Genomic DNA, 53,265 nt, shown 5'->3' with positions numbered 1-53,265 from the left:
TGATGCGCGGGGCGGCGCGTCTGCTCTGGCAGATGGGCTATTCCGCCATTCCCGAATTCATCCTGCCCGATGGCCGCCGCGCTGATCTGATGGCGGTGGGTCGCAAGGGTGAAATGACCATTGTCGAGATCAAGTCCGGCATTGCCGACTTCCGGGCCGACAATAAGTGGGAGAATTACCAGGGCTATTGCGAGCGGATCTATTTTGCGGTCTCGCAGCGCTTTCCCCACGACCTGATCCCTGAGCATGCCGGTCTCATTGTGGCGGACGGGTTTGGCGGCGCGGTGGTGCGTGAAAGTCCGGTCCTCACCCTGGCCCCGGCGCGCCGCAAGGCCCTGACCCTGCGCTTTGCCCGTGCAGCGGCCGACCGGTTGATGCGGGTGGATGAAGGGCCGACGCCCTCACTGTGAGTGCCGCCAACATGGCTTGATCCGCCCCGCGGGCAGCGTTAGCCAAGAGGCATGACAACCGACACGCTTCCCGAATTGCACGGCCATGTCGCCACCGGTTTCGAACCGGTCGCGGAGGCCTTCCTCGCCAATTGGTCCGAGTTTGACGAGATCGGCGCCGGCTTTGCCCTGCGGCTCGAGGGCGAGACCGTGGTGGACATCCATGCCGGCTGGGCCGACCGCAAGAAATCCCGTGACTGGGAGGCCGATACGCTGGTGCCGGTCTATTCCACGGGCAAGGCGGTGGCGGCCCTCGTCATGGGCAAGCTGGTCGATCGCGGCCTGCTGGACTACGAGGCCCGGGTGGCCGATTACTGGCCGGAGTTTGCGGCCGGCGGCAAGTCCGAGGTGACCGTCGCCCAAGCCCTCTCCCACCAGGCCGGCCTGTCCGGAATTGCCGAGGAAATGGATGCGGGAGACTGGTTTGATGCGAACCTGATTGAATCCCGTCTCGCCCGCCAGGCTCCGCTCTGGAAGCTGGGGACAGGGTCGGGTTATCACCCGGTCACCTTCGGCTTTATCGCCGATGCTCTGGCGCGGCGGACGGATGGGCGGTCCATCGGCGCCATTCTGCGCGAGGATATCTGCGGTCCGGCCGGGATCGACTTCCATGTCGGCCTGCCGGAAAGCGAGCATGGCCGCGCGGCCGAGCATGCCATGCCGCGCCAATTGCCGGATCTGGGCGAGATGACCCTGCCGCGCCAACTGGCCTTCGGGAAGGCCTGGTCCTCGCCGGGACGTCGCGGCGCCACGGAGTGGCGCAAGGCGGAGTTTCCGGCCGCCAATGCCCACGCCACCGCCGGTGCGATTGCGCGGCTGATGGATGTCTATTCGCAAGACGGCAAGCTGGACGGCAAGCGCTTCATCGGACCGGCCACGCTGGAGGCCCTGACCCGCGAGCGGGTGCGGGGCGAGGACAAGGTCCTGCCCTTCGAGCTGTCCTGGGGGGCCGGCATCATGCGCAATGTCACGCCGGGCTTCTACGGACCGACGCCGGAGACGCTGGGCCATTCCGGCTGGGGCGGATCCTGCGGTTTTGCCGATCCGGTCAAACGCTTGTCCGGCGCCTATGTCATGAACCGGCAGATGCATTATCTCGCTGGCGATCCGCGCAGCGTGAAACTGATCGAAGCGGCCTATGCCTGTTTGTAGGCTTTGAGGCGTCGTTCTGCTCTGGGCAGACAAAGACGGGCAATCCCTCTAGCCTGATCACGAAGTGAGAGGGGATTTGCCATGGATCTGGGACAGTTTTCGGTTTCGCTGGCCGTCAAGGACATACTCAAATCGCTGGAATTCTATGTCGCGCTGGGCTTTGAGGTCGTCGGCGGGGAGCTGACCCAGAACTGGGTCATCCTGCAGAATGGCGAGACCAAGATCGGCCTGTTTCAGGGCATGTTCGAAGAGGATGTGCTGACCTTCAATCCGAAGGATGCGCGGGCGATCCTGGCGCATCTGAAGGATCTGGACCGGGCGGAGGGTGTCGAGATCGACAGCGATAGCGGTCCGGCCCATTTCATGATCAAGGACCCGGACGGCCGCACGCTCCTGTTCGACCAGTTCTGAGCCGGTTCAGTCGTCAGGCCGTGCCAGCCAGGCCACAGCTTCCTGACGGGTCGGGAAAACGCCGATTTGGGTCTTCCAGCCCTCCCGCGTCATCGCTTCCCACAAATGCGGGATCACCCGTTTGAGGTCATTGGAACAGACCAGGGCCGTCTTGGGCTGCGCCCCATCGCGATGCTGGGCATTCCAGCCGCGCATGAAGTCCTGGTGGGCGGCCAGCCCTTCCGGCGTGAAGGTGTCGAGCGCGGCGTCCTCGGGAATGATCAGCAGCATGTCGTAATCGGGCGTCCAGTCGGCCAAATACGGCAGGGTCGCGATATCATTGCGAAGCTCGAGCAGGGTCTGCTGGGGACGAAGATTGAGCTCCGCGATGTGCCTCTGCCCATCCAGACTCCAATCCCCTTGCCCCATGTCTCGCCCCCCAAAAGCCCTGTTGTTCAGAGACTAGACGGAAAACGCCGGTCCAGCCAATCCAGCATGAGCCGGTTCAGGCTGTCGGGTGCCTCCCACATTGTCCAGTGACCACAGGCCTCGATCGTGTGCATTTCCACATCCTTGCAGAGCGCGGGCATCCAGCGGGTCATGGCGGGCGAGAGGAAAACATCCCGTTCGGCAGACACCATCAGACAGGGCATGGCGAGACGATGATCGACACCGCCCATGCGTTCCCAATTGGCGTCGAAATTCCGGTACATGTGGATCGTGCTGGCGAAGCCGGTCTTGCGGTAGGCCTCGGCGTAGTGGGCGCGTTCTTCCGCCGGGACCACGATATCGGCCTCGTCGCGGCCATTGAAGTCCTCGAACCGGCGCGGCAGGTGCGAGACTCCCGGCAGGGCATTTTCCGCACTGGCGGCCGACAGGGGGCGACCGAACATGAAGGCGAAGAAATCGTTCTCGCGCCCGGTGAAGCGGCTTTCCGCATAGCCCTCTTCCTGGAAGCGCACGATGTAGTGGTCATCCCCGCCGATCTCGTGGAAGGCCTTGAGCGGCGGTTCGGAGCCCCGCGGCAGGTGCGGTGTGTTCACACCGATCACACCGGCCACCCGTTCGGCGGCGAGCATGGCGGCGTGCCAGACAATGATCCCGCCCCAGTCATGTCCGACGAAAATTGCCTGGTCATGGCCCAGGGCATCGAGCAGGCCGGTCAGGTCGCCGACCAGTTCATCAATGCCGTAATCCGCAGCGTCCGGCGGGCAGTCGGAACCGCCAAAGCCCCGCAGATCGGGCGCAATGACGCGATAGCCGGCGTCGGCAAGGGCCGGGATCTGGTGTTTCCAGGAATGCGCCAGCTCCGGCCAGCCATGGACCAGAAGCACAGCCGGGCCCGTTTCGGGACCGGCGAGGTGAACCGAAAGTTCGATCCCGTTGGTGGCGATGCGCGTCGGCGCAGGCAAGTCGGTCAATGTGTGCGAGCCTCCCGTGAGTGACGCCTGTGACCGGCGCTTGCCACAGGAGAGGCCGGGCCGGATTCCGGGTCAAGCCCTGCCGCCCGCATCCGTTCTATTCAGGCGGCGAAACCACCGGTTTGAGATCCCGGCGCAGGGTCGACAGGACGAACAGGCCCACCCCGCACCAGATCAGGGCGAAGGTCAAAAGATTGCCCAGCGCGAAAGGCTCGCCGCTGGCCACGCCAATGGTGAATTGGAGCGTGGGCGCCACAAACTGGAGCAGGCCCATCGTCGAGAGGCGCAGGCCGCGCACCCCGATCGTGTAGAGCAGGAGCGGCACGACCGTGACCAGGCCGGAGGCCATCAGCAGAACGGCCTGGACCGGGCTTTCATGGAAGTGTCCCTGGCCGCTGAAATTGATGACGGTCAGTCCGATCACGGCGATGGGCAGGATGAAGACGGTCTCCCAGAACAGGCCGATCCGTCCGTCCACCGCGGCCACTTTGCGCAGATAGCCATAGGCCGTGAAACTGGTGGCCAGGAGCAAAGAGAGCCAGGGCACTTCCCCGACGGTCAGGATCTGGTTCATCACGCCGAGCGCGGCCAGCACGATGGCACCGATCCGGTAAGGCCCCAGCGGTTCGCGCAGGATGATGACGCCAACGGCGACGCTCATCAGCGGATTGATGTAATAGCCCAGCGAGGCCTGCAGTACGTGTCCGGTGTTGACGGCAAAGATAAACCCCCACCAATTCACGGAAATCAGGGCCGAAGTGGCAAGGAGTGTCAGCAGGATGCGATGGTCACGGATGGCCGTGAAGGCCGATTTGACCTTCCCGGAAATGGCAAGAACTGTCAGGAGTAGCGGAACGGCCCAGATGATCCGGTGCAGGATGATCTCGACCGGGTCCGCAAAGGCCAGAAGCTGGAAAAAGAGCGGCGACAGGCCCCACAGGAGATAGGCCGAAAAGCCGGCGGCCAGGAAGGGCCGGATCGAAGTCTCGTTCTCGGAACCGGTGGTCATGGCGGCACTCCCTGTCAGGCCTTCCGGCCAGTTAGGGTGCGCCGCCGTGAAATGCCAGCCGCCAGCCGTGCATAGCCGGTATGAGGGTGGCGGCTCAGCCCGCTTTCAGCAGGCCCTTGTTGAGCAGGCCTTCGGCGATCTGTACCGCATTGAGGGCCGCCCCCTTGCGCAGATTGTCCGAGACGACCCACAGGGCCAGGCCATTGTCCACGGTCGGGTCTTCGCGAACGCGCGAGACGAAAGTCGCGAACTCGCCGACACTCTCGACCGGCGTGACATAGCCCTCATCCTCGCGCTTATCGATCACCATCAGGCCCGGGCTTTCGCGCAGCAGGTCGCGGGCCTCGTCGGCGGACAGCTCGTTCTCCAGCTCCAGATGGGCCGCGATCGAGTGACCGACAAAGACCGGAACGCGGGCGCAGGTGGCGAACAGCTTGATCTTGGTGTCGAGGATCTTCTTGGTCTCCGCCGTCATCTTCCACTCTTCCTTGGTGGAGCCGTCTTCCATGAAAACGTCGATGTGCGGGATCACGTTGAAGGCGATTTGCTTGGTGAATTTGGTCGGCGTGGGCGTGTCATTGACGTAGATGCCCTTGGTCTGCGTCCACAATTCGTCCATGCCTTCCTGGCCGGCGCCGGAGACAGACTGGTAGGTGGCGCAGGAGACGCGCTTGATGCCGGCCCGGTCATGGATCGGCTTGAGGGCCACGACCAGCTGGATGGTGGAACAATTGGGGTTCGCGACGATCCCCTTCTTTTTCACGCCGTCCAACGCATCCAGATTCACTTCCGGGACGACCAGCGGCACGTCCGGATCCATCCGCCAGGCGGAGGAATTGTCGACGACAATGGCTCCGGCCTTGGCAATCTTGGGCGCCCACTCCTTGGACGGCCCGCCACCGGCGGACATCAGGACCAGATCGACCTTGGAATAATCGAAGGTCTCGACATCCTGGCAGCGCAGGGTCCGGTCGCCATAGGAGAGTTCCACGCCCATCGATTTTCGGGTCGCCAGCGCAAATACCTCATCCGCCGGAAACAGCCGTTCCGCCAGAATGGTGAGCATTTCCTTGCCCACCGCGCCCGTAGCTCCGAAAACCGCGACTTTCACACCCATGATATGAGACCTTTCAGCATGCCCTAATGTGTATCCGTGCCGACGCGGTGCACATAGACGCCAAACCGGGCACTGGCTAGGCGGTTTTTGCGGTGGTTCGCAGATGGCGTGGATTTCACGGGCATAAAATTCTAAGCTTGTCGGGTGCAGGCAGGGAGGAATGCATGGATCCGCTCGTACTCATTGGTGTGTTTTTCGCGGCCGGCGTCGCCTTCATGGGGTTCTTCGTGGTGGTGATGCTGGTTCTCGGCAAGGGGAAGGCCGGCACCGGATCGGGACCGGGCGAGCCGACCAATACCGCCGCCGATGCGATGAAACACGTCCGCAATTCCGATAATTTCTGAGCGCGATACCACGCGCAAACGGGGGATTTCCAACATGGCAGACAAGGGGGCGGCCGAGGGTGTCAGACCTTCGGTCTATGGGTTTGGTATTGGCGTCAGCGACCTTGAACGCTCCAATGCCTTCTATACCGAACTTCTGGGGATGAAGCGGGTGATGGACTTCTCGCTCAGCCATATGGACGAGATCGTCCTGCTCTATCCCGATGGCGGCTCGTCCCTGGTCCTCATGCACTGGACCGATGGCTCCACGCGGGATTACTCGAACAACCCCGTGAAGATCGTGGTGCGCCTGGAGGACCCCAAGGCTGCGGCCGACCGCATTCGCGAAGCGGGCTATCGCATCATCCGGGAGCCGGAACCGGCACCGGAAGTGGGCGGCTTCGTCGTGGGTTTTGCCAAGGACCCGGACGGGTATCTGGTGGAATTGCTCGACGCCAAGCAGAGCTGAGGCTCAGCCGCGGCGTGCCATGCGCTGCCAGATCCGCCAGGCGACCAGACCCACCAGGCACAGGACAATGAGGTCGAGGGCCGTAAAACCGAGAAAGAGCGGCTGGATGAGGCGTTCCAGAACGCCCCATCGCCCTTCATAGATGGTTTCGTCCTGACGGTGGAAACCGACATAGACGGCCAGGCCAATGACCAAGGCAGCCCCGAAGCCGGCCAGGCGGATCATGCCGGCCGGATTGAAACCCTGTCCTTTTTCAGCGCTTTGTTCGCGCCGGCGGTGCGTGCGGTCGAGAAAACGGCGACGGGCCATGTCCGGATCGGTCTCCCTGGGGCCGGGTCATTCCTGATTGGGCCCGGTCCAATTTATGGCCGGGAGGTCAGTCATGCCACAGGAGTTTCATTTGCCTTGCACGTCAATCCATGCACATAAAGGGAGGACGGGCGGCCTGAAGAGGCCGGACGGAATTCTGATCGCCTACCCTGCGACCCTTGGTTCGCAACGGACACATAGACTTCAGCCTTCCCCGACTTTTACGTCCGTAATACCGACATCGGGGCGCCGTTGTCGGACAGTGCTTATGCCCGCACGCAGGGCAATCAGGGAAGGTTCCCCCTATGGCCACAGGTACGGTCAAATTCTTCAACCAAAGCAAAGGCTTTGGCTTCATCACCCCGGATGAGGGCGGCAATGACGTGTTCGTCCATATCTCTGCAGTCCAGGCCTCTGGTCTGCCGGGTCTGAACGACGGACAAAAAGTCTCCTTCGAAACCGAGCCGGATCGTCGCGGCAAGGGTCCGAAGGCGGTGAACCTGCAGTACGCTGACGACTAAGCGTCTGCCGGATTTCCGGATTCAAGAGGGCGTGGCGCGAGAGCTCCACGCCTTTCTTTTTGCCTGAAATCACTCGAAGGCGGCTTCGACCTCGGCCCGGACGCGCACGCCGGTGGCCGGGAAATCAGTGAACACGCCGTCCGCGCCAAAGCGCAAGACCTGGCTGAGTTCCCAGGACACGCCGCGCTCCGGATCCATCGGCACATCATCGCGGAAAGTCCAGGGGTGAACGGCGAGGCCCAGTTCATGGGCCTCATGGATGAAGCCGGTATTCGACCCGTCCGCATTGATGACCAGGGATTTGGCTGGTCCGACGCCATCGGCGAATTCGGCCGCGTCCGTCAGAGCCACGGTGGGTGTGCCCAGCATGGCGGACGGGTCCAGCTCATTCATTTCGAAGACGAGCATAAGGAGGGGCGTGTCGACCTCATCATTGAGGCGCCGCAGGAAGTCCGGCTCGAAACACTGGATGGCCGTCATCGCGTCCTCGCCATCCAGACCGCGTTCGCGCAGGATGCGGACCAGTTCCGGCAACGGGTCCAGACCGATGGACGTGAAGTGACCGGGGGATTTTACCTCCGGCTCGGTCGGCACGCCCAACGCCTCGGCGAGGTCGAGAACCTCCTCGAAGGTCGGAATCCGGAATTCGCCATTGAAAGACTGATCACGCTGCGGCCAGGGCTGCACAGCGCGCAGGGTTCGGATTTCGGCCAGGGTGAAATCCTCGACCCACCAGTCATCCCGGCCATCGATCACGCGCCGGCGGTCGGCAAATTCGGGATGGTCGGCGACATCGGTCGTGGTCGACAGATAATGATCATGACGCACGACCAGAACGCCGTCCGACGTCATGACCAGATCGGGCTCGATGATGTCGGCACCCTGTTCCACGGCGAGGCGATAGGCTTCCAGCGTGTGCTCGGGGCGCTCTCCGCTGGCACCGCGATGGGCGATGATCCGCGGGGCGTTTCCGTCCAGCGTCGCCCAGGGCGATGCGGTCTGGGCAAGGGCGGGCTCGCCCGTCAAAAGTGCAAATCCGGCGGCCAGGAGTGTCAGGCGCATGATCCGGTCTCCCTGCTTTTCCCGCACGTTAGCGCGGGGCGGACGGAAGCGAGAGTGAATTATCCGCGACAGTGCCGCGCGGCGGGCCGCCTCAAGCGGAAAAGAGGCCGCCGCCGAGCAGGCCCATGCCGCCCAGCAGGCTGAGCATAACCCCGGACATGAGCCGCCTCTGCAGCAGGAAGCCGCCGGCGATCCGGGCGATGCCCTCCACATTGGACGCGCCGAGCAGGGCGACCGGTCCGCCCACGAAGAGCGCGACCAGGAATGAAACCAGAGCCAGTTGAATGTCTTGCGGTAATGCGGTCATCTCGGCCTCCCCAGCCATTTCCCGTCGTCCGGTGGCGACGGACCGTTCGAAACACGCTAACAACACGCCCCATGATGCCTGTCCCGCCTGACCTCACCCTGACCATCGCGCTCATCGCCGGTTCAGGAATTGCCGCCCAGTGGCTGGCCTGGCGCCTGCGCTGGCCCTCCATCGTGCTGATGATGGGCGCCGGCCTGATCCTGGGGCCTGGGATTGCTTTCGTGACGGGCAGCCCGCTGCTCGCGCCGAGCGAAGCCTGGGGTGGCTATCTGCGCCCCATGATCGCCCTGGCGGTCGCCGTCATCCTGTTCGAGGGCGGGATCACCCTGAATTTCCGCGAATTGCGCGACGCGTCCGGTCCGGTTCGCCGGATCGTCCTGCTCGGCTTTCCCCTGGGATGGGCCGGGGCGACACTGGCGCTGCACTATGTCGCCGGTCTCGCCTGGGATCTGGCCGCCATGATCGGGGCCTTGCTGACCACGACGGGCCCGACCGTCGTCCTGCCCCTGTTGCGTCAGGCCAAGCTTCCTGGACGGATTGCCTCGGTGCTCAAATGGGAAGGCATCGTCAACGACCCGATCGGGGCTCTGGCCGCGGTCTTCATTTTCGAGGCGACCCGCCAAACAGCGCTGGGGCAGGACTGGATCGGTGCCGCCGGCGCGCTCACCATGGGCGCCGTGATCGGGGCGGTTCTGGGCTTCGCCTTCGGCTATGGCCTCTCACAGGCGTTCCGGCGCGGTCTGGTGCCCGAACCGATGAAGGCACCGCTCGTCCTGGCTTCGGTCATGGTGTGTTTCGCGACCGCCGACGCGCTGGCCAGCGAGACCGGCCTGGTGGCGGTGACGGTGTTCGGCCTCGTCGTGGCCAATTCGCGTCTGGCCTCGATCGAGGAGATGCGCCGCTTCAAGGAAGGCATCGCCTCTTTGCTGGTCGCCAGTGTCTTTGTCGTCCTGGCCGCTGATCTCAGCCCGTCCGACCTGGCCAGCCTGGGCTGGCCGCAACTGGCCTTTGTCGCAGTCTTCATGCTGATCGTGCGCCCGCTTTCGGTCTTCCTGGCCACGGTCGGGTCCGGCCTGAACGCCAAGGAGACCGTGTTCGTCGGACTGATCGGTCCGCGCGGCGTGGTGGCCGCGGCGGCGGCCGGGCATCTGGCTGTCTCGCTGATCGAAGTGGGGCGGGATGATGCGATCATCCTGGCACCCCTGGTCTTCGTGACGATTTTTGTCAGCGTGGTCGGATGCGGATTCTCCGTGGCGCCTCTGGCCCGCCTGCTGGGCCTGTCTCGGAGCGGGCCGGAGCGCCTGCTCATCGTGGGTGCCAATCCCTGGAGTCTCGGTCTCGCGGATGCGCTGAAAAAGGCGGAAATCCCGCTGACCATTGCCGATACCAGCTGGCGCCGCCTGCGTGAGGCCCGGCTGAGCGGACATGATGTCTATTACGGCGAGGTCCTGTCGGAAGTGGCGGACTGGCGGTTGGAGCCCAGCCGGTTCGGGGCGCTGCTCGCGGTGACCCCCAATGATGCCTATAACGCGCTGGTCTGTATCGACTATGCGCCGGAACTGGGCCGCTCCCGGGTGTACCAGGTTTCAGGCACGGATTTCCGGCCGGATGCCGAAAAGCCTGACGAGGACCCGCGCGCGATTGCCTATACGGCGCGCGGCCGGACGCTGATCCGGCGCGGGCGCGGCTATGACAGCCTGGCGCATGACTGGTGGGGCGGATGGGGTTTCCGGACCACCCGCCTGACCGACACCTATTCACTGGACGATTATCTCGCCGATGTGGGCGAGGCGCCGGATCTGGTCCTGGCGCGGCATCCCAATGGCAAGATCGCTCTGCTCGGCCCCGGTCGCGAACCACCCTCGGCTCCAGGAACCGTGCTGATCCGCTTCGCGCCGCCGCAAGCGGAACCGGCGCCTGTAGAGCCGGTTCAGCCAGACTGATCTAGTTCGGGAAACCGTCGGACGGCTGGGACCCACCCGGCGGGGCGCTGCCGCAATAGGGCCAGTTGGGCGAGTTGGGATCGCCATGGGGGCAGACCGCGTCGCGCCCTTCATAGATCACGCAGCCGGACAGGCTGGTGGCGCCCAGCAGGGCGGCAAGAACGAGAATTGAACGCTTTACGGACATGATTAGGCCCCTCTTCGCTGCCATCGTGGCGACGGGATGGCGGCGGCGCAAGCGGGTTTCAGCGGATCGGCTGCACGCGTGTCCTCCGTGCACCAGTCCGACCTGTCGGGCCTCAGCGGGCAAACCCCAATCTTCATGGGGAATTAACCGTGAGACCGCCAGATAGGGCTTCCGATTTCGATCAGGATGGGGATATGGCCCGCCGTTCCAGGACAACGACTTCCGCGTCACGGCGGCGCCCCCGGGCAGTTCCGGCCCGCCGCCCGGCGAAACGGTCGGCGAAATCGCGCTTTCCCTGGCTGCGCAGTCTGACCGTTCTGACATTGCTCGTATCGCTCGGCGTGGGCGGCTATCTGGTTTCCGTGGCCCGTGATCTGCCGGACACGTCCGGCCTGACCGCAGTCGAGCCGGCGGCGTCCATCACCTATCTGGATCATCGTGACCGCCTCATTGCCCGCCGCGGCTCGGCCCAGGGTCATGAGGTCAATATCGAGGACCTGCCGCCCTATCTGATCGATGCCGTTCTGGCGGTCGAGGACCGGCGCTTCTATTCGCATCCGGGCATTGATGTGATCGGCCTGTCGCGCGCCATGCTGGCCAATATCCGCGCCGGTCATGTCGTCCAGGGCGGGTCGACCCTGACCCAGCAATTGGCCAAGAATCTCTTCCTGTCGCCGGAACGCACCCTGCGCCGCAAGGTGCAGGAGATGATGCTGGCCTTCTGGCTGGAAAGCCGCTTCACCAAGGACGAAATCCTCGAGCTCTATCTCAATCGCGTCTATTTCGGCGGCGGGGCCTATGGCGTGGAAGCCGCATCCCTGCGCTATTTCGGGCGTTCGGCCAGCGAAGTCTCGCTGGGCGAAGCGGCGCTTCTGGCGGGCCTGCTGAAAGCGCCATCGCGCTATTCCCCGGTGAATGACGCCGCCCGGGCGGCGGCGCGCGCCACGGTCGTGCTCGACCTGATGGCCCAGACCGGCCGCATTACCGAAAGCGAGCGCGTGGCCGCGGCGGAAGTGCCGATCCGGGTCTCGCGCGGCGCGTCCAGCCCGGGCGCGCAATATTTCATCGACTGGATTGCCCCCCAGGTCCGTGAACTCGTTGGAGACGGACATGGCGATCTGATCGTGCACACAACGCTGGACGTGGATGCCCAGCGCGCTGCGGAGTCTGCGCTGAACGCGGTCCTGGCCGATGCCGAGCTGGCCTCGGGGGCCGGGGAAGGCGCCCTGGTCTCTCTGGCCCATGACGGGTCGGTGCGGGCCCTGGTCGGGGGACGGTCCTATGTCCGCTCCCAGTTCAACCGCGCGATCCTGGCGCAGCGCCAGCCCGGATCGGCCTTCAAGCCCTTCGTCTATGCGTCAGCCTTCGAGGCCGGTCTGCGGCCGGATGATGTGCGCACGGATGCGCCGGTGCGTGTCGGCGATTGGGAACCGCAGAACTATAACGACACCTATCGAGGCGAGCTGACCCTGCGCGAGGCCTTTTACCGCTCCTCCAACTCGGTGGCGGTCCAGATTGCCGAGGAAACCGGACGCGGCCATGTCGCGCGCCTGGCCCGTCGTCTGGGCCTGTCCTCGTCGATGCGCGTGGACCGGTCCCTGGCGCTGGGGGCCTATGAAGTCACGCCGCTGGAGCTGGCCACGGCCTACACGCCCTTCGCCAATGGCGGCTTCCGCGCCGAGGCCCATGGCATTGCCTGGATTGAAACGGCCGACGGGGAAGTGCTCTACACGCCGCCCGCCCCGCCCAGTGAACTGGTTCTGGATGCCCGGACCTCAACCCATATGCGCGATCTGATGCGGGCCGTGGTGCGCGAAGGGACCGGACGCAATGCCGCGGTCTGGGGTCTGGACGCCGCCGGCAAGACCGGCACGACGAACGAGTTCCGTGACGCCTGGTTCGCTGGCTATGCGGGCGATCTTGTCACCGTGGTCTGGACCGGCAATGACGACAATTCCCCGACCGACCACGCCACGGGCGGCGGTCCGCCGGCGCGGATTTTCGGCGGTTTCATGCGCGAAGCGCCGCGCGAGGGTCTGGGCTCTCAACCGCCAAGGACCCGCAGCCTGATCACGCCGGTTGCCCGGGACGCGGCAGAGGCGTCCGAAGCCGCGCCCGGTTCCGACCTGACGGCGGACGCACAACCGGCCCAGCCCGAAGAGACCGAGAGCGATCCGATCGCCGCTTTCCTCGCCTCGCTGGGGGGACCCGATAGCGAGTAATCCCCTGGGGACCGTGGAACTGCCCTGAGACAGGCCTCATCGGGCCTGCTATTCTTGATGGTGAGGGACCGGTCCGAAACTCAATCGAGAGAGGGGAAGCATGAAACACCAATTCCTTACCGCGCTGGCTGCGGGCAGCCTGGTGGCACTGGCCTGGCCGCAGGGCGATGCCCTGGCGCAAAGCCGGGCCGCGGCTGAAGCGGCCATGGAACAGCTGGGCTTTGCCAACAATACCGGCATGAATGGCGAGCTCACCTATGGTGAGGCCAGCTGGTCGAATGGCCGCTACATTCTTTCGGATGTTGTCATGACCTTCCCGGCGGACGACACGGAAGAGGCCGAGGACAGCGTGGATGAGGGCGGCAAGCCGCGGCCGGATGCCGAGGACTCTGCCAGTTTCGAAGTCGGTGATGAATTCGAGACCGCCCATCTGGAGCGCATGATTTTCGATGCGCCGCGTCTGGATGCGGACGGCCAGGCCATTTTTGACGGCATGGCCATGGAAGGCATGAGCGCCGAAGAGGATGGCGGGGCCGACTATATGCGCGTCGCCTATTTTGGCGTCAGCGGCATCAATGCCGAGATGGCGCGCGATCTGGCCCGGGCCCTGCGCGGTGAGGCGGAGGATTTCGAACCGGACTGGAGCAGCTGGCGGTTCGAGGATCTGCGTCTCGAGGGCGTGGAAATGGTCACCGATGATCAGGGCGCGGAATCGCGGATCGCGCTGGATCAGTTCGCCCTGCATGACAATACGGATGTCGAGCTGGGCCAGTTCATCATTTCCGGCTTCCGCGTGGAATCCAGAGGCGAGACCAGCCCGGTGACGGTCGGGCTCGACGAATTCTCCGTGACCGGGTTCAAGACCGAAGCCTATGCCGACTTGATGAGCGTGATTGCCGCCGGCGGTGATGAAGACGCGCTGATGTCGGCCTACTACCGCTCTGCCATGAATCCGCGCATGGACTTGTTCGACCGGTTCGCGATCCGCGGCGTCCTTGTGGAAGCCGAAGGGGTGCACTTTGCGCTCGACAATCTGACGGCCCAGGTCCGCCAGCAAGGCACGCGCTACATCACGGACATGACGATGGATTCCCTGCGTCTGGTCCCGGATGCGGCTCAGCAGGCCGGGGCTCAGCTGGCCATGGCCTTGGGCATGCTGGGCTATGAGCGTCTGGAAATGACCGCGGAAACCCACGGCATCTATGACGAAGCGACAGGCCGCATGTGGACGGAAGGCGACAACTTCCTGGAATTGCAGGACGGTCTGCGGATCGAGATCGGCCAGAACTTCTCCGGCTATGATGCCTATTTCGCCAATCTGCCCGAGGCGATGGCGCAAATGGAAGCGGCCGGTGATGATGAAGCCATGCAGACCGAGGCCAGCCTCGAACTCATGCGCCCCATTGTCCTGCACAACATGTCGGTCAGCCTGGTCGACATGTCGCTGCTGGAGCGTGCGCTGGAAGCCGGGGCGGCCGCCCAGGGCATCACCACGGATGAGCTGCGGATCCAGGCCGGCGCCATGATCGGCATGGGCATGATGTCGGCGCCGCCGGAAATCCCGCGTCCGCTGCTGTCCCAGCTTTCGACGGCGCTGACGAGTTTCGTCAATTCGGGCGGTACGCTGACCATCGACGCCACCCCGCCGGAGCCGGTTTCCTTCGGGACCGTGTTCGACCAGATCGATGCGGGCACGTTCGACTACAACATGCTCGGACTGACCTTCACGGCGGAGGCGCCCTAGCTCTGCCGCCGGACGACATGAAAAGGGCCCGGTCAGCGATGACCGGGCCCTTTTTGTGTCCGTTGAAGTCCGGGATCAGCGCGCTTGCAGCGCGTCGCGGCCCTTTTCGCGCATGAAGGCCTTCATCTTCGGCGCGATATGCTCGTTGAAGCGGCGGCCATTGAAGACGCCGTAATGGCCGACTTCGGGCTGGACCCAGTCCTGGCGCAGGCTTTCCGGCAGGTTGGCGCACAGCGTGTGCGCGGCCTGGGTCTGGCCGATGCCGGAAATGTCGTCATTCTCGCCTTCCACGGTCAGAAGGGCGATGTCCTCGATGGCGGCGGGGTCGACGCGGCGGCCATGATGCTCCTGCGTGCCCATGGCCAGCTTGTGCTCCTGGAACACGTCGGTAATCGTCTGCAGGTAGAATTCTTCCGACAGGTCCATCACGGCCAGGTATTCGTCATAGAAGGTGCGGTGCTTCTCGGCACTGTCGCCATCGCCTTCGACGAGATGCGTGAAGAAATTCCAGTGCGCATCCACATGGCGGTCCAGATTCATGTTCATGAAGCCGGCCAGCTGAAGGAAGCCCGGATAGACGCGGCGGAAGGCACCCGGATGCGGTGCCGGAACCGTGTGGATCAGATTGTTGGCGAACCAGTCGAAGGGCTTCTCCTCGGCCAGCTTGTTCGGCACGGTCGGGGAGAGGCGGGTATCGATCGGCGAGCCCATGAAGGTCATCGAGGCCGGGCGGGCCGGATCCTTGTCCTCGGCCATCAGCGCGATCGCACCCAGGGTGGGCGGGCCGGGCTGGCAGACGGCGACGACATGAACCTCGGGGCCGAGCAGGGTGATCATCTCGCGCACATAGGCGGCGTAATCATCCAGGTCGAAACGGCCTTCATGGATCGGCACCATGCTGGCATCGACCCAGTCGGTGATATAGACCTCGTGATCGGGCAGGAAGGCCTCGACCGTACCGCGCAACAGGGTGGCGTAGTGGCCTGACATGGGGGCCACGAACAGGACTTTCGGGTCGGCCGTCTTGGATTTCCGGGCCGCGACCAGCGCATCATGATCCCGCTCGAAATGGACCAGATTGCACCAGGGCTTCGACCAGACGACCGTATCGGTGACGCCGACGCATTTCCCGTTGATCTCGGTCTTGTCCAGCATCCAGTCCGGCTTGCCATAGCGGCGGGTGACGCTTTCGAACAGTTCGGCGGCGGCGGCCATGGTGCGACCGGCGACCGTGTCGCCCATCGGATTCCATGGCGCGCGCAGCGAGGAGCGCGTGGCATTGGCGGCCGCCCGCCAGGGCGTCATCGCAATGCGATTGAATTCGTAAATGGAGTACAGCATGACGTCTCCTACAGGCCGGCCGCCTTGCACGCTGACCGGACCTTACTGGGTTCACGAGGGTGCGCTGTTTTCCTCAAGGAAGTCTTGCAGCCGGGCCGCCATGGCTTGCGGATCCGTGCCGTGTGTGAAGATGTCGACGAATTCACCTTGTGAATCCATCAGATAGACGATGGACGAGTGGTCCATCAGATAATCATTGGCGTCGTCCGTTTCGGCGCGCTGATAGACGATGCGGTATTCCCGGGCGACGGTCGCGACCTGTTCCGGCGTGCCTGTCAGTCCGACCAGATTGTCCGGAAAGGCCGGCGAGGTGACGTATTGGGCCAGGTGTTCCGGCGTATCGCGCTCCGGATCGACCGTGATCAGGATGGGCTGGATCTGCGCGCGTTCGTCCGCGCTCAGCTGATCCAGGGCGCCGGCCATGATCTGCAGGGAGAAGGGACAGATGTCGGGGCAGTAGGTGTAGCCGAAATAGATCAGCATCGCCTTGCCGCGGAAATCCTCATCCGTCACCGTCGCGCCGGTCTGGTCGACCAGGGTGAAGGGGCCGCCAATGTCGGCTTCACCGCTGGTGCGCACGGCGGCGCGGCGCTCGACGGTCTGGCCTTGATCGTTGAGCATCAGCGTCAGGAAAGTGATGATCATCACGGAAGGTGCGACAATCAGAAGCCAGATAAGCCAACGCGGCATAAGGTCTCCATTGAACATTCGGGGCCGGAAGGTTTTGATCGGTCGCCGGACCCGTCTTGCTGCGGGTGCGAAACTAGGCGCGCAAGCCGCGCCTGTCCATGCCGGGGCGCTGCGCGGGCGCCGATGAGAGGGAGGCGCGGATGCGCGATGCGGATTGGGACCCCTATGGCGGTGACGCCCAGCTGACGCCGGTCTTCGGCCGGCTGCGGGTCCGCACTCTGGTCATGTTGCGCTGGCTGGCCGTGGCGGGCCAGACCTTCACGGTGCTGGGCGTGCATTATGTGGTCGGGTTCGAACTGCCTCTGGGCTTCTGCCTCGGCATCATCCTGACCTCCGCCTGGATCAATGCCTGGCTGACCCTGGCCATCTCGCCGCAACGGTTTGCCCGCGACTGGGAAGCGGCCGCCCAGCTGGGTTTTGACGTCGCCCAGCTTTGCGCCCTTCTCATGCTGACCGGCGGTTTGCAGAACCCGTTCGTCGTCATGCTGGCGGCGCCTGTGACCATTGCTGTGGCCGCCCTGCCGCCGCGCTGGTCGCTGGGGGTGGGCCTGATCGGTCTGGCGGGAACGGGCGCGATGTGGCTGTGGAGCCTGCCCCTGCCCTGGTTCGAGGGCCAGCCGCTGGACCTGCCGGGTGTCTATGTGCTGGGCCTTTGGGTCGCGATTGTCGTCGCGGTCGCTTTCACCGCTGTCTATTCCCGCCGCGTCAGCCAGGAAGGCAAACGCATGGCCACGGCCCTCGCAGCGACGCAGAGCGTGTTGTCGCGCGAGCAGCGCCTGTCCGCCATGGGCACGCTGGCCGCCGCGGCCGCGCACGAGCTGGGGACGCCACTGGCCACGATCCAGCTGACGGCCAAGGAAATGCAGCGCGACCTCAAGGACAATGACCTCCTGCGCGAGGATGCCGAGCTGATGGTGACCCAGGCACGCCGCTGCCGGGACATTCTCAAACGCCTGGGCGAGGTGCAGTCGGTTTCCGATCTGCGTCATGACCGGGTCGAGCTGATGGCGGCTTTGGAAGAAGCCGCGGCGCCGCTGCGCGGTCTGGGGCCGCAGATCGATGTCCAGCTGGCGGATGACAATAGCGAAGACGCCCCCGTCTTGCGGCGCATGCCGGAAATGATCTACGGGATCGGCAATTTCATCGAGAATTCGGTCGATTTCGCGGAGACGCGCGTCACGGTGGAGGGGCGCTGGGATCCGGGCCATGTCTATATCCGCGTCAGTGATGACGGACCCGGGTTTTCGCCTGACATTCTGGCCAAGATCGGTGAGCCCTATGTCACCACGCGGTCCGGCACGCCCGGCCAGGGCGGGCTCGGTCTGGGGGTCTTCATCGCCAAGACCATGATCGAGAATTCCGGCGGTGTGGTGCGCTTTTCCAATGCGCCCCAGACCGGCGGTGCCGTCGTCACCCTGCGCTGGCCGCGTAAACAGGTGGAGGCAGGCCCGGCCTTGGGCTAGATACGAAGAAACAGACGATTGAATGCATGAGGAAACCGGCGTGAGCGAGATCGAATACGAGCTTCCCGACGACAAATCCCTGCTCATCCTCGACGATGATGCCCCCTTCCGCACGCGCCTGGGCCGCGCCATGACCGGCCGCGGTTTCATCGTGTCGGCGGTGGGCTCGGTGGATGAGGCCCGCGAAGTGGCCAAGTCCAACCCGCCGGCCTTTGCCGTGCTGGATCTGCGCCTGCAGGATGGTGACGGGCTGGAAGTGGTCAAGGCCCTGCACGCGGCCCGTCCGGACTGCCGGGTCGTCATGCTGACCGGCTATGGCAATATCGCCACTGCCGTTGCGGCGGTGAAGGCCGGGGCCGTGGATTATCTGTCCAAGCCGGCCGATGCCGATGACATCATCAAGGCCCTGCTGGCACACCCTGAAGACAAGCCGGAACCGCCGGACAATCCCATGTCCGCCGACCGCGTCCGCTGGGAACATATCCAGCGCGTCTTCGAACTGTGCGACCACAATGTCTCGGAAACCGCGCGCCGCCTGAACATGCACCGGCGGACCCTGCAGCGGATCTTGGCGAAACGCGCCCCGCGCTAAGCGCAGAGGGGGCGGCAGCGCTAGTGCTGCCGTTCGTTTTCGTCTTCCGGCTCGGCATAAGCAAAGCCATAGATCGGGCCGCCACCGGCGCCCTGGGCGATGGCGACCGTGCCGAAGCGCCGATAGCTCTCGCCCATGAAGACGGTCTCGCCGCCGGACCAGGAGCCCAGATAGGTCAGGCTCTTGACCATGTTGTAGTGGGGCATGTCGAGGCCTTCATTCTCGCCGGCACCGACTTCCACCATGGCCCAGCCCGGTGAATAGGCGACCAGCCAGACATCCAGCTCTTCCTCGGGCGCCTCGCCGTTCAGCGTGATCGTGTAGGCGCCGAAGGGGCCGTCCTCGATCGTGATGATCGGGCTGGTGGGCATGCCGCACAGCCGGTCCTCCACGGCCTGGGAGACCTTGTCCTCATTCCAGCCGGGCGCGTCTTCCACGCCATCGACCACGAATTGCGGTGTATAGAGGCGGGCAACGTCCAGATTGGGCAGATACATGCGCTGGCGCTGGACATATTCCGGCCGGGCATAGGTGTCGGTCCAGCCATACATGTCCCAGTAGGACACCGCGAAGGCGAGGGTGAAGACATTGTCGTGCCGGTCCAGCTCGCCCAGGTAGCGGTTGGCCTGGGGGCAGAGCGGGCAGCCCTGGCTGGTGAACAATTCCACCAGGACGGGGCGTTCGGACCAGCAGTCTTCTGTCGAAATACGGGTGGCGGACGCGTTCTCACCCGGACCCGCGAGGGCCGGGCCTGCCAGGAACAGGCTTAAGAACAGGGACGTCAGGTGTCGCATACCGGTCTTGATAACCAGTCGGGCCCGGTCGTGCCAATCACTTGGCTGTGACGGGCGGGTGACGGAGCCCGCCTCCCCCGGGTCGGGAGAGGCGGGAAACCGTCGCAGGACCGCCTAGTCGCGGGCCAGATTGCGCAGAACGTAGTGCAGGATGCCGCCATTGCGGAAGTATTCCAGCTCGTTCTCGGTATCGATGCGGGCGATGGCCTCGGCCGTCTTGATCGTGCCGTCGGCAAAGCCGATCTCGATCTCGACGGTCTGACGCGGGGTCAGTGTTTCCACGCCCTTGATCGTGACCATTTCATCGCCGGTCATGCCCAGGGCTTCCCAGCTCTGGCCTTCGGCGAATTGCAGCGGCAGCACGCCCATGCCGATCAGGTTGGAGCGGTGAATCCGCTCGAAGCTCTCGGCGATGACCGCCTTGACGCCCAGCAGACGGGTGCCCTTGGCGGCCCAGTCACGCGAGGAGCCCGTGCCGTATTCCTTGCCACCGAACACGACCAGCGGCGTGCCTTCGGCCTGGTAGGCCATGCAGGCGTCGAAGATGTCGACCTGTTCGCCATTCTTCAGCGTGTAACCGCCTTCGACACCGTCCAGCATCTTGTTCTTGATGCGGATGTTGGCGAACGTGCCGCGCATCATCACTTCATGATTGCCGCGGCGCGAACCGTAGGAGTTGAACTCCAGCACCGGCACCTGGCGCTCCTGCAGGTAACGGCCTGCCGGGCTGTCGGCCTTGATCGAACCGGCCGGGGAAATGTGGTCGGTCGTGATGGAGTCGCCGAACAGGCCCATGATCTTGGCGCCGACGATATCGCCCGGGCTTTCCGGATCCATCGTCATGCCTTCGAAATAGGGCGGGTTCTGCACATAGGTGGAGGTGTGGTCCCAGGCATAGGTCAGGCCACCGGACACCTCGATGTCACGCCAGGCTTCATCACCCTTGAACACGTCGGCATAGCGCTTGGCGAACATGTCCGGCGTGACGGCAGAGCGGACCACTTCGGCGACTTCCGACGAGGTCGGCCAGATGTCCTTGAGATAGACATCATTGCCGTCGGAGTCCTGGCCGAGCGGATCGGTGGTCAGATTGACCTTCAGCGAACCGGCAATGGCGTAGGCGACGACGAGCGGCGGCGAAGCCAGATAATTGGCGCGGACGTCCGGCGAGATCCGGCCTTCAAAGTTCCGGTTGCCCGACAGGACGGAGGTCGCCACCAGGTCATTCTCATTGATCGTCTTGGAAATGGCCGGCGGCAGCGGACCGGAATTACCGATACAGGTGGTGCAGCCATAACCGACCAGGTCGAAGCCCAGGGCATCCAGATCGTCCTGCAGGCCAGCTTTTTCCAGATAGTCGGTGACGACCTGGGAGCCCGGAGCCAGGGAGGTCTTCACCCACGGCTTGGTGGTCAGGCCCTTGGCGCGGGCATTGCGGGCCACCAGGCCGGCGCCCAGCATCACGGACGGGTTGGACGTGTTGGTGCACGAGGTGATGGCGGCAATGGCGACATCGCCATTGGTGAACGCGTAATCCTCACCGGCGACCGGCGCGGACTTGTCGAGCTCGTCACCCTTGCCGTACTCGTCGGCCATCGTCTTGGCGAAGCCTTCGGCCGCCTTGGACAGTTCGATCCAGTCCTGCGGACGCTTCGGACCGGACACGGCCGGCTCGATCGTCGACATATCCAGATGCAGCGTGTCGGTGAAGACCGGCGCGTCGGTATAGTCCGGGCGGAACATGCCCTGGGCCTTGGAATAGGCCTCGACCAGGGCGACGCGCTTGTCGTCGCGGCCGGTGGCGCGCAGGAAGGCCAGGGTTTCATTGTCGACCGGGAAGAAGCCGCAGGTGGCGCCGTATTCCGGCGCCATGTTGGCGATTGTGGCTTCGTCTTCCAGGGAAAGGTGGTCCAGGCCTTCGCCATAGAATTCGACGAACTTGCCGACCACGCCCTTCTTGCGGAGCATTTCCACGACTTTCAGAACGAGGTCCGTCGCGGTGGCGCCTTCCGGCATCTTGCCGGTCAGTTCGAAACCGATGACTTCCGGGATCAGCATGGAGACCGGCTGGCCCAGCATGGCCGCTTCGGCTTCGATGCCGCCGACACCCCAGCCCAGAACGGCAAGGCCGTTGATCATGGTGGTGTGGCTGTCCGTACCGACGCAGGTGTCCGGATAGGCGACGGTCTCGCCGTCTTCGTCCTTGGTCCAGACGGCCTGGGCCAGGTTTTCCAGGTTAACCTGGTGGATGATGCCCGTGCCCGGCGGAACAACGCGGAAATTGTCAAACGCCTTGGCGCCCCATTTCAGGAATTTGTAGCGTTCGCCATTGCGCTCGTATTCGCGCTTCACATTCTTGGAGAAGCTGTCGGCCTGGCCGAAATTGTCCACCATGACCGAGTGGTCGATGACCAGGTCGACGGGGACTTGCGGGTTGATGCGCTTGGGGTCGGCGCCCAGCTTGCCGGCGGCGTCGCGCATGGCGGCCAGGTCGACCACGGCGGGAACGCCGGTGAAGTCCTGCATGACCACGCGGGCCGGGCGGTAGGCGATCTCATGGGTCGACTTGCGGGTCGTCAGCCATTCGGCCATCGCCTCGATATCGGCCTTGGTAACGGTCTTGCCGTCTTCAAAGCGCAGCAGGTTTTCCAGCAGCACCTTCAGCGAGGCGGGCAGGCGGGAGACGCCGGCCAGGCCGTTTTCTTCCGCGACCTTCAGGTCGTAATAGGTGTAGGTCTCACCGGCGGCGGTGAGGGTGCGCTTACAGGAAAAGCTGTCGAGAGAGGCCATATGCGTCGTCCTCATTAGGCAGATGGGGCGGGAATTGCCCGGGTGGGAGGGGGCCGAATTCAAGTTGGCCGTATGTTTTGGCGGGGTTTTAACCGGAGTGCGCGCCCGCTGCAATGCGGCGTTCCGTGCGTTGACGGAATGGGCGGTCTCGGGCGACATGCATCCATGCTGTCGCAAACCGCTGATTTTCCCGAGATGACTCCCTTCGAACCGGTCTCCCTGGCCGTTGACGGGGTGAGTCTGTCGCGCGGCGGATTGCGTCTGGTCAGCGATCTGGGCTTTGCGCTGACGCCCGGCGAGGCGCTTTTGCTGACGGGCGCGAACGGTACCGGAAAGACCACGCTGATGCGCGCTTTGGCGGGTCTGGTACGGCCGGATGCCGGGCAGGTGCGCTGTGATCGCCCGGTCGAGGACGCTATTGCCTGGCTGGGGCATTCCGATGGTCTCAAACCCGGCGAGAGCTTGCGGCTGGCCTTGCGTTTCTGGGCGGATATTCACGGCACGTCGCGAAAGGCGATCCTGCCCCTGATGCGTCAGCTGGATATCGTACCCCTGATCGACCGGCCGGCCGGGCAATTGTCACGCGGGCAGCAAAGGCGCGCCGGTCTGGTCCGTGCGGCGCTGGCCAATCGTCCCGTCTGGCTTCTGGATGAACCGGCCGGTCCGTTGGACGGTGCGGGCCGGGACCGTCTGGCGCGACTGGTGGCCTGGCACCGGGGCCGGGGCGGTGTGGTCCTGGCGGCCACACACCAGACGCTCGACTGGCCGGACGTGAAACACCTCGCCCTGAAGGCTGCGGCATGACGGGGATGGGGGCGATTTTCTGGCGCGAGGTGCGCCTGGCCTGGGCCGGCGGTGGCGGTCCGGCCGGACCGGCGGCCTTCTTCCTGGCGGCGATCACCCTGGCCCCGCTGGCGATCGGTCCGGACCCGGATCTGCTGGCCGCTGCCGGTCCGGGCCTGATGGCCTTCGCGGCCCTGCTCTCCGTCTTGCAATCGGCTGAGCGCCTGTATGGCGAGGATTTCGCGGACGGGACCCTGGACCTTTATGCGCTTCTGCCCCTGGGCCTGCCCCTGCTCAGCCTGGCCAAGACGCTGGGGCAAGGCGTGGCGACGCTCTGGCCCCTGCCCTTCATCGCCCTCTTGGGCGGGCTCATGTATGGCGTGCCACCTCTTCCCAGCCTGATGCTGGCCGCCGCCATGGCTGCAGCAATCCCGGCACTCGTTCTCTTGGCGGGTTTTGCGGGTGCATTGGCGGCGGGTGTGCGCCGGGGCGGTCTGCTGATTGCCCTGATTGCCACCCCGATGATGGTGCCGGTCCTGATTTTCGCCGCCGGTGCTGGCCGGGCCGGTTTTGAAGGTGACGAACGCGCCCTGGCCAATCTCGGTCTCACCGCCGCCGTGTCGCTGGGCACGATCGCCCTGGCGCCTTTCGGGATCGCCGCCGCCATACGGAGTCGGCTGGGATGAGGGTCACTAACGGGATCAAGCGTCTGGTGCATGGTGTCCTGCCGCGTGCTTTCGTCAATTTGGTCTGGAATTTGGGCAGTGATGCCAGGGATGTGCTGCTGGGCCGCCGCAAGGCCGGACGTCCGCAGCCCTGGCGGGTCTGGCACAATGTCGGTGGCGGGGATTTCCATGCCACGGGTCGCCATTTTCGCGATCTGTTTGCCGAGGCTGTGAACTTCCAGCCGGGGTTTCATGTTCTCGATCTGGGGTGCGGCGCGGGCCGGCTGGCCTTTCCCCTTGCGGAATCGCTGGATGAAACCGGGCGCTATACAGGGTTCGACCTGTCCGACCGCGCGCTGGGCTTCGCCCGCAAGCATGTCACCAGCCGGGCCCGGATCGAATTTGTGCGGGCGCAGGTGGAGAGCCGGGAATATGCCGCGTCCGGGCAGAAGGCGTCGGGCTATGTCTTTCCGGCAGAGGACAATTCAGTCGACGCCGCCCTGGCAATCTCCCTGTTCAGCCATCTCCTGCCCGAGGATGCCGCGCACTATCTGGCCGAGACGGGCCGGGTGCTGAAGCCGGGCGGGCGGGTATTCCTGACCGGGTTTCTTGTTGAGGCGGAGCAGAAGGAGGGGATCGGGAATCCGGACCATTTCCTGCCCATGCGGCCCTTTGCGGATGGGGTATGGGCGGCGGACCCGAGGCATCCGGAGCGCGCAATCGGCTTCGACCGTGCCCTGTTCGACCAATGGGTGAAAGCGGCCGGCCTGGTCTGGGCCGCACCGGTCGTCGCGGGCTTCTGGTCCCGTACTGGCGGAGCCGGCGATTTCCAGGACGCGATCGTGCTGGAGAAACCGCGCTGACGCCTGTCACGTCGGCACCGGCCGGGCAGCGCGTATCCGTCGCAGTTGCCCATCTTGGCGCCAGCAAGTAATCAGCCCTGCATGTGGTCCTATTTTTCCAACCCCCAGCGTTTTGACGGTCTGGCCCGCCGGGTGATCCCGGTGCTGGGTATCGTGACCCTGCTCCTGCTGGCCGCCGGTCTCTGGCTCTCCTTCTTCGCCTCCCCGCCGGATTACCAGCAGGGCGAGACGATCCGCATCATGTACGTCCATGTGCCGGCGGCTTACATGGCCATGGCGATCTATGCGGCGCTGGCCGGGGCCAGTTTTGTCTATTTCGTCTGGCGCCATTCCCTGGCGGATGCGGCCGCGGAAGTGATGGCACCGATCGGCGCGGTCTTCACGGTTCTGGCCCTGATCACCGGCTCGCTCTGGGGCAAGCCGATGTGGGGCACCTGGTGGGAATGGGATGCGCGGATGACCTCCGTTCTGGTCCTGCTCTTGGTCTATCTGGGCTATATGGCGCTGCGCAGCGCGCTGGAAGATGCCCAGCAGGCCGCCCGCGCTGCCGCGGTGCTGGCGATGGCCGGTGTGGTCAATCTGGTGATCGTGAAATTCTCGGTCGATTGGTGGTCTTCGCTCCACCAGCCGGCTTCGGTGATCCGCTTCGATGGCCCCACCATCCATTCCAGCCAGCTCTGGCCGCTGGGCGTGATGGCGCTGGCCTATACGGGCCTGGCCGCCTGGCTGGTCTTCTACCGTTTGCGCACGCGGACCCTGGTCCAGAAAGCGCGCCAGATCGAGCGGCGGCGCCTGCGCGAGGCGCGCCAGACGCAGGGTGAACCGGGAGACCTGGCATGAACGACTTTCTCGCCATGGGCGGTTATGCCGCCTTCGTCTGGCCGGCCTGGGGCTTGTCCGTGCTTGCGCTGGCGGGCCTGGTGGTTTTTGCTCTGGCGGAGCGCCGCGCGGCGGCAGAACGCCTGCGCCGCCTGGAGCAGGATGAGGCATGATGCGGGTCTTGCGTCTTGTGGCGATCCTGGCGCTGGCGGCCCTGATCGGGGTGCTGGCCTGGCGGGTCTATCAGGGCGAGACCGCCCCGAGCGAACCGCTTCCGGCGCTCACCCTGGAGCCTCTGGACGGGCGCGAAGGATTTGATCCGGCCGCGATTGAAGGGCCCTACCTGCTCAATGTCTGGGGGTCCTGGTGCGCCCCCTGCCGGATCGAACATCCGGTGCTGATGGCCCTGCGCGCCGAGGGGATCGCAATATACGGCATCAATTGGCGTGACACGCCGGACGATGCCAACGCCTTCCTGGACGAGCTGGGCAATCCCTATGCCGGTGTCATGCAGGATGTCGACGGGCAATCGGCCCGGGCCCTGATGATCAGCGGGGCGCCGGAAACCCTGGTCGTGTCCGCCAATGGCGACATCCTGGCCCGCTGGCCCGGCCCGATCACGGCTGATGTGCTGAGACACCGGATCTACCCGGCCCTGGAAGGGGAGACGCGGCGGCGCTGACCGCCTCGCCTCCCCGTGGGCCCGGTCAAGCTCTGACGCGAGCCAGGAATTCGGAAATCCGGTTGTTGAGATGACCCACCGTGCCCCGAACGTCCGACGCGGAGCCGCTCAGCTGTCCGGCGACATTCCCCGCTTGCTGAACCCGTTGGTTCACACCGGCCGTTGCCCGTGCCGCGTCCTCATTGCGCGTGGCCGCATGGGCTGTATTGGCCGCGATTTCACGGATGACGACGGACTGTTCCTCGACCGCGGCATTGATGGCCACCGAAGCGTCGTTCACCGCTTCGATCGTGGAGTGCATGGCCCGAATGGAATCGCCGGCCGAATCCGTGGCCGACTGAACCTCGCCGATCTGGGTGGCGATCTCGTCCGTGGCACGGGCGGTCTGCTGGGCCAGCGCCTTCACCTCTGACGCCACCACTGCAAATCCGCGTCCGGCATCGCCGGCCCGGGCCGCTTCAATCGTGGCGTTCAGGGCCAGAAGATTGGTCTGTTCGGCAATGCCCTGGATCATGTTGACGATATCGCCAATCTGGCTGGACATGGACTGAAGCTGTTGCATCGTCTGTGCGGCGGAGGCCACTTGGTCAGCGGCGTCCTGGGCTGTCGCGGTGGTACGGCTCACCTGGGCGGCAATCTCCTGTGACGAGGCCTGCATCTGCTCGGCCGCCGCCGCGACTGACTTGACGCTGGCGGCGGATTCGTGGGCGCCGTCTGCCGCCTCCGAGGCGTCATGCACTGCATGTTCGACCGTTTCGGTCATGGTCCGGGCCGCGCTGTCCAACGCGTCCGAAACCCGGTCAAAATCATCGACCAGTGAGCCGATATTTTGCTGGAATTCTTCCGCGATCCGTCCGCGTTCTTCTCGGGCGCGCCGCTCGGCCTCGTCGAGATAGACGGAGATGGCGATATCCATGTCCAGGAAAACGGCTCGCACCAGGGCATTGATCCGGTTCCGGGCCTCGCCGAGGTCCGGTTTCCCGAACCCCCTGACCTTGATGGCGTCGGTCAGGGCCGAGCATAGGATGTCCACCGTCAGGCCGGCATAGCCGGCAATGTAGTAGCGCGGCTCCAGACCGATATCGCAATGAACCTTGCCGATGCGCTGAACGGCCTCGAAGTAGCGATCATCATACTGCGCATCGAGGATGCGCTGCCAATGCGCCTTCTGCTTGTTGCGCGCGGCATTCTGGTGCTTGGAGTCCGTAAAGAAGCCGGATAGCGCATCAGACTGGCTGACAGTCTGGTAAAAGCGGGAAAGCGAGTCGTCGAGCGCTTGATTGACGCTGCTTCCGGCGGCCCGGAGATGGGTCTGGACATCCGGCGTCATGCCGATCGCGGCCAGCCGGTCCTGATAGTCGATTTTCTGCATTTTTGCCCTCATACGCGAAGTCCCGAATAGCGGGGATGAGAGGGCTACGTCGTTTCAGCGGAATCGGATTGCGGAGCGTGTGAATACAATTTGTCTAAATTTTTCTGGTGGTTAACGAAATGTTTCCACTCAGGTGCGTGGGCCTCGTCGTAAGGCCTATTCGGCCGCCTGGGCGGAGTCGTTGCGCTCGGCCTTTTTCGCCTTCTTGGCTTTCTTCGCGGCTTTCTTCGCCTTGGCCTTGGCTTTTTCCTTGGCCTTCTTCTTGGCCTTCTTCTTCTTTTCCTTGGCTTTCAGCTTGGCCTGTTTGGCCGCTTCCTCGCCCTTTTCCAGCGTGTCTGCAATCCGGCGCAGGGTTTCCAGGAAACTCGCCCGCTTGTTCTTGGGCAGGGCGGACAGGATCAGCTTGTCGGCTTCGCGGGCGCCCTGGGTGGCGGCGTCGAGCAGGGCGCGGCCGTCATCCGTCAGGCGGACCGCATTGGCGCGGGCATCATCGGGCAGTTTCTCCCGCTCCAGCAGGCCGTTTCGCACCATCCGCGCGACCAGTTCGGCCAGGGTGGAGCGGTCGATCCCGGTGGCCTTGACCAATTCGGTCTGGGTCAGGCCTTCGCGGGCGCCCGTCGCGTTCAGCACCGCAAACTGACGCTGGGTCAGTTTGGCGCCGGACATGGCCTTGGTGAAACGCTCGGCAGCGAATTGCTGGGCCCGGTGCAGAAGGTGGCCGGGCGAGTCGGTCAGCTCGAAGGTTTCAGCGTTTGTCTGATCCTGAGACATGGCGTGCTCCGGCTGATCACAACATCATCCTAGTGCGGATTTATAACGCGAAAATGACATTTGTCCGAGCACGGATTTTCAGCGCTAAGCCGCGTCAGCTGCATCCTTTTTCGGCTGGTTCTTCAGGATGAGCGGCATTTGCGAGGCGGCGAAAAGAATGCTGAGCACCATTACGCCCAGCTTGGCGTTCGACCAGAAGGCTTCCGACAATTCCAGTCCGGCAAACCAGCGCGCGCTTTCGGGCACGACGCTGTCGGTTATGTGGCGCCACATAACCTCATTGAGCCCGGCCAGGACCTGGAACCAGATCGCCCAGCGGATCGCCAGAAGCGTCCAGGCCCGGTCAGTCAGCTCGAAGATGTGGCTGAAGAAGACCTTCCAGACATTGGTCCCGAGGGCCAGTCCCACCAGGATCATGTAGGACAGGAAGAGATTTATGATGGTCGGCTTGATATAGATGAAGATCGGGTCCTGCAGCAGGATGCCGATCATGCCGAAGCCCAGCACGATGACCGTGGTGAAGACCAGCATGGGCGGGATGCGGCGCTCGATCCGGATCGACATGACCAGCGCGATGACGGCGGCGACCATGTAGGCGCCGGTGCCCCAGTAGATGGCGTCATCCTCGGCGATGCGGCGCATTACGTTGTAGACAATGATCCAGACGCCGATCGGCCCGGCATCAATGAGCAGTCGCGAGGACTGCTCGCTGGTTTTCTGGGTCTGGGCCAAATCGGTTCTCCTGAACGCCTACATCACTTGCAGTAATACGAGCCCGCCCGCGAGACAGATTGCAAGCCCGATGCGCCGCAGTCCGAAACTCTCCTTCAGCACCAGGGCGGCGAGGATGGCCCCGAACACGATGGAGGTTTCCCGCAGGGCCACCATCGGCGCCACGGGCGCCTGACTGAAGGCCAGCAGGGCGAGGCCGTAGGTGGAGGTATTGAACACGGTCGAAATCAGGGCCGGCCGGGCCTCCTGGCGGGCGGCGGCCCAGAAGGCCGATCCGCGCCGGATCATCGCCGTGGGCAGGATGGTGGCCAGTGACAGCACGAAAAACCAGCCCAGATAGACCAGGATGCGGCCGCTTTCGCGGACGCCAGCCGCATCGATCACGCTGTAGGTCGCGGTCATGCAGGCCGCGGCCAGGGCCAGCAGGATGATTTTCAGCTTCGGCTTTCCGTCCTTTTCCGGCCAGGCAAAGCCGATCAGGGCCGCGGTCGCGATTCCGAGGCCCAGCATCTGGCCTGGCGAGACGGTCTCTTCGAGGAAGACAAAGGCCACGATGGCGGCCAGGGCGGGGGCGCTGCCCCGCATCACCGGATAGGCCAGGTTCATCTCGCCCTCGGTGAAGGCGGCGATCAGCAGCATGTTGAAGACCCAGATGACGGCGGCGCCGGCCAGCAGGAAACGCCAGACCTCCCAGGGCGGGAGGGGCTGGGTCAGCAGCCAGGGCAGGAAGGCCAGGCCGACAAAGCCCAGCGTCAATCCGCGGAAGACCAGCTTGTCCTTCGCCTGCTTGGTCAGCAGGGTCATGCCCGAATGGGCCAGGGCCGAGCCCAGCATGGCCAGCACGGCCCAGGGCGGGATGGCCTCCACCGTCTAGCCGTCCAGTCCGGCCAGGGCGCGGGAGAAATCGCGGGCTGAGAAGGGCTGCAGGTCTGCCTCGCCTTCGCCGATGCCGATATAATGGATGGGCAGCCGGAATTTCTCGGCGACCTGGACCAGGGCACCGCCCTTGGCCGTGCCGTCCAGCTTGGTCATCACCACGCCGGTGACGTCGGAGGCTTCCAGGAAGGCTTCGGCCTGGGAGACCGCGTTCGACCCGACTGTTCCGTCCAGCACCAGGATCACATGATGCGGGGCGTCCGGCATCTTCTTCTTGATGACGCGGATCACCTTGCGCAGCTCGTCCATCAGCTCGGCCTTGTTCTGCAGGCGGCCGGCCGTGTCGATCAGGACCATGTCATGACTGTCGCGCTGGGCCTGTTCGATAGCGTCGAAGGCCAGACCGGCCGCATCCGCGCCGATTTCGCGCTTGACCACCGGCGCCCCGGCCCGCTCACCCCAGACCGAGACCTGCTCGATGGCGGCGGCGCGGAAAGTGTCTCCGGCGGCGAGGATCGGATTGTGGCCCTCGCGCTTCAGCTTGACGGCAATCTTGCCCAGCGTGGTCGTCTTGCCGGACCCGTTCACGCCGACAAACACCACGACCTGCGGCCGCTCACCGCCCAGGTCCAGCGGCTTCTCCAGCGGCGTCAGGCTTTCCGCCACGACATCAGCCAGCGCCTCGCGGACTTCCTCGTCAGTGACTTCCTTGTCGAACCGGTCCTTGGCGAGCCGGTCGGTCACGCGCATCGCCGTCTGGGCTCCCAGATCGGCGGCGATCAGGGCGTCTTCCAGTTCCTCGAGCGCGGCGGCATCCAGCTTGCGCTTGGTGAAAATGGCCGTGACGCTTTCGCCCAGCTTGTTGGACGAGCGGGCCAGGCCCTGGGCCAGGCGGGAGAAGAAGCCTGGTTTTTTCTCACTCATCCGGTGATAACCCCTTGAAGTTCTTTCCCGTCATGCCCGCTGATCTCGATATCGACAAGGGCGCCGGGTCGCGGCACCTCGGCTTCCGGGATGCGGATGCTGGCGAAATTCCCGGCCCGGGCAAAGCCCGGCTTCTCGACCAGGGCGGCGCGTTCCAGTCCGATCATCGTGTCCAGATGGCGCGTCAATGCCTCATCCGCCTTCGCCCGCAGCCGGTTGGCGCGGTCCTTCACCTGTGCGCGCTCGACCTGCGGCATGCGGGCCGCCGGCGTGCCGGGGCGCGGCGAGAAGGGGAAGACGTGCAGATAGGCGAGCTGGCACTCATCCACCAGCTTCACCGAATTTTCGAACATGGCTTCGGTCTCGGTCGGGAATCCGGCGATCATGTCGGCCCCGAAGGCGATTTCCGGCCGCGCCGATTTCAGGCGGTCGCAGAGCGCGATCGCGTCATCGCGCAGATGACGGCGCTTCATCCGCTTGAGGATCATGTCATCCCCGGCCTGGAGGGAGAGGTGGAGATAGGGGGCGACGCGCGCCTCTCCGGTCACCGCCTCGAACAGGGCATCATCGATCTCGATGGCGTCGATCGAGGACAGGCGCAGGCGCGGCAGGTCCGGCACATGCTTCAGGATCGCCTGGACCAGGCGGCCCAGTTTCGGCGTGCCGGGCAGGTCCTCGCCCCAGGAGGTCAGGTCCACCCCGGTCAGCACGACCTCCGAATGCCCTGCATCCACCAGCGTCTTGATCTGGTCGACCACCTCGCCGGCGGCGACCGAGCGGGAATTGCCGCGACCGAAGGGGATGATGCAGAAGGTGCAGCGATGGTCGCAGCCATTCTGGACCTGGACATAGGCGCGGGCGCGCCCCTCCATGCCCTCGACGAGATGGCCGGCTGTCTCTCGCACGCTCATGATGTCGTTGACGCGCACCTTCTCCGTGCCGCCCAGCAGGTCGGCCGGCTTGAAGGTTTCCGCTTTCAGCTTGTCATCATTGCCGATCACCCGGTTCACTTCGGGCATCTGGCCGAACATGTCGGGATCGACCTGGGCGGCGCAGCCGGTGACGATGATCTGGGCGTCGGGATTGGCCCGCCGGGCCCGGCGGATATGCTGACGCGCCTGGCGCACGGCCTCATTTGTCACGGCGCAGGTGTTCACCAGGATCGTGTTCGTGAGGCCCTGCTCGCGCGCATGCTTGCGCATGACTTCGCTCTCCCAGGCATTCAGCCGGCAGCCGAATGTCAGGATATCAAGCCCGGACTCCTGTTCCGCCTCCCGCGTGGGCGGGGTGTCGGCACCGGAGGCGGCAGGATTGTTCTCTGGCGCGCTCATGGAGGGCGGATAAGTGGTTGAGCAACGCCCCGCCGTCAAGCGCGGCGGTCAATTATGAGCGCACCCTTGTCTTCGTGTGTCCGTATAGGCGTCGCGTGGCTTCGCCCATCAGGGCGGCGCAGAGGGCCAGAACGCCGTGATAGACGTGCCAGTCGGCGAGGCCGAGCGCGGCGGTTTCGCGGGATGCGCCCAGGCCCAGGGAGACCAGGCCGATGCCGCCAAATGCGCCCAGCCACATCAGTCCGGGAACCCAGTCCTTGCGGGTCAGCAGGGCGCCGCCCGTGGCCAGGCCCATCAGCAGGGCGACCGGCGGAAGAAGGGCCGCGACTGTGTCCAGTCCCGGAAAGACCAGCAGGAAGGCGATGAAGACCGGAACCCCGATCCGCAGATAGCGGGTTCCGACTGGCGGCAGCGGCTTTTTCAGAAGCGCCAGCGCCGCGCCCAGTGCGATCAGGAAGAGCCCCGCCGACCCGGCGAAATCGCTGGTCAGGCTGTGCCAAGGGGCCAGGGCGTCCTCCAGCCCGGCGGCAAAGCGGAGGGTGCCGACCAGAGCGGCGAGGGCCAGGGCGATCAGGCCGAGCCGGATCATGCGGACCCGTCCATCCTTGCGGAAGGGCCAGAGGCGCCACAGGCCGAACCCGGCCCCGATGACGATCAGGAAATCGGTGAGTGCGAACAGCATGGGGTCTAGTGAATGCCTGTCAGGACGAGTTTCTGGATGCGCCGGCCCGTACCGACCTCACTGGTGTAGAGATTGCCCTCACTGTCGACCTCGACACTGTGCAGCCAGGTGAACTGGCCTGGCTGGCGACCAATCCGGCCCATCACGGCGATGGGTTCAAGGGTTTCACGGTTATAAATCCAGATCCGGCTGTTCATCATCTCGGCGATGTAGACGAAGCGGCCGTCCGGCGAGAAGGCGATGTCCGTGACCGAGCGCGTGCCGCCGGAATTGGGCGAGACGACGATGTCCTGGACGAATTCCAGATCGCCGTCGGCCGTGCGCCGGAAGACCTGGGCGCGATTATTGCGGCGGTCGCAGACGAAGATCAGCCCGTCATCCGTACCGGCGATGCAGTGCAGGATGTCACCGAATTCCGGACTTTCCGGATCGGCGCCGCCATCGGCCGTGCTGGTGGCCTGGCTCTGGTCGAACTGGCCATCGCGCGTGCCGCTGCCCGGCTCATTGCCATAGGCACCCCACAGCCCGCCGAAATCGCCGTCTTCGCCCGTGAAGCGGATGATACGCTTGTTGATATAGCCGTCTGCAATGAAGACCTCGCCATCCTCGGCGAAGATGTCGGCCGGATTGCCCAGATGGGCTTCGTCAAGATTGCCCCCGGTCTCGCCATGGCGGCCGATGGAGCGGATGAACTCGCCCTCTTCGGTGAAGTTCAGGACGACATGGTCGCCATCGCCATTGCCCGCGACCCAGATCGTATTGTCCGCATCGACATAGATGCCGTGGATATTGTTCGGCCACTGGCTCTCACCCTCGATGACCGGACCGGTCTCCGGTCCGCCGAACCCGCCCAGATAGCGCCCTTCCGTGTCAAAGCTGACAATGGTCGGCGCCGGCCGGCAGCACACGGCGATGGGCGGATCCTGCGCCAGGCCGGTATCGGTGCCCGTCAGGGTATGCGGCCGGTGCACGGCCCAGATACGGTCCTGATTGTCGACCGTGATGCCGGGCACCTGCCCCAGGATCATGTCGGACGGCATGTCGGGCCAGGCGGCATCCACCATGAAGCGCGGGAAGTCCGCATCCGGGTCGATGATCTCCACATGAAGCGGCACCAGGGCCGGTTCGGCGGACGTGTCGTCCTGGGCCAGGGCCTCGAAGCCCGGCACCATCAGGGCCATGGCCCCGGCAAGGGTGTGGCGGGCGTCCATCAGCGAGCGTGCAAACATGTCTGTCCTCCAGTCTCTGGGGGCAATAAAGGGCGAATTTATTCGTCGGCCAGTTGGGCTTCCTGATCGGCAATCCAGTCCAGCATCTTCGCTTCCAGCGCCGAGAGCGGCATGGCGCCGTCCTGTAGAAGCGTGTCGTGGAAATCGCGGATGTCGAAATCGGCGCCGAGACGGTCTTCCGCCTGGGCGCGCAGATCCCGCATCAAAAGCTCGCCGGACTTGTAGGCCAGCGCCTGGCCCGGCCAGGAGATATAGCGTTCCACCTCGGTGCGGACATTGTGCGGGGCCAGGGCGGAATTCTCCAGCAGGCAGGCCTCCGCCTGTTCGCGGGTCCAGCCCATATAGTGCATGCCGGTATCCACCACGAGGCGGCAGGCGCGCCACATCTCATAGGTCAGGCGGCCGAATTCCTCATAGGGCGTCGTGTAGAGGCCCATATCGGTGGCCAGTGTCTCGGTATAGAGACCCCAGCCCTCCCCGAAGGCGGTGATATAGCTGTCGCGGCGGAAATCCGGGACGTTTTCCAATTCCTGGGCGATGGAGATCTGGTGGTGATGGCCCGGCACGGCTTCGTGCACGGTCAGTGCCGGCAGGGTGTAGAGCGGGCGCTGGGTCAGGTCATACGTGTTCACCATATACCCGCCGGCGACGCCATTCTCGAGGCTGCCCGGCCAGTAGCGGCCGGTCGTATAGGTCGGGGCCATCGTGTCCGGTACCGGGCGCACGCCATAGGGCAGGCGCGGCAGGTGACCGAAGAAGCGCGGCATCTGGTCATCGGCCCGTTTGGCGATCCAGGACGCATACATCAGCAATTCTTCCGGCGTTTCCGCATAGAATTGCGGGTCGGTGCGCAGGAAGTGCAGGAATTCCTCGAAACTGCCCTCGAAGCCGGACCGCTCGATCACCTCGTCCATTTCGGCACGGATGCGGGCAACCTCGTTGAGACCGCGCTGGTGGACTTCCTCGGGCGAGGTATCCAGCGTCGTGTGATAGCGCACCAGGGCCTGGTAGTATTCGCGGCCCTCGGGCACTTCGGAAATGCCGATACTGGTGCGGGTCTGCGGAATGTAGGTGTCGCGGAAATAGGCCAGCAGATCGCGGTAGGCCGGCAGGGCCGCTTCGTCGATCGCGGCCTGGGTTGCCGCTCGCAGCCGGTCCTTCTCGGCCTCGTCCATGCCGGCCGGAAGCTGCTCCATCGGGGCCATGAGGATGCTGGACAATGTGTCGGCATCGCTCAGGGAAGCGATCTGGCTCTCGGCCAGTTCGGCAATCAGTCGCGGCTGGGTGAAACCGTCTTCCAGACCCTGGTTCATCCAGTCGATATTGGCCTGGAAATAGTCCGGCAGGGCCCGCAGGCGGGCAATCCACGCCTCGGCCTGTTCGGTATTGCGCGGCCGGGTGGATCCGGCGGCATAGGAGGGCCAGCTGAAGAAGCCGCTATCATTGGAAAACGGCATGCGCGCGTCTTCATAGGGTGCCAGTTCCACACTGTAGCGCAGCAGATAGTCCAGCACGTCATAGGATGTCCGGTCATTCCGGCTCAGCCCTTCCGGGTCGATGTTTTGCAGCCGTTCCAGGAAGCCGATCTCGGCCTGGGTGGCCTCATTGAGAGCGTCGCGGGAGATGTCCGGCCACTGGCTCATCGCCTCGACATCGCCGGCCTGGGCGCGCCGTTGCAGGCTTTCCTCCGCCTGCCAGGCCTCGAAATCCTCGATCAGGCTGGCAAAGGCGGCGCTGGCCTCGCTGTCCGTGGCGGTTTGTCCGGAGGCCTGGTCTGCCGGGGTGTCAGGTGCCGAAACGGGGGCGGTTTGTGCCGAAGCCGTCTCGGACGGACCGGTATCCGCCTCGCCGGCATTCGGGCTGCAGGCGGCGAGCAGCAGGACACAGGCGCCGCTCAGCGCGGTGGATACCAGGCGATACTTCATTGGAATTCTCCCCGTTTCGCCCGCAATCGGGCGTCAGACGCGCAGGAGAATGGCCTTGCCCGCCGCGCGGGACAAGGCCTGCGCGCAAACCGGGAATTCAGGGCATGGGCGAGGGCGGTGCCCCGGCATCCGTCCCGGCCAGCCGCGCCGTGCAGGCAGTTTCGTCATAGCCCGGTGCAGCGCTGTCGATCCGGGTGACGCTTTGACTGGTGCCATCCGTCGGCCAGTAGCTCAGCGTAAGCGTTTCGCCCTGCGGCGTGCGGACCTGGAGCACGGATTCTACCGCGGCATCGCCCACCGCGCCGCCCAGGCGTTGCTCGACCACCATGCCCGCCTCGAAACCGGCCGGTGCGGCGGGACCGTCCGGATCCACCGTCACGATCACAAATTCACCCGCCTCATTCCTGGCCCCTTCCATGCCATAGACGAAAACAGGCTCGTCGCGGGTCACCACCGGACCGCAGGCCCCGAACGTGTCTGCGTCCAGGGCGACCGGCTCGCCCTGTTCGATATGGCGGGTCATCAGGGCGGCAATGTCCAAGCCGGTAACCTGCTCGACCGTCTCGGCGAAGTGCAGCGGGGCCGGACGGTCCGCATCACGGGTGCGCATGGCCAGCAGGACATCATCCAGGTCAAACGCCCCGCCTGTTTCGGTCCGGACATGGTGATCCACCAGACCCGCGAACATCATGCCGCGCAGATAGGGCAGGCGCTGATAGTCCGCACGGGTCCAGAACCCGTTGATGATGTCTGCATTGGGCGCCTCACGGACCGGGTTGGCCCCGTATTCGGCGAAGGTCTCGTTCCAGGCCTCGATCGCCTGTTCGGCCGGCCAGACACCGGCCCGGACGGCGGCGCGTTGAGTGACGAAATCGGTGAAGCCTTCAGAGAACCAATAGCCCGCCGGTTCCTGTTCGCCCGTGATCGAGCCGCCCAGAAGGCGCGGATTCCAGGAATGCACATGCTCATGCATCAGGATCCGGGTGAGAATGTCCGGCGTGGCATTGGCGGTGGTGAAGAAGGCGAAGGCGTCGCCCAGATTGGTACCGCCCACACTCATCCACCCTTCCGGCGCCGTCAGCGGCAGAACGGTGACCAGATAGGGTTCGCTTTCCGTCGCCCAATAGGCGTGATTGGCGGCCACCACATCGCCCAGGGCGCGCATCATGGCCGCATCCTCGATCCCGGTCTCTCCCCGGATGGCGAGGCGAACGGGCGCGCCTGCGACCTCCATCTCGGAAATGCGGAAATCACCCGCGACCAGCACGCTCTCCATCAAGGCGTCGCGGGTCAGCCCGCCATGTTCAAGATCGGAGGCGAGGGTCCAGCCATCCGGCGTTTGGATCTGCACGGACACAGGCGTCTCCGCGTCCATGTCCGGCGCCACGAACACGGTATTGCCGATCAGGTGGACATAGCCGGGTTCGACATAGGGACGGTAGTAATCCCCGGCCTCGGCACTGGGCTCGCCCGGACGGTCCGGTTCGATCCGGTAGACCAGCTGCAGCGGGGCGCCCGGTGCGTGATGGACGATCATCTGGTCGGGCGTTTCGCCGGCCTCCATGTCGCCGCCGGTGACCTGGAGGTCCCGGACCAGGTTCCAGAGTTCGCCCTCGCCGCCCCATTCGCTGGGCAGATGGAGCAGGGTCTCACCGTCCGCTTCGCCCGCGAAATCGACGCGGATCATGACCCGGGAATCCGTATCCGTCTCGCTGATCGAGATCGCGTAATCGACAGGGTGCGCGCCCTGCAGCAGCAGGGCACCCGCCAGGCTGGCCAATATCGTGCTCATAATCCCCTCCGAACCACGCCCGTCAGATGCGCATCCAGCGTGTGGCGGGAAAATTAGCGCGAAATTACAATACGATCATGTGCGGACTGATTAGCGGTATTTGCGCTCCAGGCCGACCCGTTTGGCGACCATATTATTGACCATCCGGCCCGGCAGCATCTTCTGGAGCGACCAATTGGTCAGGCGCTGGGGCACGATGGCATAGCGAAAACGCGGCTTGTCCTGTGTCAGCGCCTTGAACACTCGATCGGCGATCTTCGAAGGCGGAAAGCCCTCCGGACCGTTCTTGGTCATCCAGTCCCGGATGCGCAGCATGGCATCGTAGAATCGCGTCTCGCGATAGGGTTCCGGATCGATATCCTGCGCCTTGTCCCAGATCGGTGTGGCGACGGCACCCGGTCCGATCACCACCACCTCGATCCCGTAGAGCATCAGCTCCCGTCGCAGGGATTTGGAGATGCCTTCCACGGCGTGTTTGGACGCCGCATAGGGGCCCAGGAAGGGCGCGCCCATCTCACCGGCAACCGAGGACATCATCACGATCCGGCCCGGTCCGCCGTCCAAGTCTTCATCGACGCCCAGCAAGGGGCCGAACGCCTGGGTGGCGCGCACCACGCCGGTGACATTCACATCCATCTGCCGCTGGAAATCCTCGACATCCAGATCGAGCATGGGCCCGGCCACGGCAATCCCGGCATTGTTGACCAAGCCTTTCAACGTCTGCCCGTCCAGCGCCTGACGGACCTGGTCGGCCGCCGTGTTCAGGCTGGCCGCATCGGTGACATCCATGATCAGCGGGGTGACGCGCTCGCCCAGCTCCTCGCGCAATCGCTCGCCATCTTCCGGTTTGCGGACACCGGCGAAGACCTGCCAGCCCTCAGCCACGAGGCGGGTGGTGCAAGCGTGTCCGATGCCGGTCGAGGCACCGGTGACGACGGCGGCAGGGCGGGGTGAGGTCATGTCAGGTCTCCGATCCGTTCGCTGACAATCTAGGGCCGCTTGCGGCGATTACCATGCTTTTCCCGGGCAAGTATGAACTTGTGATCGCCCTCACAAATATTAGTGAGACTTGGGCGAGTTAGAGGGTGTTTGTTGAGAATGGTTCTGAACAAATGCCCTCAAATGTCTGGAAGTTGTCAGCGGTGCACTTCGTCCGCGTTGACCCTGACACTTTGCGGCCTATTGTGCCCAGCAACATTGTCATGCCGCGTCGGCGCAGTCCGTGCGCGGTCCATCCGGATACACATTGCCGCATCACTACGGAAAGGCTGCCACATGGCTTCCGACTGGTCTGATCCGCGTCCGATGTCGCCACACCTTCAGGTCTGGCGCTGGCACGCGACCATGGCGTCCTCCATTCTTCACCGCGCAACCGGCATCGCCAATTATTTCGGCGCCGTCGCGATTGCCATCTGGGTGATCCTCCTGGCCTTCGGGGCCGAGGGATCGGTGGCCTTCCTGTTCGAGGGTCCGATGGCTTGGGTGACGCGTTTCGCGCTCATCGGCCTGACCTATGCGATCAGCTATCACTGGCTGAACGGTCTGCGTCACCTGGTCTGGGATTTCGGCAAGGGATACGACCCGAAAGGCTCGAACCTGCGCTCCATCCTGATCATGATCGGGGCGGTCATTCCGACGGCCCTGCTCTGGCTGAACCTGGGAGCCTGAAGATGACGGATTATCGTACACCTGCGGCCAAGGTCCGCGGTCTCGGCGCCTCCGGCCACGCCTCCAAGCACTGGATGGCCCACCGCGTCACGGCAATCGCGCTTTTCTTCCTGGCGCCGGTCTTCGTCTACATGCTCGCCATGTCCGGCGCACCGGACCCGGCCGCCGCCCGCGCCTTCTTCGCCTCCCCCATGGGCGCGATCATCACCCTGCTCACCCTGACCGCGGGCCTCGCCCACATGCGGTCGGGTATGCTCGAAGTGATCGAGGACTATATCCACAAGCCCTTCACCAAGACCGTTCTGGTTCTGGCGAACAGCTTCCTCACGATCGGGCTCTGGCTGGTGACGGCCTTCGCCCTTCTCAAACTCGCTCTGTAACGGACACGAAACACGATGGCCGAATACAACTGGATCGATCACACCTATGACGTGGTCGTCGTCGGCGCGGGCGGCTCGGGCCTCCGCGCGGCTCTGGGCGCCTCGCAAGCCGGTCTGAAGACCGCCTGCATCACCAAGGTCTTCCCGACCCGCTCGCACACGGTGGCCGCCCAGGGCGGTATCTCTGCCTCGCTGGGCAATATGGGTCAGGATGACTGGCGCTGGCACATGTATGACACCGTCAAGGGGTCGGACTGGCTGGGCGACCAGGACAGTATCGAATACCTGTGCCGCAATGCGCCGGAAGCCGTTTACGAGCTGGAACACTGGGGTGTGCCCTTCTCGCGCACCGAGGATGGCAAGATCTATCAGCGCGCCTTTGGCGGCATGACCCGGAATTATGGCGAAGGCCCGGTGCAGCGCACCTGTGCTGCCGCCGACCGGACCGGTCACGCCATCCTGCACACGCTGTACGGCCAGTCGGTTCGCAATGAGACCGAATTCTTCATCGAGTATTTCGCGCTCGACCTGATCATGGATGATGACGGAGCCTGCCGTGGCATCACCGCCTGGAAGCTGGATGACGGCACGCTGCACCGTTTCCGCGCCCAGACCGTGATCCTGGCGACGGGCGGTTATGGCCGCGCCTACTTCTCCGCCACCTCCGCTCACACCTGTACCGGTGATGGCAATGCCATGGTGCTGCGGGCCGGCCTGCCGCTGCAGGACATGGAATTCGTGCAATTCCACCCGACCGGCATCTATGGCGCCGGCTGCCTCATCACTGAGGGTGCTCGCGGTGAAGGCGGTTATCTGACGAACTCCGAAGGCGAGCGTTTCATGGAACGCTATGCGCCTTCCGCGAAGGATCTGGCCTCCCGTGACGTCGTGTCGCGTTCGATGACGATGGAAATCCGCGAAGGCCGCGGTGTCGGTGCCAATGGCGACCATATCCACCTTCACCTGGATCACCTCGACCCGGATATCCTGGCGGAACGCCTGCCCGGCATTTCCGAGAGTGCGCGCGTGTTTGCCGGTGTCGACGTCACCAAGGAACCGATCCCGGTTCTGCCGACGGTCCACTACAATATGGGTGGCATCCCGACCAATTATCACGGCGAAGTCCTCACCAAGGTGGGCGATGATCCCGATGCAGTCGTGCCGGGCCTGATGGCTGTGGGCGAAGCGGCCTGCGTCTCGGTCCATGGCGCCAACCGTCTCGGCTCCAATTCGCTGATCGACCTGGTCGTGTTCGGCCGCGCCGCCGGCCTGCGTGTCGGCGAGACGGTGAAAGCCGGTGCCAGCCAGAAGGAACTGACCGAGAAAGACGGCCAGGTCTCGCTGGACCGCCTGGACAAGTACCGCAATGCCAAGGGTGGCACGCCGACGGCCAAGATCCGCCTGGAAATGCAGAAGTCGATGCAGAACAATTGCGCCGTCTTCCGCACTGGCGACGTCCTCAAGGAAGGCGTCGAGGCGATCAAGAATGTCTATTCCGGCATGCCGGACATTGGCGTGACCGACCGCACCATGGTCTGGAACACCGACCTCATGGAAACCCTGGAGCTGGACAATCTCCTCGCCCAGGCCGCCGTGACCGTGAATGGCGCGGCCAACCGCGAAGAAAGCCGCGGTGCCCATGCCCGCGAGGACTTCCCGGACCGCAATGACGAGACGTGGATGAAACACACGCTCGCCTGGTGCGATGAGGCCGGCAATGTGAAGATCGACTACCGTCCGGTGCACACCTACACGATGTCCAACGACATCGCGTATATCGAGCCGAAGGCGCGGGTGTACTGATCATGGCGGCCACGGCCGGATATTCGGGGACGCCCCTGCCCAAGAAGCTCGGTCTCAAGGACGGGCTGAAGGTGGCGTTTCTCGGTCTTCCGGCCGAGCATGATGATCTGCGCTCTGCGGCCCTGTTTGCCGAGCAGAAATCCTCGGCCGAGCCGGGCGACGGGCTCGACTATGTGCATTATTTCACCAAGCTCCGGTCGGACTTCGAAACAGACCTGCCCCGCCTGCGCTCGGCTATCCAGCCGGCCGGCATGATTTGGGTCTCCTGGCCCAAGAAGGCCTCCAAGGTGGAAACCGACATGACCGAGGACGTGATCCGCGATGTCGCCCTGCCCATCGACCTGGTCGATGTGAAGGTCTGCGCCGTGGATGAGGTCTGGTCCGGACTGAAATTGATGATCCCGCGCGACAAGCGCGCCGTGAACTGAGTGAGGACCCTTTTATGGTTCAGCTGACACTTCCCCGCGGTTCCCAGCCCAAGAAGGGCAAGACCCACGCGGCGCCCGATGGGGCCAAGAATACCCGCACCTTCCGGATTTACCGCTACAGCCCGGAAAGCGGCGAGGGCCCGACCTGGGACACCTACAAGGTGGATCTGGATGATTGCGGCCCGATGGTTCTCGATGCCCTTTTGTGGATCAAGAACAATGTCGACGCCTCGCTGGCCTTTCGTCGCTCCTGCCGCGAAGGCGTGTGCGGATCCTGCTCGATGAATATCGGCGGCCGGAACACGATTGCCTGCACCTCCGGCATTGACGAGTACAAGGGCACGATCACGATTTCCCCGCTGCCGCACCAGCCGGTGGTCAAGGACCTGATCCCCGACCTGACCCAATTCTACGCCCAGCACGCTGCTGTGAAACCGTATCTGAAGACCGATACGCCGGCGCCGGAGAAGGAGTGGAAGCAGAGCCCGGAAGACCGCGAGAAGCTCGATGGCCTCTATGAGTGCATCATGTGCGCCTCCTGCTCCACGGCCTGCCCGTCCTATTGGTGGAATGGCGACAAATACATGGGCCCGGCGGCACTGTTGCAGGCCTATCGCTGGCTGGCCGACAGCCGCGACGAGGCCAAGGGCGAACGTCTGGACGATCTCAATGACCCGTTCAAACTCTATCGCTGCCACACCATCATGAATTGCGCCCAGGTCTGCCCGAAGGGTCTGAACCCGGCCGAGGCCATTGGCGAGATCAAGCAAATGATGGCTGAGCGCGACGGCTAGCCGCTGCGCGAACTTGCAAACTTTCAAAGCCCTGCCGGCCTCCGGCGGGGCTTTTTTGCGCTTACCAATTGGTAATGCCGCCGCAAGGCGCAGATTATTCCACACCCTGCTTAATGCCCGCCTGGGCTATAGGAGGGGAAAATGCTGTCTCAGATCGCCATCATCACACTCACCCTGTCTGCGCCGGGCACCGGGTTGCAGGGTGGATTCGGCGGCCGGATGGAGCCTTACACGCCGCAGCCCGAGAATGTTGAGTGGGCCGGGTTGAGTGGTGGCGCTGTCGAAGACGAACATGTCGGTGAACCCCATTGCAGGCCGTCAGACAGTTATCAAATCCACGCGGAGGTCCGCCATCAGGGTCCGTCGCCCCGTCTTCCGGCCATCACCGGCCAATATCAGCTGGACGGTGGTTTTTATGTCCGCGAGGTTGGCCCGAACCCGCCTGAACGGGTGCGGTCCGATGGGCCACGAAACAGCTAATTGCCCCAGGCCTGGGTCTCGCACATCTTGCGGAACATTTCGGTCACCTGCGCGTCGCTGCCATCATCCTTGTTCACGGTAAGCGCGCGACCGAATTCCAGCGAATACTGCGCGCCGGCTTTGCCCATCAGTCCGTGGAAGATCGTCATGTCTTTGAGTTCCTCATTCACCTGGGCGAGGGCGTAGTAGAGGAAGGGCATGCGCTGGCGCACGGCCAGCGGGATGATCGGTGCGCCGGCCTTGCGAGCCAGGCTGATCGCGGTCGGATGCCAGGGTTTCTCCCGCAATTGCCAGTCCGACCAGCTCCATTCCGACATGCGCCCGGACGGAAAGATCACCAGGCAGCGTTCCTCCTTGAAGGCGGTCATGGCCCGGCGCAGCAGGTCGCGGCTGTGATTGCGCGAGCGCTGATGGTCGCGCCATTCCACCGGGATGACGCGCTCCTCCAGACCCGGACAGACCCGCAGCGCGTCGGCATTGGCAAAATAGAGCATGTCGGGACGGCGGGCCTTGAGTGCGTCCCAGACCGCGATTCCGTCCGCAATCCCGCCGGGATGATTGGCCACCACGACACAGGGACCGGTTTCGGGAATATGGTCCAGGCCGGTCACCTTCTTGGTGAGGTCGAGATAGTCCGACGCCCAGTCTAGGCACTCTGTGCCACTGAGATCCGCGATCGCATCCGCCATGGCCACCGCCCGGCGATAGCCCAGCATGGGATAGCCGATGGCGCGGACCAGCGGCCAGAGCGGCGTGCCGATCAGTTTCGGAGCGCGTTCCTCGATCAGCGTGTCAACGATATGGGCCGGGACTGCGGGCACCGGATCCGGTTGGGTCGTCATGCTGTCAGGGAAACGCGGAATCCGGGTTTCGCGCAATCTGAAAACGCCGTGCAGCGGCTTATGGTTACCGGTTCCTTTATGAATTGGCCCGGCGATTGCGATGTGTCGGACAAGGATTAACCCCTTGTTCACGATCGGGACACGCCATGACCGCCACCACGAACCAGACTGCCGGCCGCATCCGCAAAATCGCTCAGCGCCGCACGCGTCGTCAGGACGAGTTCACGGCCGACTATATCGCCCTTGTGGTTCAGCCCGGCATGCGCACCGTCCAGATCGGCGGTAGTGATCTCGGGTCGGTCTGCCTGAAGCGTGGGGCACGTCACGAGATCATCGCGCCGATCGCCGCCATCGAGGCCCTGCAGGCCGATTGTGACCGCCGTCACATCCCGACCGATGCCCTGCGTGGCGGTCCGGCCCTGCGCAAGGATGACACCGCCCAGCCGATTGATCTGGTGATTATCGGTCCAGAGGTCGGCTTCCCGGTCATGGCCGGGAACTGGCGCCATGTTGCTGCCGCCATGCGCGAAAATGCGCTTCTGGTCCTGGTGGGCGCGGACCATGGTTCCTCGGCCCGCCTGGCCGATGCGCTGATGATGGACAATGCCTGGACGCTGCAGGAGCGCGCCTGCGGGGATGCAGCCGTTTTCCGGAAGGTCCAGCCGGTCCAGAAAGACCGGACCCTGGACACGTTGACCCAGGCCAGTCGCCCGGGCCGCCGTCCGCGCGGGGTTCGCCGCGGGCCGTTTGCCGGCCTGATGAACCGCTTCTTCCCGGCCAAGCCGCAGGATCGTTTGCGGACCTCCGGCTAGGGCGGCACGAGGCCTGCCTGGCAAGGCGGCTTGTCGCAAAACTTTCACCGAAACGGTAATCATTGGTCACGCAGGCGGTTTAGGCCGTTTGCATGACTGCTCGTGACGCTGTTTCCGGTTTTGCCGCCCTGTCGCACCCCGTTCGTCTGGCCCTGTTCCGCACCCTGTGCGACCAGGCTCCGGAACGGGCCTCTGCGGGTGAGCTGGCCCAGGGCTTTGACATCCCGCCCTCGACCATGACCGGTCATCTGCAAACGCTGGAACGCGCCGGCCTGATCAAGGCGGAACGCCGCTCCCGCTTCATGCTCTATTCGCTGAATGCCGAGGGCACGCGCCGTCTGGCCCGCTTCCTCCTGGAAGACTGCTGCCATCTGCGCCCGGAACTGGTCGGTACGGACGAAGAGGCCGAGGCCCAGGCCGACGCCCTGATGCGGGCCTCCTAGCCGCCCGGATTTTCCTTGGCACGTCATCGCCTGACCGTGAATTTCCAGCCGGAATCTTCACACTGTCAGCGCGTGCCGGTCGTCGCGCCTCGACACGCCGCCTTGCACATACTAAGTCAGCCGCGAGGCATTCGGCGCAAGACCGTTCCAAGATTTCCACCGGGAGTGACAAGACATGACGCGTGACATCCATCATTTCATCGACGGCAAGGCCCAGCCGGGCACGTCCGGCCGTTTTGGCGACGTCTTCAACCCGAATACGGGTGAGGTTCAGGCCCGCGTCCAGTTCGCGACCGATGATGAGGTGGCGCGTGCCGTCGAGACGGCCAAGACGGCCCAGGCCGAATGGGCTGCGATGAACCCGCAACGCCGGGCCCGGATCCTGATGACCTACAAGAACCTTGTCGAGGCCGAGATGGACGAGCTTGCCCATCTCCTCTCCTCCGAGCATGGCAAGGTCATCGCCGACGCCAAGGGCGATCTGATCCGCGGTCTGGAAGTGATCGAATTCGCCTGCGGTGTGCCGCACCTGATGAAGGGCGAATACACCGAGAGCGCCGGCCCGGGCATTGATGTCTATTCCATGCGCCAGCCGCTGGGCGTGGTCGCGGGCATTTCGCCGTTCAACTTCCCGGCCATGATCCCGATGTGGTTCATGGGCATGGCGCTGGCCACCGGCAATGCCATGATCCTGAAGCCGTCGGAGAAAGACCCGTCCGTCCCGGTCCGCCTGGCCGAGCTGATGATCGAGGCCGGTCTTCCGGAGGGCGTGCTCCAGGTCGTGCATGGTGACAAGAGCGCCGTCGATGCCCTGCTGCACAATGACGACATCAAGGCCGTCTCCTTTGTCGGCTCCTCCAATATCGCCCACTACATCGCCCAGACCTGCGCCCAGCAGGGCAAGCGTTTCCAGGCGATGGGTGGCGCGAAGAACCACGGCATCATCATGCCGGATGCGGATATGGACCAGGTGGTCAGCGACTTCCTGGGGGCGGCCTATGGCTCGGCCGGCGAACGCTGCATGGCGCTGCCTGTGGCTGTGCCGGTCGGCAAGGATACGGCGGACGAATTCGTCGGCCGCATGAAGGAAGAGGCCGCCAAGCTCAATGTCGGCATCTCTACCGATGCCGGCGCGCATTACGGCCCGGTCGTGTCGGCCGCTCACAAGGCGACGGTCGAGAAATGGATCCAGACCGGCGTCGATGAAGGCGCCGAGCTTCTGCTCGACGGTCGCGGCTTCCAGCTTCAGGGGCATGAAAACGGCTATTTCATCGGGCCGAGCCTGTTTGACCATGTGAAACCGTCCATGTCCTCTTATCAGGAAGAGATCTTTGGCCCGGTCCTGCAAGTGGTGCGCGCCGACAGCCTGGACGAGGCGGCGCATCTGCCGTCGGAACACCAGTACGGCAATGGCGTGGCGATTTTCACGCGCAACGGTCTGGCCGCCCGTGAATTCGCCAAGAAGGTCCAGGTCGGCATGGTCGGCATCAATGTGCCGATCCCGGTCCCGGTCGCCTATCACTCTTTCGGCGGCTGGAAGCGGTCCGCCTTCACCGATACCAACCAGTACGGCACGGACGGGATCCGCTTCTTCACCAAGATCAAGACGGTGACCCAGCGCTGGCCCACAGGCGATATCGGGGACCAGGCCTTCATCATCCCCACCATGCAATAGGTCAGAAAAAAACCCCCGGGCCGAAGGGTCCGGGGGTTTCTCTTGCGTGCGGCCCGAGAGAGGGGGGGTCAGGCCGCGCTTCCGCAATAATCCCCCAGCCAGTCCAGGGCGGTCGCGCGGGTATCAAACGTGCGCACATTGCCGGGCAGGACGTCGGTCAGACTGTCCAGAACCGTGTCGCGATAGTCCGGCGTCCAGCGACCGGAATACACATAGGCGACGCGGATGTGTGGGTCGAAGGCGAAGACCGAATTCTCCAGCAGTTCGGAGGTCAGGGTCGGTGAAGCCTGCGGTTCCACCTGAAGGCAATCGGCCAGCAGGCAGCGCAGCCCCTTTTCGCGGGCCACTTCGCGGGCTCGTTCAACGGCCCAGCCCGTTTCTCGTCGTGTAACAACGCCGTTGGCCACGATTTCGACAATCCGGCCATCGGCGGACAGGTCGACCCGTACCGCCATACTCAAACACCCATGGACAAGTTTCTTGTTCTTACTCTGGGCACGGTAGTTTTCGCGAACGGCGTTCGCCAGTATTTGTAAATGAGCAGTTGCTTGGATTTTGGGTTAACGGCAAACCCTTTGTTCTATGAAAATTCGTCATATGTATTGAATCAATGGCGTATGAGATTTTTACGGCGAAACCGGTTGCCAATTCACGGCTGCAGGCCGACCATGGTTTTCGGTGACCATACCGTTAACTGTAATTCGGGACTTGCCCATCATGTCGAGCTTCGACTTTCGCACCGTGCCCCACATCCATGCCGGAACGGGGTCGGCCTCCCAACTCGCCCGCATCGCTGCGCCCCTGATCGGGGACCGGGATCGCATCCTGATCGTGACCGACAAGGGGGTGCGCTCTTTCGGCCTGCTGGACGGCGCCGTCGCCGGGCTGGAGGCGGCAGGTCTCACCGTGGCGATCAATGACAGCGTGGTCGCGGATCCGCCGGAGGACATGGTTCTGGCGGCCGTCGAGGAGGCGCGGGAATTCGGCGCGCAACTGGTCATCGGTTTCGGGGGCGGATCCTCCATGGACACGGCCAAGCTGGTGGCCCTGCTTCTGGGGACGGATCAGCCCCTGGCCGACATGTATGGGGTCGATCAGGTGAAGGGCGACCGCCTGCCGCTCATCCTGATTCCGACGACGGCGGGAACCGGTTCGGAAGTGACGCCGATTTCCGTGGTCACGGTCGGAGAGACCGCCAAGATGGGCGTGAACGATCCCGTTCTTTACGGGGACATGGCGGTCCTGGACGCCGAGCTGACCTATGGCCTGCCGCGCCATGTCACGGCCGCGACCGGAATCGATGCCATGGTCCACGGGATCGAGGCCTATACCTCGAAAATCCACAAGAACCCGGTCTCCGACGCCCTTGCGCTGGCGGGTCTGAAGAAACTGCACGGCGCGATCGAGCGGGCCTGCACGAATGGCAAGGACACCGAGGCCCGCGAGGACATGCTGCTGGGTGCCCTGCTGACCGGTCAGGCCTTTGCCAACGCCCCGGTCGGGGCGGTCCACGCCCTGGCCTATCCGCTGGGCGGGATTTTCCACGTGCCGCACGGCCTGTCCAATTCGCTCATGCTGCCGCCAGTCCTGAAATACAATGCCGAGGTCGCCGAGCCGCTCTACACCGAGCTCGCCGCCCATATCGGCCTGGGCTCGCCCAGTGCCGGCGCGCTGATCGCAGAGATGGAGCGCATTGCCGACGCGGTGAAGATCGAGACCCGCCTGACCCAAGTCGGGGTCAGCCATAATGACCTGCCGCGCCTGGCCGAGGATGCGATGAAGGTCCAGCGCCTCCTGGTCAATAATCCGCGCGAAATGACGCTGGAAGCCGCTCAGGCCTGCTATGAGGCCGTGCTGTGATCGAGAAACGCCTGCGCCAGGATTACAAGCGCTTCCGCGACCTGCCGACGCGCTGGGCGGACAATGACATTTATGGCCACGTCAATAATGCGGCCTATTACGGCTTCTTCGACACAGCGGTGAACTGTTTCCTGATCGAGGAAGCGGGGCTTGATATCCATGAGGGCGGCGTGATCGGTCTCGTCGTGGAGACCGGCTGCAATTATTTTGCGGCCCTGGCCTATCCGGAACTGGTCCAGGCCGGGGTGCGGGTGTCCCGCATTGGCAATTCCTCCGTGCGCTATGAGATCGGCCTGTTCAAGGACGGCGAGGACGAGCCGGCCGCCCAGGGGCATTTTGTCCATGTCTATGTCGACCGCGAGACCCGGCGTCCGGTCGCCTTGCCGGACGCCATGCGCCAGGCGCTGGAAGCCGCCCATGCGTGAGGTCCGCCAGCCGGTCTGGTTGATCGTCGCGGTCGTCCTGGCCGTCTCGGCCCTGGTTTTCGCCCTGGTGCGGATCTGGCCGGCGGGCTGACCGCGCTTTGCCATTGACCTTCGCGGGCGCAGCACCCAAGCCTTGCGCTCATGACGACGCCGCTTGATCTCTGGCGCCAGCGTATCGACGCGGGCAGCCTCAATCCCGATCCCGACCAGGAGCGGGCCGCGGCGGCACTGAGTGACCTTTCGGCCCGTCTGGTCGATTGGAAGCCGGGCGCGAAATCCCTGTTCGGCAAGGCCAAGCCGGCCCCCAAGGGGCTTTATCTCTGGGGTGGGGTGGGCCGCGGCAAGTCCATGCTGATGGACCTCTTCATCGAGACCGCGCCGGTGCGGGATCGTCGCCGCGCGCATTTTCACGAATTCATGCAGGACGCCCATGCCCGCATCAATCGCTGGCGCCAGCTGACCAAGGCCGAGCGCCGCCGCCAGCCGGAATATGTCAAAGGTGCGGGCGATGATCCCATTCCGCCGGTCGCTCGCGGATTGGCCAGCGAAGCCCGCCTTCTGGCTTTTGATGAGTTCCAGGTCACCGACATCGCCGACGCCATGATCCTCGGCCGCCTGTTTGAGGGCTTGTTTGCCGAAGGGGTTGTCGTGGTGGCGACCTCCAACCGCTATCCGGACGATCTCTACAAGGACGGGATCAACCGTCAGCTTTTTCTGCCCTTCATTGATCTGCTCAAGCAGAAGCTGGACATGTTCGAGCTGGATGGCGGGGTCGATCACCGCCTGCGCCAGCTGGAAGCGGCCCCGGTCTATTACTGCCCGCTCGACGCCGACGCTGAACTGGCCATGGACAAGGCCTGGGCTCGTCTCACCTCGGGCGCGGCACCGCAATCCTGCACGCTGGAGGTCAATGGCCGCGAATGGGTGGTCGAGCGGGAAGTGGCGGGCGTGGCCCGTTTCACCTTCCCGGAACTGTGCGCCCGAGCCTTCGGTGCCGCCGACTATCTGGCCGTCGCCGACCGTTTCCACACCGTCCTGCTCGACCGGGTGCCGCGCCTGTCACCGGACAAGCGCAATGAGGCCAAGCGCTTCGTGACCCTGATCGATACGCTCTATGAGGCCCGCACCAAGCTGGTGATGAGCGCCGACGCCGAACCGGAGGATCTCTATCCGGCCGGCGATGGTGCCTTCGAGTTCGAACGCACCGCCTCGCGCCTGATGGAAATGCGCACGCATGATTATCTGGCGGCCGAGCGCGAAGGGCCGGGCCGGGACTAGTCGCCGGCGGCATCCCAGTGGAACAGCATTTCGGTGTCCCCGGACAGATCCGCGATCCGGGCCGTCAATCTGTCGCCGCTGCGCCAGTACTCGATCACTTGCGGGAAATCATGATCCGGGTTTTCGAACCGCACTTCCTGCCAGTCCCGGCTGACCTGGGTGAAGCAGGTTGCCGGTCTCCCACCCGGCTGCGCGCAAAAGCGCACCCCGTCCGCGTCGGACTCGATCCGCAGGAATTCAAAGGACACGGCTTCGCCATTCACCAGGGTCCGGTTGAACCCGAGCATGAGCCCGCCTGCCATGTCGCTCCAGCTCTCCATGATCACGGGGTCGTCGCCCTGGCTGCGCCATGTCCCCGTCATCCAGTCCAGTCCGGTTTCCTGGGCACCGGCCCGGCCACCGGTCAGGGCCAGTCCGGTGAGGGCGAGGGCGAATATCAGTCGGTGCATGTCACGGCCTCCCTGGCAGTCCGCCGCAGCATGCCACGTCTGGATTGAAATGTAACCTTGACGTTCCTTTATGTCACCTATAGGTAACTTGTCACCTCAAGGTGACATGAGCGCGGATCGTCCGCGCCTTGGCTGAATTCGAGACGACGGAGTGACCGGCATGGACCATGAACAGAAAATTGCGCGCCTGCTGCGTCTGCGCGACCGGGTGATCTGGGTGTCGGCCATCGGCTTCCTGGTCTGGCAGGGTGGCTGGCTGGCCACGGATCTGGTCACGGCCGGTCTGCCGATGATGTTCGCGCGTTTCGCCAGCGCGGCGGGTGGCGTTCTGTGGGCCGCCGCGACGCTGGCGCTTTTCATCTATTATCGCGAGGTAAAGAAGGCCCGCGCGGGAGCCGAGCTCAATGACGAGCTGGCCCGCTACCGCCAGGACCGCGCCTTCCTGGCCGGCTATTGGATCCTCCTGGCCGCGCTGGCCGGCCTGCTCGGTCTGGAAGGCTTTGTCGCGATTGATCCCGGCGTGCTTTTGCGCACGCTGGTCATCCTGGCCGTGGTCGCGCCGCTGACCGTCTTTCTCTGGCTCGACCGGGATGGGGAGGCGGCCTCGTGAAGCCCACGGCCGGCGGGTCACAACTCGCCAATTCCCTGCGGGAGCTGCGGGCGCGCAGCGGCCTGACCCAGGCCCAGCTTGCCGAACGGGTCGGTGTCACGCGCAAGACGATCAATACGGTGGAGAACCGGGTTTTCGTGCCCTCGACCATTCTCGCATTGAAGCTCGCCGAAGCGCTGGGGGTAACGGTGGAGGAGGTTTTCCGTCTGGAAGACTAGCTTTTCCCGGGTGCGCAGGCGTGGTGTGACGTTTTCACCGCCTTGCCCAAAGGCGGAACCGGCGCTAGACCGGCGCGCAAGATTTTCATCGTCTCCAAAGGAGTTCCTCCCATGGCTCGAAACAAGATTGCGCTCATCGGTTCCGGTATGATCGGTGGCACCCTGGCTCACATCGCGGCGCGCGAAGAACTGGGCGATGTCGTCCTGTTCGACATTGCCGAGGGCGTGGCCAAGGGCAAGGCCCTGGACATCGCCGAAGCGAGCCCGGTCTTCGGCAAGGACAGCAAGCTGGCCGGCGCCGACGACTATGCCGCGATCGAAGGCGCGGATGTCTGCATCGTGACGGCCGGTGTGCCGCGCAAGCCGGGCATGAGCCGGGACGACCTGCTGGGCATCAACCTGAAAGTCATGAAGGCCGTGGGCGAAGGCATTGCCAAGTTCGCGCCGAACGCTTTCGTGATCTGCATCACCAACCCGCTCGACGCCATGGTCTGGGCGCTGCGCCAGTTCTCCGGCCTGCCGCACAACAAGGTCGTCGGCATGGCCGGCGTGCTCGACAGTGCCCGCTTCCGCCACTTCCTGGCCGACGAGTTCGAGGTCTCCGTAGAAGACGTGACGGCCTTCGTGATGGGCGGTCATGGCGACACGATGGTGCCGCTGCTGCGCTATTCCACCATCGCCGGCATCCCGGTTCCGGACATGGTCAAGATGGGCTGGTCCACGAACGAGAAAATGGACGCGATCGTCGACCGCACCCGCAAGGGCGGCGGCGAGATCGTGGCCCTGCTGGGCACCGGCTCGGCCTTCTATGCGCCGGCGGAAAGCGCCATCGACATGGCGGTCTCCTATCTGCGTGACAAGAAGCGCATCCTGCCCTGCGCCGCACACCTGACCGGCCAGTTCGGCCAGGACGATCTCTATGTCGGCGTGCCGGTCGTGATTGGTGCCGGTGGCGTCGAGAAGGTCGTCGAAATCGAGCTCAATGCCGACGAACAGGAAATGTTCAACAATTCCGTCGACGCCGTGAAAGGCCTGGTCGAGGCCTGCAAGGGCCTGGACCCGTCCCTGGCCTGATCCAGGCAGACCGGATCATTCTGAAGAACCGCCCGTCCCCGTGACGGGCGGTTTTTTCTGGCCTGCCGGGATATGGCCTTTTGCCGGCCATCCTCTCTCCCCATTTGAAATCGACGCTTGGGTCCAGAGGGAGGACATCATGACAAACACTTTTTCGGCCCGTTCGGGTCTTGCCGCTCTGGCTCTGCTGGTCGCGACTGCAGGCAGCCATGCCCAGGATGTCGACCGTGTCGGCCTGCACTGCCAAATTCCCGACGGCCATCACATGATCCGCACGGTCGAGGC

General features: G+C 64.3%; 59 protein-coding genes (2 of these 59 cut by a window edge). 33 read left to right on the top strand and 26 right to left on the bottom strand.

Annotation, left to right across the window (positions count from 1 at the left end; genetic code table 11):
• The 3 genes from FCS99_RS03880 to FCS99_RS03870 form a co-directional block, all read left to right on the top strand.
• On the top strand, positions 1 to 410 hold the 3' portion of the coding sequence (locus FCS99_RS03880; protein WP_325053213.1) for an MmcB family DNA repair protein. 76 nt of this gene lie to the left of the window's left edge; 410 of the gene's 486 nt are visible here — the last part of the coding sequence; the start codon falls outside the window, past its left edge; its stop codon occupies positions 408 to 410.
• A gap of 51 nt (positions 411 to 461) precedes the next feature.
• Entirely contained in the window at positions 462 to 1,601 is a 1,140-nt protein-coding gene (locus FCS99_RS03875; protein WP_138510762.1) for a serine hydrolase domain-containing protein, read from the top strand.
• 81 nt (positions 1,602 to 1,682) lie between these two features.
• Complete coding sequence (locus tag FCS99_RS03870; protein ID WP_138510761.1) at positions 1,683 to 2,012, top strand: VOC family protein; 330 nt, start codon at positions 1,683 to 1,685, stop codon at positions 2,010 to 2,012.
• A gap of 6 nt (positions 2,013 to 2,018) precedes the next feature.
• Here the strand turns inward: FCS99_RS03870 and FCS99_RS03865 are convergent, their stop codons facing one another.
• The 4 genes from FCS99_RS03865 to FCS99_RS03850 all read right to left on the bottom strand — a co-directional run bounded on the left by FCS99_RS03865 (position 2,019) and on the right by FCS99_RS03850 (position 5,538).
• Entirely contained in the window at positions 2,019 to 2,420 is a 402-nt protein-coding gene (locus tag FCS99_RS03865; RefSeq protein ID WP_138510760.1) for a hypothetical protein, read from the bottom strand.
• 26 nt (positions 2,421 to 2,446) lie between these two features.
• Positions 2,447 to 3,412 (bottom strand): alpha/beta fold hydrolase, encoded by a 966-nt coding sequence (locus tag FCS99_RS03860; protein ID WP_138510759.1) that lies wholly within the window; start codon positions 3,410 to 3,412, stop codon positions 2,447 to 2,449.
• 97 nt (positions 3,413 to 3,509) lie between these two features.
• The gene (gene rarD / locus FCS99_RS03855) at positions 3,510 to 4,421 is read right to left on the bottom strand and encodes an EamA family transporter RarD (protein WP_138510758.1); all 912 of its coding nucleotides are present in this window, start codon (positions 4,419 to 4,421) and stop codon (positions 3,510 to 3,512) included.
• A 94-nt stretch (positions 4,422 to 4,515) separates the two neighbouring features.
• The gene (locus FCS99_RS03850; protein ID WP_138510757.1) at positions 4,516 to 5,538 is read right to left on the bottom strand and encodes an aspartate-semialdehyde dehydrogenase; all 1,023 of its coding nucleotides are present in this window, start codon (positions 5,536 to 5,538) and stop codon (positions 4,516 to 4,518) included.
• 164 nt (positions 5,539 to 5,702) lie between these two features.
• Here FCS99_RS03850 and FCS99_RS03845 point away from each other — a divergent pair, with 164 nt between their 5' ends.
• Together FCS99_RS03845 and FCS99_RS03840 are read left to right on the top strand one after the other, a co-directional pair.
• A complete protein-coding gene (locus FCS99_RS03845) occupies positions 5,703 to 5,882 on the top strand; it encodes a hypothetical protein (protein ID WP_138510756.1) in 180 nt (59 codons plus the stop codon).
• 34 nt (positions 5,883 to 5,916) lie between these two features.
• Entirely contained in the window at positions 5,917 to 6,330 is a 414-nt protein-coding gene (locus FCS99_RS03840; protein WP_138510755.1) for a VOC family protein, read from the top strand.
• A gap of 3 nt (positions 6,331 to 6,333) precedes the next feature.
• Here FCS99_RS03840 and FCS99_RS03835 read toward each other — a convergent pair whose 3' ends face one another.
• Positions 6,334 to 6,639, bottom strand: coding sequence for a hypothetical protein (locus tag FCS99_RS03835; RefSeq protein WP_138510754.1), 306 nt, complete (start codon positions 6,637 to 6,639; stop codon positions 6,334 to 6,336).
• A gap of 305 nt (positions 6,640 to 6,944) precedes the next feature.
• Here FCS99_RS03835 and FCS99_RS03830 point away from each other — a divergent pair, with 305 nt between their 5' ends.
• The gene (locus tag FCS99_RS03830; protein ID WP_138510753.1) at positions 6,945 to 7,160 is read left to right on the top strand and encodes a cold-shock protein; all 216 of its coding nucleotides are present in this window, start codon (positions 6,945 to 6,947) and stop codon (positions 7,158 to 7,160) included.
• A gap of 69 nt (positions 7,161 to 7,229) precedes the next feature.
• Here the strand turns inward: FCS99_RS03830 and FCS99_RS03825 are convergent, their stop codons facing one another.
• Both FCS99_RS03825 and FCS99_RS03820 read right to left on the bottom strand, forming a co-directional pair.
• A complete protein-coding gene (locus FCS99_RS03825; RefSeq protein WP_138510752.1) occupies positions 7,230 to 8,222 on the bottom strand; it encodes a glycerophosphodiester phosphodiesterase family protein in 993 nt (330 codons plus the stop codon).
• A 91-nt stretch (positions 8,223 to 8,313) separates the two neighbouring features.
• A complete protein-coding gene (locus FCS99_RS03820) occupies positions 8,314 to 8,529 on the bottom strand; it encodes a hypothetical protein (protein WP_138510751.1) in 216 nt (71 codons plus the stop codon).
• Positions 8,530 to 8,600: 71 nt separating this feature from the next.
• Here FCS99_RS03820 and FCS99_RS03815 point away from each other — a divergent pair, with 71 nt between their 5' ends.
• On the top strand, positions 8,601 to 10,472 hold the full coding sequence (locus tag FCS99_RS03815) for a cation:proton antiporter (RefSeq protein WP_171036230.1): 1,872 nt from the start codon (positions 8,601 to 8,603) through the stop codon (positions 10,470 to 10,472).
• Between the two features lies 1 nt (position 10,473).
• On the opposite strand, the gene FCS99_RS03810 is transcribed toward FCS99_RS03815, so the two are convergent.
• Positions 10,474 to 10,659: a hypothetical protein gene (locus tag FCS99_RS03810; RefSeq protein WP_138510749.1), complete on the bottom strand. Its 186-nt coding sequence runs from the start codon at positions 10,657 to 10,659 to the stop codon at positions 10,474 to 10,476.
• Positions 10,660 to 10,853: 194 nt separating this feature from the next.
• On the opposite strand from FCS99_RS03810, the gene FCS99_RS03805 reads away from it, so the two are divergent.
• Positions 10,854 to 12,881, top strand: a complete 2,028-nt coding sequence (locus tag FCS99_RS03805) for a transglycosylase domain-containing protein (protein WP_138510748.1) — start codon at positions 10,854 to 10,856, stop codon at positions 12,879 to 12,881.
• Between the two features lie 100 nt (positions 12,882 to 12,981).
• Positions 12,982 to 14,625, top strand: coding sequence for a hypothetical protein (locus FCS99_RS03800; protein ID WP_138510747.1), 1,644 nt, complete (start codon positions 12,982 to 12,984; stop codon positions 14,623 to 14,625).
• A gap of 75 nt (positions 14,626 to 14,700) precedes the next feature.
• On the opposite strand, the gene FCS99_RS03795 is transcribed toward FCS99_RS03800, so the two are convergent.
• Both FCS99_RS03795 and FCS99_RS03790 read right to left on the bottom strand, forming a co-directional pair.
• Complete coding sequence (locus tag FCS99_RS03795; protein WP_138510746.1) at positions 14,701 to 15,966, bottom strand: polyhydroxyalkanoate depolymerase; 1,266 nt, start codon at positions 15,964 to 15,966, stop codon at positions 14,701 to 14,703.
• A gap of 51 nt (positions 15,967 to 16,017) precedes the next feature.
• Positions 16,018 to 16,656 (bottom strand): SCO family protein, encoded by a 639-nt coding sequence (locus FCS99_RS03790; protein WP_138510745.1) that lies wholly within the window; start codon positions 16,654 to 16,656, stop codon positions 16,018 to 16,020.
• Positions 16,657 to 16,796: 140 nt separating this feature from the next.
• On the opposite strand from FCS99_RS03790, the gene FCS99_RS03785 reads away from it, so the two are divergent.
• Both FCS99_RS03785 and FCS99_RS03780 read left to right on the top strand, forming a co-directional pair.
• Positions 16,797 to 18,119 (top strand): ActS/PrrB/RegB family redox-sensitive histidine kinase, encoded by a 1,323-nt coding sequence (locus FCS99_RS03785; protein WP_138510744.1) that lies wholly within the window; start codon positions 16,797 to 16,799, stop codon positions 18,117 to 18,119.
• Positions 18,120 to 18,159: 40 nt separating this feature from the next.
• Positions 18,160 to 18,711 carry an ActR/PrrA/RegA family redox response regulator transcription factor gene (locus tag FCS99_RS03780; protein ID WP_233352647.1) on the top strand — a complete coding sequence of 184 codons (552 nt, stop codon included), beginning with the start codon at positions 18,160 to 18,162 and terminating at the stop codon, positions 18,709 to 18,711.
• Positions 18,712 to 18,731: 20 nt separating this feature from the next.
• On the opposite strand, the gene FCS99_RS03775 is transcribed toward FCS99_RS03780, so the two are convergent.
• Both FCS99_RS03775 and acnA read right to left on the bottom strand, forming a co-directional pair.
• Complete coding sequence (locus FCS99_RS03775) at positions 18,732 to 19,505, bottom strand: DUF1223 domain-containing protein (protein WP_138510742.1); 774 nt, start codon at positions 19,503 to 19,505, stop codon at positions 18,732 to 18,734.
• Positions 19,506 to 19,619: 114 nt separating this feature from the next.
• Positions 19,620 to 22,295 (bottom strand): aconitate hydratase AcnA, encoded by a 2,676-nt coding sequence (gene acnA, locus FCS99_RS03770; protein ID WP_138510741.1) that lies wholly within the window; start codon positions 22,293 to 22,295, stop codon positions 19,620 to 19,622.
• Between the two features lie 165 nt (positions 22,296 to 22,460).
• Here acnA and ccmA point away from each other — a divergent pair, with 165 nt between their 5' ends.
• The 6 genes from ccmA (at position 22,461) to FCS99_RS03740 (ending at position 26,107) form a co-directional block, all read left to right on the top strand.
• Positions 22,461 to 23,099: a heme ABC exporter ATP-binding protein CcmA gene (ccmA, locus tag FCS99_RS03765; protein WP_171036229.1), complete on the top strand. Its 639-nt coding sequence runs from the start codon at positions 22,461 to 22,463 to the stop codon at positions 23,097 to 23,099.
• Positions 23,096 to 23,764, top strand: a complete 669-nt coding sequence (locus FCS99_RS03760; RefSeq protein ID WP_138510739.1) for a heme exporter protein CcmB — start codon at positions 23,096 to 23,098, stop codon at positions 23,762 to 23,764. The genes ccmA and FCS99_RS03760 overlap by 4 nt, the downstream gene beginning before the upstream one ends.
• Entirely contained in the window at positions 23,761 to 24,606 is an 846-nt protein-coding gene (locus FCS99_RS03755) for a class I SAM-dependent methyltransferase (protein ID WP_138510738.1), read from the top strand. The genes FCS99_RS03760 and FCS99_RS03755 overlap by 4 nt, the downstream gene beginning before the upstream one ends.
• Positions 24,607 to 24,687: 81 nt before the next feature.
• Positions 24,688 to 25,446, top strand: coding sequence for a heme ABC transporter permease CcmC (ccmC, locus tag FCS99_RS03750; protein ID WP_138510737.1), 759 nt, complete (start codon positions 24,688 to 24,690; stop codon positions 25,444 to 25,446).
• On the top strand, positions 25,443 to 25,598 hold the full coding sequence (gene ccmD, locus FCS99_RS03745) for a heme exporter protein CcmD (RefSeq protein WP_138510736.1): 156 nt from the start codon (positions 25,443 to 25,445) through the stop codon (positions 25,596 to 25,598). The genes ccmC and ccmD overlap by 4 nt, the downstream gene beginning before the upstream one ends.
• Positions 25,595 to 26,107: a thioredoxin domain-containing protein gene (locus FCS99_RS03740; protein ID WP_138510735.1), complete on the top strand. Its 513-nt coding sequence runs from the start codon at positions 25,595 to 25,597 to the stop codon at positions 26,105 to 26,107. The genes ccmD and FCS99_RS03740 overlap by 4 nt, the downstream gene beginning before the upstream one ends.
• A 25-nt stretch (positions 26,108 to 26,132) precedes the next feature.
• On the opposite strand, the gene FCS99_RS03735 is transcribed toward FCS99_RS03740, so the two are convergent.
• From FCS99_RS03735 to FCS99_RS03685, 11 genes are all read right to left on the bottom strand, one after another.
• Complete coding sequence (locus FCS99_RS03735) at positions 26,133 to 27,479, bottom strand: globin-coupled sensor protein (RefSeq protein ID WP_171036228.1); 1,347 nt, start codon at positions 27,477 to 27,479, stop codon at positions 26,133 to 26,135.
• 156 nt (positions 27,480 to 27,635) lie between these two features.
• Entirely contained in the window at positions 27,636 to 28,250 is a 615-nt protein-coding gene (locus FCS99_RS03730) for a MarR family winged helix-turn-helix transcriptional regulator (RefSeq protein WP_138510733.1), read from the bottom strand.
• An 84-nt stretch (positions 28,251 to 28,334) separates the two neighbouring features.
• Complete coding sequence (locus FCS99_RS03725) at positions 28,335 to 28,982, bottom strand: inner membrane-spanning protein YciB (RefSeq protein ID WP_138510732.1); 648 nt, start codon at positions 28,980 to 28,982, stop codon at positions 28,335 to 28,337.
• 18 nt (positions 28,983 to 29,000) lie between these two features.
• Positions 29,001 to 29,849, bottom strand: a complete 849-nt coding sequence (locus tag FCS99_RS03720; protein ID WP_233352646.1) for a DMT family transporter — start codon at positions 29,847 to 29,849, stop codon at positions 29,001 to 29,003.
• Positions 29,850 to 29,852: 3 nt separating this feature from the next.
• Positions 29,853 to 30,782 (bottom strand): signal recognition particle-docking protein FtsY, encoded by a 930-nt coding sequence (gene ftsY, locus FCS99_RS03715; RefSeq protein WP_138510731.1) that lies wholly within the window; start codon positions 30,780 to 30,782, stop codon positions 29,853 to 29,855.
• On the bottom strand, positions 30,779 to 32,113 hold the full coding sequence (gene mtaB, locus FCS99_RS03710; RefSeq protein WP_138510730.1) for a tRNA (N(6)-L-threonylcarbamoyladenosine(37)-C(2))-methylthiotransferase MtaB: 1,335 nt from the start codon (positions 32,111 to 32,113) through the stop codon (positions 30,779 to 30,781). The genes ftsY and mtaB overlap by 4 nt, the downstream gene beginning before the upstream one ends.
• A gap of 52 nt (positions 32,114 to 32,165) precedes the next feature.
• Positions 32,166 to 32,795 (bottom strand): hypothetical protein, encoded by a 630-nt coding sequence (locus FCS99_RS03705; RefSeq protein ID WP_138510729.1) that lies wholly within the window; start codon positions 32,793 to 32,795, stop codon positions 32,166 to 32,168.
• Positions 32,796 to 32,800: 5 nt separating this feature from the next.
• On the bottom strand, positions 32,801 to 34,024 hold the full coding sequence (locus tag FCS99_RS03700; protein ID WP_138510728.1) for a beta-propeller fold lactonase family protein: 1,224 nt from the start codon (positions 34,022 to 34,024) through the stop codon (positions 32,801 to 32,803).
• Positions 34,025 to 34,062: 38 nt separating this feature from the next.
• A complete protein-coding gene (locus tag FCS99_RS03695; protein ID WP_138510727.1) occupies positions 34,063 to 35,949 on the bottom strand; it encodes a DUF885 domain-containing protein in 1,887 nt (628 codons plus the stop codon).
• A gap of 97 nt (positions 35,950 to 36,046) precedes the next feature.
• Positions 36,047 to 37,741, bottom strand: coding sequence for a M61 family metallopeptidase (locus FCS99_RS03690; RefSeq protein ID WP_138510726.1), 1,695 nt, complete (start codon positions 37,739 to 37,741; stop codon positions 36,047 to 36,049).
• Between the two features lie 90 nt (positions 37,742 to 37,831).
• Positions 37,832 to 38,701 carry an SDR family oxidoreductase gene (locus FCS99_RS03685; RefSeq protein ID WP_138510725.1) on the bottom strand — a complete coding sequence of 290 codons (870 nt, stop codon included), beginning with the start codon at positions 38,699 to 38,701 and terminating at the stop codon, positions 37,832 to 37,834.
• A 315-nt stretch (positions 38,702 to 39,016) separates the two neighbouring features.
• Here FCS99_RS03685 and sdhC point away from each other — a divergent pair, with 315 nt between their 5' ends.
• From sdhC to FCS99_RS03655, 6 genes are all read left to right on the top strand, one after another.
• Positions 39,017 to 39,409: a succinate dehydrogenase, cytochrome b556 subunit gene (gene sdhC / locus FCS99_RS03680; RefSeq protein ID WP_138510723.1), complete on the top strand. Its 393-nt coding sequence runs from the start codon at positions 39,017 to 39,019 to the stop codon at positions 39,407 to 39,409.
• A gap of 2 nt (positions 39,410 to 39,411) precedes the next feature.
• Entirely contained in the window at positions 39,412 to 39,789 is a 378-nt protein-coding gene (gene sdhD, locus FCS99_RS03675; protein WP_138510721.1) for a succinate dehydrogenase, hydrophobic membrane anchor protein, read from the top strand.
• Positions 39,790 to 39,804: 15 nt separating this feature from the next.
• Complete coding sequence (sdhA, locus tag FCS99_RS03670) at positions 39,805 to 41,592, top strand: succinate dehydrogenase flavoprotein subunit (RefSeq protein WP_138510719.1); 1,788 nt, start codon at positions 39,805 to 39,807, stop codon at positions 41,590 to 41,592.
• A gap of 2 nt (positions 41,593 to 41,594) precedes the next feature.
• A complete protein-coding gene (locus tag FCS99_RS03665; RefSeq protein WP_138510717.1) occupies positions 41,595 to 42,020 on the top strand; it encodes a DUF3052 domain-containing protein in 426 nt (141 codons plus the stop codon).
• Between the two features lie 14 nt (positions 42,021 to 42,034).
• Positions 42,035 to 42,814 (top strand): succinate dehydrogenase iron-sulfur subunit, encoded by a 780-nt coding sequence (locus tag FCS99_RS03660; RefSeq protein WP_138510715.1) that lies wholly within the window; start codon positions 42,035 to 42,037, stop codon positions 42,812 to 42,814.
• Between the two features lie 141 nt (positions 42,815 to 42,955).
• Positions 42,956 to 43,294, top strand: a complete 339-nt coding sequence (locus FCS99_RS03655; RefSeq protein WP_138510713.1) for a hypothetical protein — start codon at positions 42,956 to 42,958, stop codon at positions 43,292 to 43,294.
• On the opposite strand, the gene FCS99_RS03650 is transcribed toward FCS99_RS03655, so the two are convergent.
• On the bottom strand, positions 43,291 to 44,136 hold the full coding sequence (locus FCS99_RS03650; protein ID WP_138510711.1) for a 1-acyl-sn-glycerol-3-phosphate acyltransferase: 846 nt from the start codon (positions 44,134 to 44,136) through the stop codon (positions 43,291 to 43,293). The two genes, FCS99_RS03655 and FCS99_RS03650, sit on opposite strands and share 4 nt — an antisense overlap.
• 146 nt (positions 44,137 to 44,282) lie before the next feature.
• On the opposite strand from FCS99_RS03650, the gene FCS99_RS03645 reads away from it, so the two are divergent.
• The 3 genes from FCS99_RS03645 to FCS99_RS03635 all read left to right on the top strand — a co-directional run bounded on the left by FCS99_RS03645 (position 44,283) and on the right by FCS99_RS03635 (position 47,066).
• The gene (locus tag FCS99_RS03645; RefSeq protein ID WP_138510709.1) at positions 44,283 to 44,948 is read left to right on the top strand and encodes a hypothetical protein; all 666 of its coding nucleotides are present in this window, start codon (positions 44,283 to 44,285) and stop codon (positions 44,946 to 44,948) included.
• A gap of 92 nt (positions 44,949 to 45,040) precedes the next feature.
• Positions 45,041 to 45,391 carry an ArsR/SmtB family transcription factor gene (locus FCS99_RS03640; RefSeq protein ID WP_138510706.1) on the top strand — a complete coding sequence of 117 codons (351 nt, stop codon included), beginning with the start codon at positions 45,041 to 45,043 and terminating at the stop codon, positions 45,389 to 45,391.
• 175 nt (positions 45,392 to 45,566) lie between these two features.
• On the top strand, positions 45,567 to 47,066 hold the full coding sequence (locus tag FCS99_RS03635) for a CoA-acylating methylmalonate-semialdehyde dehydrogenase (RefSeq protein WP_138510704.1): 1,500 nt from the start codon (positions 45,567 to 45,569) through the stop codon (positions 47,064 to 47,066).
• Positions 47,067 to 47,134: 68 nt separating this feature from the next.
• Here the strand turns inward: FCS99_RS03635 and FCS99_RS03630 are convergent, their stop codons facing one another.
• A complete protein-coding gene (locus tag FCS99_RS03630; RefSeq protein ID WP_138510702.1) occupies positions 47,135 to 47,521 on the bottom strand; it encodes a hypothetical protein in 387 nt (128 codons plus the stop codon).
• A gap of 262 nt (positions 47,522 to 47,783) precedes the next feature.
• Here FCS99_RS03630 and FCS99_RS03625 point away from each other — a divergent pair, with 262 nt between their 5' ends.
• The 3 genes from FCS99_RS03625 to zapE all read left to right on the top strand — a co-directional run bounded on the left by FCS99_RS03625 (position 47,784) and on the right by zapE (position 50,629).
• The gene (locus FCS99_RS03625; RefSeq protein WP_138510700.1) at positions 47,784 to 48,926 is read left to right on the top strand and encodes an iron-containing alcohol dehydrogenase; all 1,143 of its coding nucleotides are present in this window, start codon (positions 47,784 to 47,786) and stop codon (positions 48,924 to 48,926) included.
• Complete coding sequence (locus FCS99_RS03620) at positions 48,923 to 49,351, top strand: acyl-CoA thioesterase (RefSeq protein WP_138510698.1); 429 nt, start codon at positions 48,923 to 48,925, stop codon at positions 49,349 to 49,351. Before FCS99_RS03625 ends, FCS99_RS03620 begins: the two co-directional genes overlap by 4 nt.
• Before the next feature lie 141 nt (positions 49,352 to 49,492).
• The gene (zapE, locus tag FCS99_RS03615; protein WP_138510696.1) at positions 49,493 to 50,629 is read left to right on the top strand and encodes a cell division protein ZapE; all 1,137 of its coding nucleotides are present in this window, start codon (positions 49,493 to 49,495) and stop codon (positions 50,627 to 50,629) included.
• On the opposite strand, the gene FCS99_RS03610 is transcribed toward zapE, so the two are convergent.
• A complete protein-coding gene (locus FCS99_RS03610; RefSeq protein ID WP_138510694.1) occupies positions 50,626 to 51,078 on the bottom strand; it encodes a DUF6265 family protein in 453 nt (150 codons plus the stop codon). The two genes, zapE and FCS99_RS03610, sit on opposite strands and share 4 nt — an antisense overlap.
• Positions 51,079 to 51,238: 160 nt before the next feature.
• Between FCS99_RS03610 and FCS99_RS03605 the strand changes: the two genes are divergently transcribed.
• The 4 genes from FCS99_RS03605 to FCS99_RS03590 form a co-directional block, all read left to right on the top strand.
• Positions 51,239 to 51,688: a hypothetical protein gene (locus FCS99_RS03605; RefSeq protein ID WP_138510692.1), complete on the top strand. Its 450-nt coding sequence runs from the start codon at positions 51,239 to 51,241 to the stop codon at positions 51,686 to 51,688.
• A complete protein-coding gene (locus tag FCS99_RS03600; protein ID WP_138510690.1) occupies positions 51,685 to 51,906 on the top strand; it encodes a helix-turn-helix transcriptional regulator in 222 nt (73 codons plus the stop codon). The genes FCS99_RS03605 and FCS99_RS03600 overlap by 4 nt, the downstream gene beginning before the upstream one ends.
• Positions 51,907 to 52,017: 111 nt before the next feature.
• On the top strand, positions 52,018 to 52,980 hold the full coding sequence (gene mdh, locus FCS99_RS03595; RefSeq protein ID WP_138510688.1) for a malate dehydrogenase: 963 nt from the start codon (positions 52,018 to 52,020) through the stop codon (positions 52,978 to 52,980).
• 139 nt (positions 52,981 to 53,119) lie between these two features.
• Positions 53,120 to 53,265, top strand: partial view of a hypothetical protein gene (locus FCS99_RS03590; RefSeq protein WP_138510686.1) — the start only. It continues 628 nt past the right edge of the window; the window shows 146 of its 774 coding nt (coding positions 1-146); it begins with the start codon at positions 53,120 to 53,122; its stop codon lies beyond the right edge, outside the window.

Source organism: Maricaulis alexandrii (genome assembly GCF_005871165.1).
GTDB classification, from domain to species: Bacteria; Pseudomonadota; Alphaproteobacteria; order Caulobacterales; family Maricaulaceae; genus Maricaulis; species Maricaulis alexandrii.
The sequence above is the reverse complement of the archived record's forward strand: the minus strand, read 5'-3'. Positions and strand labels throughout refer to the sequence as shown.

What these genes read in the sequence shown, in the direction of transcription:
- FCS99_RS03665 (WP_138510717.1), top strand. Translation starts at nt 41,595, where the DNA reads ATGGCGGCCACGGCCGGATATTCGGGGACGCCCCTGCCCAAGAAGCTC.
- FCS99_RS03875 (WP_138510762.1), top strand. Translation starts at nt 462, where the DNA reads ATGACAACCGACACGCTTCCCGAATTGCACGGCCATGTCGCCACCGGT.
- FCS99_RS03805 (WP_138510748.1), top strand. Translation starts at nt 10,854, where the DNA reads ATGGCCCGCCGTTCCAGGACAACGACTTCCGCGTCACGGCGGCGCCCC.
- FCS99_RS03740 (WP_138510735.1), top strand. Translation starts at nt 25,595, where the DNA reads ATGATGCGGGTCTTGCGTCTTGTGGCGATCCTGGCGCTGGCGGCCCTG.
- FCS99_RS03605 (WP_138510692.1), top strand. Translation starts at nt 51,239, where the DNA reads ATGGACCATGAACAGAAAATTGCGCGCCTGCTGCGTCTGCGCGACCGG.
- FCS99_RS03810 (WP_138510749.1), bottom strand. Translation starts at nt 10,659, where the DNA reads ATGTCCGTAAAGCGTTCAATTCTCGTTCTTGCCGCCCTGCTGGGCGCC.
- FCS99_RS03845 (WP_138510756.1), top strand. Translation starts at nt 5,703, where the DNA reads ATGGATCCGCTCGTACTCATTGGTGTGTTTTTCGCGGCCGGCGTCGCC.
- acnA (WP_138510741.1), bottom strand. Translation starts at nt 22,295, where the DNA reads ATGGCCTCTCTCGACAGCTTTTCCTGTAAGCGCACCCTCACCGCCGCC.
- FCS99_RS03870 (WP_138510761.1), top strand. Translation starts at nt 1,683, where the DNA reads ATGGATCTGGGACAGTTTTCGGTTTCGCTGGCCGTCAAGGACATACTC.
- rarD (WP_138510758.1), bottom strand. Translation starts at nt 4,421, where the DNA reads ATGACCACCGGTTCCGAGAACGAGACTTCGATCCGGCCCTTCCTGGCC.
- FCS99_RS03825 (WP_138510752.1), bottom strand. Translation starts at nt 8,222, where the DNA reads ATGCGCCTGACACTCCTGGCCGCCGGATTTGCACTTTTGACGGGCGAG.
- FCS99_RS03640 (WP_138510706.1), top strand. Translation starts at nt 45,041, where the DNA reads ATGACTGCTCGTGACGCTGTTTCCGGTTTTGCCGCCCTGTCGCACCCC.
- FCS99_RS03735 (WP_171036228.1), bottom strand. Translation starts at nt 27,479, where the DNA reads ATGCAGAAAATCGACTATCAGGACCGGCTGGCCGCGATCGGCATGACG.
- FCS99_RS03850 (WP_138510757.1), bottom strand. Translation starts at nt 5,538, where the DNA reads ATGGGTGTGAAAGTCGCGGTTTTCGGAGCTACGGGCGCGGTGGGCAAG.
- FCS99_RS03755 (WP_138510738.1), top strand. Translation starts at nt 23,761, where the DNA reads ATGAGGGTCACTAACGGGATCAAGCGTCTGGTGCATGGTGTCCTGCCG.
- FCS99_RS03840 (WP_138510755.1), top strand. Translation starts at nt 5,917, where the DNA reads ATGGCAGACAAGGGGGCGGCCGAGGGTGTCAGACCTTCGGTCTATGGG.
- FCS99_RS03645 (WP_138510709.1), top strand. Translation starts at nt 44,283, where the DNA reads ATGACCGCCACCACGAACCAGACTGCCGGCCGCATCCGCAAAATCGCT.
- FCS99_RS03835 (WP_138510754.1), bottom strand. Translation starts at nt 6,639, where the DNA reads ATGGCCCGTCGCCGTTTTCTCGACCGCACGCACCGCCGGCGCGAACAA.
- ftsY (WP_138510731.1), bottom strand. Translation starts at nt 30,782, where the DNA reads ATGAGTGAGAAAAAACCAGGCTTCTTCTCCCGCCTGGCCCAGGGCCTG.
- FCS99_RS03610 (WP_138510694.1), bottom strand. Translation starts at nt 51,078, where the DNA reads ATGCACCGACTGATATTCGCCCTCGCCCTCACCGGACTGGCCCTGACC.
- FCS99_RS03730 (WP_138510733.1), bottom strand. Translation starts at nt 28,250, where the DNA reads ATGTCTCAGGATCAGACAAACGCTGAAACCTTCGAGCTGACCGACTCG.
- ccmA (WP_171036229.1), top strand. Translation starts at nt 22,461, where the DNA reads ATGCTGTCGCAAACCGCTGATTTTCCCGAGATGACTCCCTTCGAACCG.
- zapE (WP_138510696.1), top strand. Translation starts at nt 49,493, where the DNA reads ATGACGACGCCGCTTGATCTCTGGCGCCAGCGTATCGACGCGGGCAGC.
- FCS99_RS03790 (WP_138510745.1), bottom strand. Translation starts at nt 16,656, where the DNA reads ATGCCGCGTTGGCTTATCTGGCTTCTGATTGTCGCACCTTCCGTGATG.
- FCS99_RS03815 (WP_171036230.1), top strand. Translation starts at nt 8,601, where the DNA reads ATGATGCCTGTCCCGCCTGACCTCACCCTGACCATCGCGCTCATCGCC.
- FCS99_RS03695 (WP_138510727.1), bottom strand. Translation starts at nt 35,949, where the DNA reads ATGAAGTATCGCCTGGTATCCACCGCGCTGAGCGGCGCCTGTGTCCTG.
- FCS99_RS03830 (WP_138510753.1), top strand. Translation starts at nt 6,945, where the DNA reads ATGGCCACAGGTACGGTCAAATTCTTCAACCAAAGCAAAGGCTTTGGC.
- FCS99_RS03625 (WP_138510700.1), top strand. Translation starts at nt 47,784, where the DNA reads ATGTCGAGCTTCGACTTTCGCACCGTGCCCCACATCCATGCCGGAACG.
- FCS99_RS03865 (WP_138510760.1), bottom strand. Translation starts at nt 2,420, where the DNA reads ATGGGGCAAGGGGATTGGAGTCTGGATGGGCAGAGGCACATCGCGGAG.
- mtaB (WP_138510730.1), bottom strand. Translation starts at nt 32,113, where the DNA reads ATGAGCGCGCCAGAGAACAATCCTGCCGCCTCCGGTGCCGACACCCCG.
- ccmD (WP_138510736.1), top strand. Translation starts at nt 25,443, where the DNA reads ATGAACGACTTTCTCGCCATGGGCGGTTATGCCGCCTTCGTCTGGCCG.
- sdhD (WP_138510721.1), top strand. Translation starts at nt 39,412, where the DNA reads ATGACGGATTATCGTACACCTGCGGCCAAGGTCCGCGGTCTCGGCGCC.
- sdhA (WP_138510719.1), top strand. Translation starts at nt 39,805, where the DNA reads ATGGCCGAATACAACTGGATCGATCACACCTATGACGTGGTCGTCGTC.
- FCS99_RS03635 (WP_138510704.1), top strand. Translation starts at nt 45,567, where the DNA reads ATGACGCGTGACATCCATCATTTCATCGACGGCAAGGCCCAGCCGGGC.
- FCS99_RS03785 (WP_138510744.1), top strand. Translation starts at nt 16,797, where the DNA reads ATGCGCGATGCGGATTGGGACCCCTATGGCGGTGACGCCCAGCTGACG.
- mdh (WP_138510688.1), top strand. Translation starts at nt 52,018, where the DNA reads ATGGCTCGAAACAAGATTGCGCTCATCGGTTCCGGTATGATCGGTGGC.
- FCS99_RS03760 (WP_138510739.1), top strand. Translation starts at nt 23,096, where the DNA reads ATGACGGGGATGGGGGCGATTTTCTGGCGCGAGGTGCGCCTGGCCTGG.
- sdhC (WP_138510723.1), top strand. Translation starts at nt 39,017, where the DNA reads ATGGCTTCCGACTGGTCTGATCCGCGTCCGATGTCGCCACACCTTCAG.
- FCS99_RS03705 (WP_138510729.1), bottom strand. Translation starts at nt 32,795, where the DNA reads ATGCTGTTCGCACTCACCGATTTCCTGATCGTCATCGGGGCCGGGTTC.
- FCS99_RS03795 (WP_138510746.1), bottom strand. Translation starts at nt 15,966, where the DNA reads ATGCTGTACTCCATTTACGAATTCAATCGCATTGCGATGACGCCCTGG.
- FCS99_RS03630 (WP_138510702.1), bottom strand. Translation starts at nt 47,521, where the DNA reads ATGGCGGTACGGGTCGACCTGTCCGCCGATGGCCGGATTGTCGAAATC.
- FCS99_RS03650 (WP_138510711.1), bottom strand. Translation starts at nt 44,136, where the DNA reads ATGACGACCCAACCGGATCCGGTGCCCGCAGTCCCGGCCCATATCGTT.
- FCS99_RS03820 (WP_138510751.1), bottom strand. Translation starts at nt 8,529, where the DNA reads ATGACCGCATTACCGCAAGACATTCAACTGGCTCTGGTTTCATTCCTG.
- FCS99_RS03800 (WP_138510747.1), top strand. Translation starts at nt 12,982, where the DNA reads ATGAAACACCAATTCCTTACCGCGCTGGCTGCGGGCAGCCTGGTGGCA.
- FCS99_RS03685 (WP_138510725.1), bottom strand. Translation starts at nt 38,701, where the DNA reads ATGACCTCACCCCGCCCTGCCGCCGTCGTCACCGGTGCCTCGACCGGC.
- FCS99_RS03690 (WP_138510726.1), bottom strand. Translation starts at nt 37,741, where the DNA reads ATGAGCACGATATTGGCCAGCCTGGCGGGTGCCCTGCTGCTGCAGGGC.
- ccmC (WP_138510737.1), top strand. Translation starts at nt 24,688, where the DNA reads ATGTGGTCCTATTTTTCCAACCCCCAGCGTTTTGACGGTCTGGCCCGC.
- FCS99_RS03700 (WP_138510728.1), bottom strand. Translation starts at nt 34,024, where the DNA reads ATGTTTGCACGCTCGCTGATGGACGCCCGCCACACCCTTGCCGGGGCC.
- FCS99_RS03660 (WP_138510715.1), top strand. Translation starts at nt 42,035, where the DNA reads ATGGTTCAGCTGACACTTCCCCGCGGTTCCCAGCCCAAGAAGGGCAAG.
- FCS99_RS03655 (WP_138510713.1), top strand. Translation starts at nt 42,956, where the DNA reads ATGCTGTCTCAGATCGCCATCATCACACTCACCCTGTCTGCGCCGGGC.
- FCS99_RS03775 (WP_138510742.1), bottom strand. Translation starts at nt 19,505, where the DNA reads ATGCGACACCTGACGTCCCTGTTCTTAAGCCTGTTCCTGGCAGGCCCG.